A 57155-nucleotide genomic window follows, 5' to 3' on the forward strand; every position below is an offset into this window, starting at 1 on the left:
AGAAGAGTCTAGGCAAAAAAAAGCCCGTCTGAGACGGGCTTTGTGTTTAAGAGCTTGGCGATGACCTACTTTCACATGGCAACCTGCCACACTATCATCGGCGCTAAGCGGTTTCACTTCCGAGTTCGGGATGGGATCGGGTGGTTCACGCTTGCTATGTTCACCAAGCAAACTGGTTAGGCTGTTGTTGCAGCCGTCATGCACAGGTTCGAAGCGTATGGCTTCGCGGGCTTTGCCGCTTGACCTGTTTTCATGGAAATCTGTAGCGAGTTTGTCGTTCTCAGTTTGTTATCAGCAGTCAACTGCTACCCAAACGCATTGGGTGTTATATGGTCAAGCCTCACGGGCAATTAGTACACGTTAGCTACGCCCATTACTGGACTTCCACACCGTGCCTATCAACGTCGTCGTCTCCAACGGCCCTTCAGGGGACTTAAAGTCCCAGTGAGATCTCATCTTGGGAGGGGCTTCCCGCTTAGATGCTTTCAGCGGTTATCCTGTCCGAACGTGGCTACCCGGCAATGCCATTGGCATGACAACCGGAACACCAGAGGTTCGTCCACTTCGGTCCTCTCGTACTAGAAGCAGCTTCCCTCAAATCTCAAACGCCCACGGCAGATAGGGACCGAACTGTCTCACGACGTTCTGAACCCAGCTCGCGTACCACTTTAAATGGCGAACAGCCATACCCTTGGGACCTGCTTCAGCCCCAGGATGTGATGAGCCGACATCGAGGTGCCAAACACCGCCGTCGATATGAACTCTTGGGCGGTATCAGCCTGTTATCCCCGGCGTACCTTTTATCCGTTGAGCGATGGCCCTTCCATACAGAACCACCGGATCACTAAGACCTACTTTCGTACCTGCTCGACTTGTCCGTCTCGCAGTCAAGCACCCTTATGCCTTTGCACTCATTGCCTGATTTCCGACCAGGCTGAGGGTACCTTCGTGCTCCTCCGTTACTCTTTGGGAGGAGACCGCCCCAGTCAAACTACCCACCAGACACTGTCCCTAATCCAGATAATGGATCGAGGTTAGAACTCCAAACATACCAGGGTGGTATTTCAAGGATGGCTCCACAAGAACTGGCGTTCCTGCTTCACAGCCTCCCACCTATCCTACACAAGTAGGTTCAAAGTCCAGTGTCAAGCTATAGTAAAGGTGCACGGGGTCTTTCCGTCTAGCCGCGGGTACACTGCATCTTCACAGCGATTTCAATTTCACTGAGTCCCAGGTGGAGACAGTGTGGCCATCGTTACGCCATTCGTGCAGGTCGGAACTTACCCGACAAGGAATTTCGCTACCTTAGGACCGTTATAGTTACGGCCGCCGTTTACTGGGGCTTCGATCAAGAGCTTCTCCGAAGATAACCCCATCAATTAACCTTCCAGCACCGGGCAGGCGTCACACCCTATACGTCCACTTTCGTGTTTGCAGAGTGCTATGTTTTTGCTAAACAGTCGCAGCCACCGATTTTTTGCAACCCCCTTCCGCTCCAGTCGCGAGGACCTTCACGTAATGAGGGCATACCTTCTCCCGAAGTTACGGTATCATTTTGCCTAGTTCCTTCACCTGGGTTCTCTCAAGCGCCTTAGAATTTTCATCCCACCCACCTGTGTCGGTTTAGGGTACGGCCACTAGTAACCTGAAGCTTAGAGGTTTTTCCTGGAAGCAGGGCATCTATCACTTCGCGTTTCTTTCGAGACACTCGTCATCACATCTCAGCATAAAGTACCCCGGATTTGCCTAAGGTACATGCCTACTTGCTTAAACGGCCACTTCCAACCGACCGCTGATATAGCCTTCTCCGTCACCCCATCGCAGTTACTACTGGTACAGGAATATTAACCTGTTTTCCATCGACTACGCATTTCTGCCTCGCCTTAGGTGCCGACTAACCCTGCGTCGATTAACGTTGCGCAGGAAACCTTGGGTTTACGGCGAGGGGGTTTTTCACCCCCTTTATCGTTACTTATGTCAGCATTCGCACTTCCGATACCTCCAGCCGACTTCTCAATCGACCTTCGCAGGCGTACGGAACGCTCCTCTACCACTCACGCAAAGCGTGAATCCGTAGCTTCGGTACTATGCTTAGCCCCGGTGAATCTTCCGCGCAGACCGACTCGACCAGTGAGCTATTACGCTTTCTTTAAAGGGTGGCTGCTTCTAAGCCAACCTCCTGGCTGTCTGTGCCTTTCCACATCGTTTCCCACTGAGCATAGATTTGGGGACCTTAGCTGACGGTCTGGGCTGTTTCCCTTTTCACGACGGACCTTATCACCCGCCGTGTGTCTCCCGTGCTGAAACTTGCTGGTATTCGGAGTTTGCATCGGGTTGGTAAGTCGGGATGACCCCCTAGCCGAAACAGTGCTCTACCCCCAGCAGTTATACACGAGGCGCTACCTAAATAGCTTTCGAGGAGAACCAGCTATCTCCGAGCTTGATTAGCCTTTCACTCCGATCCACAACTCATCCCCTACCTTTTCAACGGGAGTGGGTTCGGTCCTCCAGTGTGTGTTACCACACCTTCAACCTGGTCATGGATAGATCGCCCGGTTTCGGGTCTACACCTTGCGACTAAACGCCCTATTAAGACTCGGTTTCCCTACGCCTCCCCTATTCGGTTAAGCTTGCCACAAAATGTAAGTCGCTGACCCATTATACAAAAGGTACGCAGTCACCCCACGAAGGGGCTCCCACTGCTTGTACGCATACGGTTTCAGGTTCTATTTCACTCCGCTCTCCGCGGTTCTTTTCGCCTTTCCCTCACGGTACTGGTTCACTATCGGTCAGTAAGGAGTATTTAGCCTTGGAGGATGGTCCCCCCATATTCAGTCAACGTTTCACGTGCGCCGACCTACTCGATTTCATGCTGAAGACGTTTTCGTGTACGGGGCTATCACCCTGTATCGCCGGACTTTCCAGACCGTTCCACTAACGTCATCAACACTTAAGGGCTGGTCCCCGTTCGCTCGCCACTACTAAGGGAATCTCGGTTGATTTCTTTTCCTCCGGGTACTTAGATGTTTCAGTTCTCCGGGTTCGCTTCAGTGAGCTATGTATTCACTCAAAGATGACGAGGTTATCCTCGCCGGGTTTCCCCATTCAGACATCTCCGGATCACAGGCTGTTTGCCGCCTCCCCGAAGCTTTTCGCAGGCTACCACGTCTTTCATCGCCTCTTACTGCCTAGGCATCCACCGTATGCGCTTATTCACTTGACCATATAACCCGAATACGTCTGCTTTTACTTCGCTTCCGATTTTCATCTTCGGCTTTGTTAGGCTTACGATTTAAGTTATTTGTCAGCTGACATGTTCGCTGATGTTGCTTGAGAACGACTTGCTATTTACTTTCGGCGCTTATCTTTCGATAATCACTTCCGATAAACCGCAACTCGTTTCAGTTTTGATCGTTTCCGATCAAGACTTGGTTACAGATTTCCATATTGTTAAAGAGCGTATTGATCTAAGGATCAATTCTATAAAGCCTGTATTCAAGCATTATAGAGCTGATCGCCTTCACGGATACGTTGGACCCGGGCACTTGGCTTGCCTCTGGCGAGTGGTGGAGCCAGGGAGGATCGAACTCCCGACCTCCTGCGTGCAAGGCAGGCGCTCTCCCAGCTGAGCTATGGCCCCGAAAACAGTCAAAAGACTAAAGCCGAAATCGTCAAGATCAAAACAGCAATCCGACGAATGTCTTTTGCGTGTTCAGTTGCCTTGTTGCTTTCGTCTTGCTTTTCGCGTTGGTGGGTCTGGGAGGATTTGAACCTCCGACCTCACCCTTATCAGGGGTGCGCTCTAACCAACTGAGCTACAGACCCAGGTGCGTCTTTCAATCGAAATAATTTGTTGTGGATACGTGTAACGGGATTCTGTCTTTGTAAGGAGGTGATCCAGCCCCAGGTTCCCCTAGGGCTACCTTGTTACGACTTCACCCCAGTCATGAATCACAAAGTGGTAAGCGCCCTCCCGAAGGTTAAACTACCTACTTCTTTTGCAACCCACTCCCATGGTGTGACGGGCGGTGTGTACAAGGCCCGGGAACGTATTCACCGCGGCATTCTGATCCGCGATTACTAGCGATTCCGACTTCACGCAGTCGAGTTGCAGACTGCGATCCGGACTGGGACCGGCTTTGTGGGATTTGCTTGACCTCACGGTTTCGCTGCCCTCTGTACCGGCCATTGTAGCACGTGTGTAGCCCTACCCATAAGGGCCATGATGACTTGACGTCGTCCCCACCTTCCTCCGGTTTATCACCGGCAGTCTCCCTAGAGTTCCCGACATTACTCGCTGGCAACTAAGGATAAGGGTTGCGCTCGTTACGGGACTTAACCCAACATTTCACAACACGAGCTGACGACAGCCATGCAGCACCTGTCTCTCGGTTCCCGAAGGCACCAAGTCATCTCTGACAAGTTCCGAGGATGTCAAGGGTAGGTAAGGTTCTTCGCGTTGCATCGAATTAAACCACATGCTCCACCGCTTGTGCGGGCCCCCGTCAATTCATTTGAGTTTTAGCCTTGCGGCCGTACTCCCCAGGCGGTCAACTTAATACGTTAGCTCCACTACTAAGTTCTTTAAGAACCCAACAGTTAGTTGACATCGTTTACGGCGTGGACTACCAGGGTATCTAATCCTGTTTGCTACCCACGCTTTCGTACCTCAGCGTCAGTTTGAGTCCAGAGAGCCGCCTTCGCCACTGGTGTTCCTTCAGATCTCTACGCATTTCACCGCTACACCTGAAATTCCACTCTCCTCTACTCAACTCTAGTTATCCAGTATCAAATGCAGTTCCCAGGTTAAGCCCGGGGCTTTCACATCTGACTTAAACAACCGCCTACGCACGCTTTACGCCCAGTAATTCCGATTAACGCTTGCACCCTCCGTATTACCGCGGCTGCTGGCACGGAGTTAGCCGGTGCTTCTTGTATGGGTAATGTCAGTCTACCGGGTATTAACCGATAGGTATTCCTTCCCATTGAAAGTGCTTTACAACCCTCAGGCCTTCTTCACACACGCGGTATTGCTGGATCAGGCTTTCGCCCATTGTCCAATATTCCCCACTGCTGCCTCCCGTAGGAGTCTGGGCCGTGTCTCAGTCCCAGTGTGGCTGATCATCCTCTCAGACCAGCTACGGATCGTCGCCTTGGTAGGCCTTTACCCCACCAACTAGCTAATCCGACATAGGCTCATCTATTAGCGCAAGGCCCGAAGGTCCCCTGCTTTCATCCGTAGATCGTATGCGGTATTAGCGTGAGTTTCCCCACGTTGTCCCCCACTAATAGGCAGATTCCTATGCATTACTCACCCGTCCGCCACTCATCAAAGGTGCAAGCACCTTATCAGCGTTCGACTTGCATGTGTTAAGCATACCGCCAGCGTTCAATCTGAGCCATGATCAAACTCTTCAGTTTAATTTTGGTTTGTCGCTAAGAAAGATTAGCGACCAATCTTGACTCGATTACAGAACGTAATTTATAAGCTTAAATTGACGTGGTCTGTACCGATAATTTCTAACAGAAATCGATCGCTACACATACCCACACAAATTATTTCGATTCAGTTTGTTAAAGAGCCAGAGCATTTCGCCCTGTTGAGCCGACATATTCTACAGCAATCAGAAATCATGTCAACCACTTTTTCAGCGGCTTTCGATTCAAACTCCCCAAATCGAAATCGCCAACTTACCGACCCCAAAACAACAGAGCCAGCAAAGCCACCACCAAACCAGGATTCAACCTTCAAATCCCAAAACCGTCAGCAGTGAAGAGCCGCTCATTCTAACCACACCTCTCCACCCTGTCAACATTTTAATTTCACTTTGGCGAATTTTCTTTTGCCAACCTGGTAAACATGCGAACCAGCACCGATCACTTTTTTCGCATCCTCAACCTTTTCGCCATCGATTTTCACAGCGCCTTGCTTGATTAAACGCAACGCCTCCGAAGTACTCTCAACCAGTCCGGCATTTTTCAATAGATTAGCAATTGGCAAACCTTCGCTCCCTGCATCCATCTCTATTTCAGCCAGATCTTCTGGCATAGCCCCTCTCTGAAACCGCGCTTCGAAATTTTCCAGCGCCGATTTGGCGGCAGCGAAACCATGAAACCGCTCGACGATTTCCTGCGCCAACGCGACTTTGTAATTCCGCGGATTGTCTCCATTCTCGCACGCTTGCCGCCAACCCTCGATCTCGAGCATCGGCCGAAAACTCAATAGCTTGAAATAACGCCACATCAACTCGTCGGATATCGACATGATCTTGCCGAACATATCATCTGCCGCATCAGCAATACCTATATAGTTGTTCAGAGATTTCGACATCTTCTGCACCCCATCCAAGCCTTCCAGGATCGGCATGGTCAGGACTATCTGCGGCTTCTGACCATAAATCTCCTGCAACTGGCGCCCGACCAGCAAATTAAACTTTTGATCGGTTCCACCCAGCTCCACATCCGCCTTCATGACTACAGAATCGTAACCCTGAATCAGCGGATATAAAAATTCATGAATCGCAATCGGCTGACCACCTTTATAACGCTTGCTGAAATCGTCCCGCTCCAGCATCCTGGCCACCGTGTGTTTTGCAGCCAACTGAATCAATTCCGCACTGGTCATTGCCCCCATCCACGCCGAATTAAATTTCACCTCGGTTTTTTCCGGATCCAATATTTTAAAAACCTGAGCTTGATAAGTCTTGGCATTCTCCAGCACCTCTTCCCTGCTCAACGGCTTCCGCGTGACATTTTTACCAGTCGGATCGCCTATCATCGCAGTGAAATCGCCGATCAAAAATTGAACGTTGTGGCCGGCATCTTGAAACTGCTTCAGCTTGTTGATCAGTACGGTATGCCCCAAATGTAAATCCGGAGCGGTCGGATCGAATCCGGCCTTGATCGTCAACGGTCGACTCTCTTCCAACTTCTTAACGAACTCGGATTCCAACAAGATTTCTTCAGCACCGTAACGCAGCTGAGCCAAGGTTTCTTGCAACAAAACACTCTCCTAATAGCCTTCAGTTTTAGGGCGCGCATTATAAGTGATGCAACTGTGTCAACGGATAAAAAATCCCCATTTGTTAGCCATGAACCATAAAATTGCCTACAATTGGGCATTCGACAAACAATGAAAAGTGATTGCTGTGAAGAACAGAATACTCAAGTCGGCGCTGTTAGGCGCTTGTACCGTTGTTGCCGCAAGTGCAAGTTACGGATTGATCCCGCACAAAGGCTTGGAAGACGCCAAAAGTCTGGAGCAAGACAAACTGATCTCTTCCAGGCTCGATCGATACACCAATTACAATCAAGCCAAACCCAAAATCGAACACCTCGACGTAACCGAGGAACTGGAACACACCGTCAAAACCGGCGAAAACCTTTCCAGCATTTTTTCGGACTTAAACCTGAACCGCGAGGATCTGCATAAAATCATCCACGCCAACCCAACCGGCAAGCAATTCGCAGCGGTCGAGCCCGGTCAAGACGTGGTTGCCACGCTGAACGCCTCGGGAGAACTTGAACGCCTAACCTACGCCAAAAACCCGTTCGAAACCCTGATTGCAACCCGTCACGACGATGGCTTCGATGTCGAATTGCTCAGCAAAAAAGTCGATTATCAAGTCGCCAGCGCCAAGGCTACGATCCATTCCTCGCTGTTCGAAGACGGCACACAAGCAGGATTGCCGGAAAAGATCATTCTAAAACTGGCCGACATCTTTGCCTGGGACATCGATTTTGCGTTGAATTTGCGCGACGGCGACGAGTTCACCGTGGTCTATGAAAAGCTGTTCGTAGAAGGCCGCGAATTCGACACCGGCGACATCTTATCGGTGGAATTCGTCAACCAAGGCAAGACTTACACCGCAGTACGCTTCGAAGACAATCAGGGCAATACCGGTTATTACACGCCGGACGGCAATGGATTACGCAAAGCCTTCCTGCAAACGCCGATGGACTTCGCCAAAATCAGTTCGCATTTCAATCTGCACCGCAAGCATCCGGTATTGAACACCATTCGCGCCCACAAAGGTGTGGATTATTCCGCCGCCATCGGCACGCCTGTCAAAACCACCGGCGACGGCAAAATCGTGTTCCGCGGCGTCAGAAACGGTTACGGCAATGTGGTCGAAATCGAGCACGGTCAAAAATACTCCACACTTTACGCCCATCTGTCGGGCTTCAAAACCGGCCAAAAAGTGGGCGCCAGCATCAAACAAGGCGACGTGATCGGTTACGTCGGCAAAACCGGCTTGGCCACCGGTCCGCATTTGCATTACGAATTCCGCATCGGCGGCCAACACGTCAATCCAGTCACGGTAAAGTTGCCTCATTCCATGCCGATGGACAAAGCCCTGCTGGCCAAATTCAAGGCCCAAACCCAACCGCTGGTCGCGCAACTCAAACAAGCCAAAGGCGACGCCCAGGTCGCGCAGAATTAAACCGATGGCCGAACTTTATATCGGCTTGATGTCCGGGACCAGCATCGATGGCATCGATGCCGGCCTGGTCGACTTCGCTGGTAACAAGATTACGCTTGTCGAGTTCCATTACCAACCCTTCCCGCCGGCACTGAGACAATCCATTCAGGCAATCAGCCAAGCCAATCAGGCAGTGCGATTGCTAGATTATGGACACCTGGACAGCCAAATCGGCCGTTTATTCGGCGAAGCCGCCAATGCATTACTAAAAAAAACAGGAATACCAGCGAACGCGATCAAAGCCATCGGCAGCCACGGCCAAACCGTTTGCCATGCTCCGGACGGCAGCGACGGTTTCACCCTGCAAATTGGCGATCCAAACCGGATTGCGGAAATCACCGGCATCACCACGGTCGCCGATTTTCGCCGCCGCGACATCGCCGCCGGCGGCCAGGGCGCGCCACTGGTACCGGCGTTTCACCAGGCGGTATTTGCCGATCCGAGCCAAACCAGAACCGTGGTCAACATCGGCGGCATCGCCAATATCACGATACTCGACGATAAACCGGCCATCGGTTTCGATACCGGCCCCGGCAATGGCCTGATCGACTATTGGTATCAGCAACACCATTCAGGTATGTTCGACCCTTCCGGCGAGTGGGCGGCCAGCGGCCGGATCGATCAAGAGCTGTTAGCCGCATTGAAAGACGACCCTTATTTCCGGCTAGCACCACCGAAAAGTACCGGCAAAGAGTACTTTTCCGCAGCTTGGCTGGCCCGCAAAATCGAAACATTCGAGAACTTGCCGGCACAAGACATCCAAGCAACGCTGTGCCAATTCAGCGCGGATACGATCTCAGACGCCATTCGCCAACACGCCCCCGGAGCCACACAAACGTTCATTTGCGGCGGCGGCGCACATAACCGGCATTTATTGAGATTGTTGGCGGGAAACTTGCGGATTCCAGTCGCATCGACGGCCGAGATCGGCGTCGACCCAGATCACGTCGAAGCGATTGCGTTTGCGTGGCTGGCCCGGCAAACTCTGAACGGCTTGCCGGGTAACCTTTGCAACGTCACCGGGGCCAGGGCACCCGTGATTTTAGGAGGAATTTATCCTGGCCGTAACGGCTTAAGCTGAGAAAGACGAGCCGCAGCCGCAAGTGGTCGTGGCGTTGGGATTGCGGATCACGAATTGCGCACCGGACAAATCTTCCTTGTAGTCGATTTCGGCGCCATTCAAATATTGAATGCTCATCGAATCAATCAATACGGTAACCCCGCCGTTTACGATCTGCGTATCGTCCTCGTTCACTTCTTCGTCGAAGGTAAAGCCGTACTGGAAGCCGGAGCAGCCGCCACCACTTATATAAACCCGCAGTTTAAGATTGTCGTTACCTTCTTCTTGAATCAAACCCGCGACTTTTTGCGCAGCGCTATCGGTAAATACAATTGGATCGGCCATATAAAACTCTTAAGCAATTGAATGGGTAGGGAATTATGACTATCCCCAGTATTTTGGTCAACAATTATTGTGATACGGTGGCTTGGCTCGCGTTTTAATCCAACGACAACCCAAATCGCAGTAAAATCAGGTCCCGTTTCCGCTGCAATCGAGGAGATACCGATGCTAATCACGTTTCTGAGACATGCTACGGCGGAGGATAGCGCCTTATCAAAAGCCGATAGCGATCGAGCGCTCACCGAAAAAGGCGCAAAACAGGTCAAACGGCTGGCGATCTTCTGTGAAAGAAATCGACTCTTGCCAAGCAAGCTATATTGCAGTCCGGTGTTGCGTGCGCAACAGACCGCAACTTTACTGCATGCCCACTTGCCCAACTGCCCCGCTGCGCTTAGCGCCGATTGGCTGAACATAGGCACCGAACCGCAACCACTGCTGGCACAACTTAAACAACTGGCCGACCTCGGCGAAGACGATGTCTGGTTAGTGGGTCATGAGCCCGGTCTTTCCGAGGCTATCGCGGCACTCTTAAACATGTCGGCCACTGCATTGTGCATCAAGAAAGCGTCATTAACCCGCCTCAATGCCGACTTCAGTAATCCGCAATCGATCACGCTGCTGTGGAGTCTGCCGTGCGGCTTGATGCGTTGATCTGTTTCGACGGGGCTTGATTCGGTAACAAACGACCGGCAATTTCGTCGTCGTCCAGGTAGCACCCTGGATCTTCCGCCCAAAAATCGCCGGTCAGTTGCTGCGCCCGAACCCGGGTATTGCCATTGCATATAGACTGGTAGCCGCAACTGCCGCACCGCCCCTGCAAAGGCCGCGGGGAAGCTTTCAGGCCGGCCATCAACGGGTCCGAGGTATCCTGCCAGATTTCGGAAAATGGCCGCTGACGAACATTGCCCAAGCCGTAATGCCACCAGAACGTGTCGGGATGCACATTACCCAGGTTATCGATATTGGCGACATTGACACCGGAAGCGTTGCCGCCCCATTGCCGCAGTTTGGCCTGGATGTGCTCGGCCCGCTCCGGGAAGCGGCGTTTGACCCAGTGCAGGAAATAAACGGCGTCGGCGTCGTTGTTGCCGGTCACCACTTCCCGGTGCAGGCCTTGTTTTTCCCAGCTCAACGACTTTTCAAACAGGCTATCCATTACTTTGCGGGTCAACTGAAACTCGGCATCGTCCTTGCGGTTTTTGTTGCCTCGTCCGCCGTAATTCAAGTGCGACAGATAAAATTTGTCGATGTCCTCGTCGTCCATCAATTGCAATAAGTTATCGAAATCATGGGCGTTGTCTTGGGTCAGCGTGAAGCGCACGCCAGCCTTGATACCGTGGTCGCGACATAAACGGATGCCAGCCAGCGAGGCATCGAACGAGCCCTGTTTCTGGCGAAATTTGTCGTGTGCCTCGCGCATGCCGTCGAGACTGACACCGATGTACTGGTAATCGATCGCGGCAATTTGCGCGATGTTGGCTTCGTTAATCAACGTGCCGTTGCTGGATAAGGCCACGTAAAAACCCATGTCCCGCGCGCGTTGCGAAATCGGAAAAATATCGGGATGCAACAGCGGTTCGCCGCCCGACAAAATCAGCACCGGCACCTTAAAGGCCTTTAAATCGTCCATCACCGTGTAGATTTCCGGCGTGGTCAGTTCGCCGGGGAAATTGATATCGGCGGAGGTGGTATAACAATGCTTGCAGGTGAGATTGCAACGCCGGATCAGATTCCAGATCACGACCGGACCGGACGATTTGCGCGCCGGCTGCAACGGTGTCGGCGCCAGCACTTCGCGCATGTATTGACTGAGACGAAACATGCCTATCCTCCGATACGCAGACCGGTTTTTTTCAAAATTTTGCTGCTGTACAGTACCTCGTGCCCGCGCGCGTGATCGCCCAACAGCTCGGCAATGATGGCGACCTGGCGTTCGGCATCCTGCTCGGTCTTACCGTGTACCATCGCAAATAAGTTATACGGCCAGTCCGGTAAGTGGCGCGGGCGCTGGTAACAATGACTGACGAATGGCAACGCGGCAATCTGCCGGCCCAAGCGGTCGACATCATCATCGCCCACATCCCAAACGGTCATGCCGTTGTGGCGATAGCCCAGTTTGTAGTGGTTGGGCACCGCGGCGATCCGGCGGATGACGCCGGTCTGTTGCATTTCGGCCATGTGCAACATCACAACCTGGACAGACAAACCCAATTGCTCGGCGACGGCTTGATAGGGCTCGGCAACCAACGGTAAGCCGGCTTGGGTAGCCTGGATAATTTGGCGGTCTATCTCATCGATACTCATCAAGCTTCCAATTGCAAACCGACGTAATATTCATTGATTTTCGGCATTTTATAGACGGTCAGACCGGTCAGCCGTTCGATCTCGGCAATCACGCTCGCCACCTGTTGCGGCTGTTCGGTGGCCAAGACAAACCACATGTTCAAGGCATGGTTGCGAGCGTAGTTGTGGGCGACCTCGGGAAAGGCGTTGACGATTTCGGTGACTTCGTCAAAGCGTTCCTCAGGTACCTTGATGGCGGCTAGGGTCAACGCGCCGCCCATTTGCTCGGCGTGGTACATCGGCCCGAACCGCGACAACACGCCATCGGCCAGCAAGGCCCGCAGGCGCGCCAACAAGCACTCTTCGGTCAAACCCAGTTCTTCGGCGACCCGTCGATAGGGCGATTCGCAGATCGGAAAACCTTGCTGCAGGCGATTGACGATGCGTTTATCGATGGTATCCATGGCGTCACACACTTTGCCATTCGCATGCAGCGGGAACGACCGCATCCCGTTCGACACGGTTTTGTGGGTCCTTGGCGGCCTCCGCCGGCGCCGAATAGCGCGCACCGCGTTGTTTAAAGCAGCGCCGGCTAAACAATACTTCGTAGGGATAAGCCGCCAGCGCGCAATCATGTCTTAACACCGCCCATTGCTCCAACACCACTTCCCGGCTTTTGCCATGGATCATGCAATACAGGTTGTAAGGCCAAACCTCGCCCTGGCGCGGCCGCTGATAGCAGAGATTGACGCAAGCTTGTTGACTGATCAGCGCGCCGACGTCGGCGACACGCTCGTCCGGGACATTCATGACGATCATCGCATTGGCGCGGTAGCCGAGTTGGCGATGCTTGACGACCACCCCCCAGCGCTTGATCAAACCTTGCGCACGCAAGCGCGATAGACGCTGGATCACGTCCTGTTCGGTCAAACCCAAATCCTCCGCAATTGCCGCATAAGGCCGTGCCGTGATCGGCAGACCGGCCTGGACGGCGGCAATCAAACGATGATCAACGGCATCAATCATGCAAATTCAATTCAAAACCGAGATTGATGAAATAGTCGGCCAACATCGGCAATAACATCGCCGGATAACCGCTGCGGTTCTCGATATCCGCAATCACGGCGCGCAAATGCGCCTCGTCGTCGGCCACCGCTACAAACCACAAGTTAAAACGATTTTCCCGTTCGTAGTTATGATTGACTTCCGGACAAGCGCTGACCAAGTCGGCAACCCGCGCCAGATCGTGATCCGGCACCGCCATCGCCACCAGCGCGCTGCTGCCGATGCTGTTCGGCGCAATGACCGGACCGATGCGGCTGATCATCCGTTGCGCCGACAATTCTTCAAAAGCGTGCAGTACAACCTCTTCGCTGACGCCGAGTTGATCGGCAATATCGCGATATGGTGTGGGGCTGAGCGGAAAATCCTGCTGGTAATCGTTGAGCAGGCGTTTGTGCAAGGGTGCCAGCATCGTCACCAACCTATGCGATTGGCGCGGTCGGTGAAAAAAATGCCGCTGGGTTTTTGGGCGGGCAGACGGGCTATTTCGGCCAGGGTTTCCGTATCGTAAACCATCAGCCGATCGTCGTCGCGCACCGCCAGCCAGACTGTTTCGCCGCGCGGACTGAATTCCATGTGCAACACCGCCTTGCCGGGCTGCAAGGTTTTGACGATGTTGAAATTCTTGACGTCGATGACCTGCACGGTCTGGTTATCGGGGAACGCGAAATTCACCCAGATTTGGCGGCCGTCGGGCCGGGCACTGACGAAAACCGGCTGGCCGGCCAGCGGAATGCGCTTGACCAGTTCCCAATCGGTTTTGTCGATGACCAGTACCTCATGCTGCCCGATGGCCGGCACGAACAGCCAGTCGCCGGCCATCGTCCAGCCCTCCAGATGCGGCATTTTGTAGACTGGTAGTTGCTCGTCGTCCTTGCCGTAGTCTTCGAGGATATGCTCGACGCCTTTTTCCGGCTGCCATAAATCCAGCAGTGCCAAACCTTTTTCGCCGAACAGGCCGGCCGCATAGAAATGACCGTCCGGGCTCAACAACGCATCGTAGGGCTGCTTACCGATGTCCTGGTATTTTTTGACGACTGGTTGACGCGGATTTTTGGCGTCGATCAGCCAGATTTCGTTGGCTTCGAACAAACTGCAAACAAAGCGCTGGCCCGGCGCATCGACCAGACCGACCACTTTGGACAACTTGCTACCGTCGCCGTAGACCGCCGGAATCTCGGCCAATTGTTCCAGAGTTTCGGCGTCGAACAGCTTCACCCCGCCCGGCGTGTAATTGGAGACGGCAATCACTTTACCGTCCTGAGATATGGCGCCGCCGATACTGTTGCCGGCCTGCACGATCCGTTTGTCGATTTTGTCCTGCAGCAGATCGAGTTTGCTCAATCCGCCGTCACGGCCGAATACATAGGCGTAACGCTGATCGCGGGAAAATACCACCGAGGCATGCGACAAATCGCCCAGACCTTCGATTCGGCTCAGCATAGCTGGTTTGGTAGTATTGACGATTTGAATAGTGCCGGCTTCGCGCTCGATCACGACGCCCAAATCGCCGGTCGCCCGCAAATCGGCGCAAGCCGAGCCGGCAACGGCCAGAGCAGACAACAACACGGAAGCCAAAAGTTTCATGAAAACCCTGTTCTGAAAATTATTCCGTTCCAACAAATCCGCAGCCGTCCGCCGCCCTTTAGCTAAGCCGGCTTCAGCGTTGGCGCAGACGCGCAACCATCCAGCTGATCTCGGCATCGTTCAAAAACGGTTGCCACGCCGGCATAGCCGTGCCGGCCCGGCCGTTACGAATCACGTCGAACAATAACGCATCGCTTTTGTCGGCCAAGGCGTCCGGCATCAACGAAGGCCCCAATCCACCCTTGGGCGGCAGGCCATGGCAGGAACCGCAATCGTGCTTCAGCATATTGGTCAATTCCTGCTGGCGCCCAGCGCCCGGCTCTTCGGCGTACACGCCGAAACAAAACGCGCCGAGCAGCCAGGCAATCCGCATCGCTTAAGGCTTGACGCTGCCGTAATAGGCGGCGATATCCGCAATCTCGCTATCGGTCAGCGAACCGGCTATCGCGTTCATGATGTCCGACTTGCGGGTCTTATCGCGGTATTGCTTGATCGCGGTTTTCAAATATTCCGGATCGCGCCCACCCAGCGGCGGAAACGGCGCATCGGCGCTGGGCATACGAATGCCGTGGCATTGTGCGCAAACCATTCCGGCTTTGTATTGACCGACGTATAAACTAACCGCCTGGGCATTGCCGGCGACCAACATCGTCGCCAGCATTGCAGCACTGTAACGGGCTATTTTCATTTGTGTTGCTCCATTTCGTCAGGCGACAAACCGCGGGTCATGTATTTGACCCGGCCTCTGGAGAAAATCCCGGCCGGGCTTTCCATCGGAATGCTGGCGACTTTTTGCAGACTGTGGGAATCGTAAACCACGACTTCGTCACCGTTATAGCCAGCCGAAATGTAAAGGAATTTACCGTCGGCGCTGTATTCCGGGAAGTAGGCGTGGCCGCCGACATCCAGGGTTTTGGCGACTTCCAGGGTTTTCTTGTCGATCAACTGCACGGTGCGGGCGCGCCGGTCTTTACTGATGATATCTACCGCGACATAAGGTGCGTTGGCATGAGCGGCCGGCGATTCGGTACCGCCGGAGACCGGCACTTGCTTGACGACTTCCATTTTGTCCAAGTCCCAGACGCTGACCACGGTTTTGTCGCAGTCGCCGAAATTGGTACCAAAACCCAAGGTACGGCCGTCGACCACCACCGCCGAGCCGCCGCCGACGTGAGGCACGCAACCGGCCGGCAGTTGTTTGATCAATTCGCGTTTTTCCAGATCGATCGCGGCGACGATGCTGTCGTCATAGGACGCGATCATCAATTTTTTGCCGCCGTGGGTCAGAAAGGCATCGTGCAAGTGGCGACCGACTTTCTCGATCTTGGTCACTGGAAAGCCTTCTTTTTTGTAATCGACCACCCAGACTTGGCCGGCGTTTTCCAAGGCAATCGCGAAAATATCGGCGTACGGCGTACCGATGATCATGCCGGAATCCGAGGACACGTGTTTGCCGTCCGGATCGATACCTTCCAATTCGAAGGTTTTCAACGGTTCCAGCGTATCGGCATCCAGGATCACGGCGTTATGCGGCACGAACGAGCCGGCCATGATGTATTTGCCGTCGCGCGACACGCCCATGCCGGGACCGTTCCAGCCGGTTTTGATGCTGCGCACCGCTTTCATTGAGTACAAATCGACTTTAAAAATCTCGGCGGTGTCGGTTTTGACATAAGCCCAGCGCGGATTGGCCGGATTGAAATCGATAATGTGTGCTGCGGTGCCGGTCGCAACCTCACCAACTTTCTGGTGAGTCGCACTATTGATGAAGATGGCTTTAGAGCCTTCGCCACGGCCGTATTTGCCGCGGGCAGCGACGCCGATCAGGTTTTCGAATTTATCGTCGATCTGGAACGTCGGCTTGGCTGGCAACGTGCTTTCGTCTTTGACATAGACTTTCAACGATTTTTTCATGTCGTCTATGGTCCAGGCCGGATTCGGTTGTTTCGGCGTTTCCTGCAAGTGCTTGATCACGCCGCGGATCTCGTCGTCGCTCAATCGGCCGTAGAACGGCGGCATCAAAGTGTCGAAGCTGCCGGCCATGACGATGGTGCGCAACGCGGTCGGACTGCGGCCTTTCAACGTGGCAGAGTTCAACGCCGGCGCCAAATAGCCGCCGTGGTCGGAGCCGTGGCAGCTCGCGCAATTGTCCTGATACAACTGATGCATGTCTTCGGTCTTGGCTAACGCCACTCCGGACGACAAGAGCATGATGATGGAACTCGCCAGTAATTTTTTACCCATTATTGTTGTTTTTTTCATCTAAATTTCCTGCCATCCGCAAGTTAAAAAAAGAGCCAACTTGGTGCATTAAACCATAAAAGACCGTAACGGGCAGCGCTGCGGATTCCCATGATAAAATGACAACTTGTTGACTCCAGGCCGAATGTTATAAGCTAAAGTTTCGATTCGCTATCAATTTACCGCTTGATAGGCGCCCTTGTCAACCCGACGCGGCTCAAACAGAATGCAATTTATGCAAAAGACTGATATCTATGAACTTATCGAGTGCATGACCACGTTAATCCGCTCGGAAGAGCGGAAAAAGTGCACCGAATTAGGCCTGCAACCGGTCCACTTCCAAGTGTTGAACTACTTATCGCGCTGCAACAAGTACAGCAACACGCCGGCCGCTGTCGCCAATTATCTGGGCATGACCCGCGGCACGGTGTCGCAATCGCTGATCATTTTGGAAAAAAAGGGCTACATCGGCAAAACGCCCGACACTAACGACAAACGCGTCGTGCACTTGCACCTGCTGCCCGACGGCGCCGAAATCCTGAAGCAAGCCCGGCCCTCCGACCTGTTCACCAGCGCCACGGCGATTTTACAGCAAAGCGAGTCACCACCATCCGACGCCAACGTATTCCAACAAGCCCTGACCGCGCTGCAAAAAGCCAACCAGTCGCAATCCTTTGGCGTGTGTAAAACCTGCCGCAATTTCAGCGAGAAAGACGGCGGCTTTTTCTGCCTGCTGACCCAGGAAAAACTCAGCGTCGAAGACAGCCAACAAATCTGCCAGGAACACAACCCGGTCTAAGACCGCGGAGCACGGCATCGCGGCTAGCGTCCGCACGGCACACCCGTTTCGGGGGAACAATTATGACGATAGCCAGAATAGCGATAACGCCGGGCGAACCGGCCGGCATCGGCCCGGATTTAACCGTACAACTCGTGCAACGAGCGCTGCAATGCCAACCGGTAGCCGTCGCCGACCCGGAACTATTGGCGCAGCGGGCCGAAAAATTGGGACTGCCGCTAACCATCGAACCGTTCGAGCCGGACCGGCCGGCCCTGCCGCATCGCTCCGGCACACTGTCGGTGTTACCGCTAAAGCTCAGCGCAGCGGCGGTCTGCGGCCGGCTGAATCCGGACAACAGCCACTACGTGCTGGAAACCATCCGCCAGGCCACATTAGGCTGCCTGAGCGGCACGTTCTCGGCCATGATCACCGGCCCAGTGCATAAAGCCGCGATCAACGATGCCGGCTTCCGCTTCAGCGGCCATACCGAATTCATCGCCGAACTGTGCGCCGCCGATCCGGTGATGATGCTGGCGACGCCGGGGCTGCGGGTCGCGCTGGCCACCACCCATCTGCCTTTGGCCCAGGTCAGCGCCGCGATCACGGCCGAGTCTTTGCGCCGAGTCATCAGAGTACTGGACCACGATTTGCGCCGGCGCTTCCGCATCGCGGAGCCGCGGATTCTGGTGTGCGGCCTGAACCCGCACGCCGGTGAAAACGGCCACCTCGGCCACGAAGAAACCAAAATCATCGAACCGACGCTGGAACACCTGCGCAGCGAGGGCATCCATCTTTACGGCCCATTGCCCGCCGACACCCTGTTCACCCCCAAATACCTGGACCATGCCGACGCCGTACTGGCGATGTACCACGACCAAGGCCTGCCGGTTTTGAAATTCAAAGGCTTCGGCCAAGCCGTCAATGTCACCCTCGGCCTGCCCATCGTCCGCACCTCGGTCGACCACGGCACCGCACTGGAACTGGCCGGCACCGGCAAAGCCGAACTCGGCAGCTTGCAATTTGCATTGCAGACGGCGTTGGATATGAGCATAGGAACAAAATAAAGGAAGCGGCGATGACTGAATCGATACCGGAACCCGAGCACTGGAGCACCCAAAGTTTTCTGGCGCATTTCATGCGAGTTCACGATCAAATGCCCGATCGCTCGTTTGCCTTTATCCTCGGTGCCGGGGCATCGCGGGCTTCCGGGATTCCGACCGGCGGCGAGCTGGTGCAAAAATGGCTGGCAGAATTGCATCAACGCGCCGAGACGCAAGACGCGCTAACGGACTGGGCCAAGTCCGACAATCTGCAAATCCCAGGCTTCGATTACACCCGGAAAGCCGAGTTTTACCCGCAAATTTACGAACGCCGCTTTCGCCGCGATCCGGAAGAAGGCTATGCCGATTTGGAAGCGGTAATGGCGGACAGGGAACCCAGCTTCGGATACTCGGTACTCTCCAACATCCTCCACCAAACCCGGCATAAAGTGGTGGTTACCACCAACTTCGACAATCTGGTCGCCGAGGCCTTGTCGATTTATACCCGCTCTTATCCTTTGGTATGCGGCCACGAATCGCTGGCCGGCTTTGTTCGCACCCGTTTGCGTCGACCGTTAATCGCTAAAATCCATCGCGATCTGTTGTTCGCGCCGATCAACGACGGCGATGGCGTCAACCACTTGGCGGATGGTTGGGAACAGGCCTTAACCCGGCTGTTTTCCCACCACACCCCCATCGTGCTGGGCTACGGCGGCAACGACGGCAGCCTGATGGATTTTTTGCGCGCCATGCCGAGCGGAAGCATTCCCGGCGGCATTTTTTGGTGTTACCGCAAAAACGACGGCCTACCCAGTGATCGAATCCGGCTGTTAGTCGCCCAGCACAACGGCGCACTGGTGCCTGTGGTGGGTTTCGACGAATTCATGCTGCAATTACACAACCAATTTGAATATCAATTTTTGGCGGATGCGGTCAGACAACGCGCAGAGGATCGCGCCAAACACTATCAAACCCAAGTGGACGAGATTCAAAAACGACTGGATAGCGCCACCGGCGATCAATCGCCAGAAACCCAGGCCGTCAAACAAGCCTTGCACGACAGCGTTGCCCGGCAAAAACTCAACAACTGGTGGGATTGGGAACTGAAAGCCCGTCAGGAAATAGATCCAATAGAACGCGAACGGATTTATCGTGAGGGATTGGCCCAATTCCCAAACAGCGCGGAATTGACCGGCAATTTCGCTATCTTCATGAAAAAAAAATGCCGGGATTATGACGAAGCGGAACGCCTCTACCGTAAAGCCATAGAACTCGATCCGAATGACGCAGATTACGCCGGCAATTTCGCTAGTTTCATGGCGTATAGCCGCCAAGACTACGACGAGGCAGAGCGCTTGTACCGTAAGGCTTTGGAACTCTATCCGAATGGTCACGACCATACCGGCAATTTCGCTTTCTTCATGGCGAATATCCGCAAGGATTACGACGAAGCCGAACGCCTGTACCGCAAAGCCTTGCAACTCGATCCTAGTAATGCCGACCGCAACGGCAATTTCGCCTGTTTGAAGCTGATACAAAACCAATTGACTGAAGCGGAAACCTTGGCAAGGCAGGCCTGGCAACTCAACGCCGGCCAAAGCGAACAAATCGGCGCCGAAGCGGCGTTTTATCTGGGTTTGATTGCACGATTGCGACAAGGCGATGACAGCGCCGCCTTGGGCCGAGCGAAAACCTTGTTAAGCAATGGCTTTACCCGCAGCGATTGGTGTTTCGACGCACTCTTGGCGAGCGTGCAAGGCCGGTTGGCTAAAGGAGATTATTTACTATATACCGCGCTGAGCGCCGCGATTCTCAATGCCGACGAAGTTGCCGAACTGGAGCAAATTCCGCGTTGGCAAGCAATCGAGCCTATCGCACTCGACACGCCTTGGATCGATTAACGCGTTCCGTAGATTTCGAATTACCTAAACGGCAACATCATGACCCACACCGCCCGCAAACGCTTCGGCCAAAACTTTCTGCAAGATTACCGCATCATCCAAGACATTTTGGATTATGCCCACCCGCAAGCGGGCGAACACTGGGTCGAAATCGGCCCCGGCCTGGGCGCGCTGACCAAACCGCTGCTGGACAGCGGCGTGAAATTGGACGTGGTCGAGCTGGACCGGGACTTGGTGACGCGCTTGCAAAAGCAGTTTGCCGGCAACGCCAACATCAACATCCACAGCGCCGACGCGCTGAAGTTCGACTTCAGCGGCTTGGCCGGGGCCGGCGAAAAATTGCGGGTGATCGGCAACCTGCCCTACAACATCTCCACACCGCTGATGTTTCATTTGCTGGAAACCACGAGCTGCATCGAAGACATGCATTTCATGCTGCAAAAAGAAGTGGTGGACCGGATTTGCGCGGAACCGGGCAGTAAAAAATACGGCCGGCTCAGCGTGATGATGCAGTACTACTGCGAGGCGGAGTGGCTGTTCGACGTGCCGCCGGAAAGCTTCGATCCGGTACCGGCGGTGATGTCGGCCATCGTCCGACTGGCGCCGCATGCCGCGCCGCCGGCCGCCGTCGGCAACCTGGACGACTTCAACAGCTTGGTCAGCCAAGCGTTCTCGCAGCGGCGCAAGACCATTCGCAATTCCTTGAAAAACCTGGTCGAAGCGGAGCTCCTGGACGAGCTCGGCATCGACAGCAACTTGCGCGCCGAAGCCGTGACGCTGGAGCAATTTGCCGCGCTAAGCCGGCGCATTGCCACTCCCCGCTAAGCAAAACAGCTGCAATGTTTAGGTCTGCCCGGCTATGCAGCGGCGGATCAGGCCGATCAACTCTGCGATATTGAACGGTTTGGTGACGTAGTCCTGGAATCCGGCCGCCATGTAGCGGGCCACATCCTCGCTCATGGCATCCGCACTGATCGCAATCACCGGAACGGCGGCGGTCGCCGGATCGCGGCGCAAATCGCGCAAGGCAACCTCGCCGCTCATACCCGGCAAATTGATGTCCATCAACACCAAATCCGGTTGCAAGGCCCGGATCATCGGCAAGGCTTGCTCGGCGCTGGCGGCGACGTCAAGCTGCAACTCCGGCAGCCGCCGGAATACTTGGCGCATCACGTCGACGTTCACCGAGTTGTCCTCGACATACACCACCTTGCCGCAGACACCCGCGCCGACAACACCATTCACGCCGGCTTCTTCGGCGTCCACCGCCTCGGAAATGTACTCTGGCTCGGGCTCGGCCACGGCCAACTCCACCCAGAAATGGCTGCCGACGCCCTCCCGGCTTTCGCAGCCGATCCGCCCGCCCATGACCTCGGCCAATTGTTTGCAAATTACCAAACCGATACCGGTACCTTCGATGGAGCTGCGCTCCGCACCCAGGCGCTGAAACGGCTTGAACAATTCGGATTGGTAGCGCTCCGGGATGCCTATTCCGGTGTCTGTCACATCGATTGTTACGGTCTTCCCTTGAATCCGATAATCCAAATCGACCGTGCCGCCGTCCCGGTTGTATTTGACGGCATTGGAGACCAGATTCAGCAACAACTGCCTGAGCTTGTCGAGATCGGCCTTGACCGCTAACGCCGGGCTCTGTGCCGCCGGCTGGCTTTCAGCGGCGGTATCGTCGCGACGGCACAGACGCAATTCAATGCCGCGGGCCGAAGCCATGGTCGACAACAACAGGATGACTTCCTTGAACACCGGCAGCAATGCCACCGGCACCAATTTGAGTTCGGTTTTACCGGACTCGATACGAACCAGATCCAGAATTTCGTTGACCAGTTTCAGCAAGTGCCGGCCGCTGCCGAGTATCATCCGCACCGAACCGAGCTGCCCTTCGGTCAAAGGTTCGTCTGTATCGGACTCCAGCAGCTGGCTGAATCCGATGACGGAATTCAAAGGCGTACGCAGCTCGTGGCTCATACTGGATAAAAACACCGACTTGGCGCGATTGGCCGACTCTGCGACCTCCTTGGCCTGTGCCAATTTTTCCTCAGCCTGCTTCCGCTCGGTGACATCCAGCATGATGCCGGTCCACACCACCGATTCGCCGTTGGCCGCCGGATTGGGCTGGGCGGTCAATTGCAGCCATTTCAAGCGGCCGGACAGCGCGATGATGCGAAACTCGACATTGAAATAACGCCCTTCCCGGCTGGCGTTTTGCTCTTCGACGGCCAGCCGCGGCAGATCGTCGGGGTGAATCAAGCGCGTGAAAGCCCTTGCGTCGCCGAGCACAGCCTCCGGCTCCAGCTCCAAAATGTCGCGACAGCGCGGACCGACATAGAGAAAACCGGCATCGGGCCGAGGCGGTAACACGTAATCGCAGAGCATGCCCGGCACCGTGGCGGCAATGTTGCGAAATCGCGCTTCGCTCTTACGCAAGGCTTGCTCCATTGCTTTGCGCTCGCTGATGTCGGTGATAAAACCGTGCCACAGAACATCACCGTTTTCCAACCGGGTCGGCGTAGCATGGCCTTCCAGCCAAATCTCGCCATGCTCGGGATGGATCACGCGGTACTCGTCGCGCCAGACATTCAGGCTCTCGGCAGAAAGCGCGATACTCCGCCGCACTCTTTCCAAATCGTCCGGATGCAATACCTCGAACATCGGCGCCGCGTCGACGCGCACGGCAGCGGGATCGACGCCGTAAACACCGTAAATGCCGGCACTGGCGTAGGGAAAGCAGGAACGGCCATCGGCCCGTAGCAGGAACTGGTAGATCATGCCCGGCAAGTTGGCGGTCATCTTCTCTTGGCGACTCAGCACGCGGAATATTGCGCGACGGCTCCGCATTTGCAGATAGGCAAATCCGCCTAACAGTATCAGTATGGTCAGCGTACCGGCCAACCAGGGATACAGCCAGGACAGGTCCTGGCCGTCGGGATGGTAGATCATGCCGCTAAAATCGAATCTTTCCGGCAGCATACCCAGGCGGGTGTAAATATCGGCGATGTGCTGCCAGCGCGACTCGCTGTTGTGGCCGAGTTCAATCAGGTCGGCCATGATGAAGCGGCGGTATTGCCTGGCCTCCCACTTCAGATGTTCCAACGGCCTTTCGGGGATGTATTCGCGCTGAATCAACTCGGCGATTTCGTCAGGATGCTGCAACGCATAGGCCCACCCCTTCAAGCTTGCCGCCCGAAAGGCCCTGACTCGCTGGGGGTGCCGTTTGACTTGTGCCTCGCTGGTAAACAGGGTATCGCCGTAGAAATCGATACCGGCGTCGATAGCCCGCAACTCGGTGTAACCGATGCCGGCCTGATGCAGCGTGTAAGGCTGATCGGGAGAGTAGGCGGAAATCGCGTCGGTACGGCCTTCGATCAGATCGTCGATGTTTTGGCTATGGGTTTGGCGCTGGTAATCGGCAGGGTGCAGACCGGATTGAATGAAATACGCCAGCAATTCGGCGTCGTTCGGCCCGTACATTACCCGCTTGCCGGCCAAATCGGCAACGTCGCGGATGCCGCTGTCGTGGCGTACCACCAAGCTCAGCGGCGAATGTTGGATGATGGGAGCCAATACCACTACCGGCAATCCGCTGGCTCTATCCAAAATCAACTGGGAATTGCCGACCCCAAACTCGGCCTGTCCCGATGCCACCGTTTCCGAAACCGAACGCTCCTGCCCGCCTTCGACGATGCTGACCCGCAGCCCGGCGTCCTGGTAAAACCCCTTGTGTAGCGCCGCGTAGTAGCCGGCGAACTGGAATTGGTGTTTCCACTTCAGTTGCAGCGTTACCGTGTCCGGGGCTTGCACGGCGCCGGCAATCCGGACGACCGCGAACAGCAACACTATCAAACCGATTCTCGATACAGCCATGCCGACTGGCCTCCTATATTCCAAGACCGATATCCGGCATAGGCAGCGAATCGCTCGCGGGATTAGCGGTTTGGCATAAGCATAACCCGTTTTCCGGAAAGCGCACCTCCGCCAGCCGCCGGCTTGAGCGATCGACACCCGAAACTTGCGACGCCGGACAAATCAGCAAGCCTTCGATAAATGCGTTAAAATGCGGCATTTTTCTTAAACGTTAACCAAGCCGGATTTCCCGTATACGGCGGTATTTTCTAACCACACAATATCTTCCGGAGATGTTGCAATGCGTATTATTTTGTTAGGCAGCCCTGGGTCGGGCAAGGGCACCCAGGCCCAGTTCATCACCGAGAAATTCGGCATCCCCCAAATTTCGACCGGCGACATGCTGCGCGCCGCGGTCCGTGAAGGCACACCGCTGGGTATCGAAGCCAAAAAGGTCATGGATAGCGGCGGCCTGGTTTCCGACGAAATTATTTTAGGCCTGATCAAGGAACGCATTGCCCAGGACGACTGCAAAAACGGCTTTCTGCTGGACGGCTTCCCGCGCACCATCGCCCAGGCTGAAGGCTTGGCCAAAATGGGAGTCGAGCTGGACTATGTCGTGGAAATTGCCGTCGACGACGAGGAAATCATCAAGCGCATGAGTGGCCGCAGAGTGCATCCGGCTTCCGGCCGCAGCTACCATGTCGTATTCAACCCGCCGAAACAGGAAGGTGTCGACGACGTTACCGGCGAGCCGCTGCTCCAACGCGACGACGACAAGGAAGAAACCGTGCGCAAGCGCCTGAGCGTCTATCACGAGCAAACCAAACCGCTGGTGGGTTTTTATTCCGCAGCCGACCAAACCGCCAAATTCGCCTCGATCGCCGGCGTCGGCTCGGTGCAGGACATCACCGACAAGCTGTTCGCAGCATTGGCATAACAAAAGTTCAGGGTACGCATTTATGCCCTTTCGGGTATCGCGTACCTTTTAGTTAGAGACGGTACGCCGCGCGTACCCTACCAGAGAGAAACCAAGATGGCAGGTAAAACCTTATACGACAAATTGTGGGACGACCACGTCGTTCACACCGAAGACGACGGCTCGTGCTTAATCTATATCGACCGCCAGTTGCTGCATGAAGTGACTTCACCGCAAGCCTTCGACGGCATGCGGATCTCGGGCCGCAAACCCTGGCGCGTGGCGCGCAATCTGGCGGTGGCCGACCATAACGTGCCGACATCGGGCCGCGCCCAAGGCATTGCCGATCCGGTTTCGAGATTGCAGGTGCAAACCCTGGAAAACAACTGCGCCGAGTTCGGTATTACCGAATTCGACATGGCCGACATCCGCCAAGGCATCGTGCATGTGGTCGGCCCGGAACAAGGCGCCACCCTGCCCGGCATGACCGTGGTCTGCGGCGACTCGCATACCTCGACTCACGGCGCATCGGCCGCGCTGGCCTTCGGTATCGGCACCTCTGAAGTCGAACACGCCCTGGCGACGCAGACGCTGGTACAAAAGAAAGCCAAAAACATGTTGATCAAGGTCAACGGCAAAACCGGTCCCGGCGTCACCGCCAAAGACATCGTGTTGGCGATCATCGGCCAAATCGGCACTGCCGGCGGCACCGGCTACACCATCGAATTCGGCGGCGACGCCATCCGTGAGCTGAGCATGGAAGGCCGCATGACCGTCTGCAACATGGCCATCGAAGCCGGCGCCCGCGCCGGTTTGATCGCCTGCGACGAAAAAACCATCGAGTTCTACCGCGACCGCCCCTATTCGCCGAAAGGCGAAGACTGGAACATGGCGGTGCGTTACTGGGAAAAACTGCATTCCGACGCCGACGCCAAATTCGACAAAGTGATCGAATTCGACGCCGCCGCGATCAAACCGCAAGTGAGCTGGGGCACCTCGCCGGAAATGGTATTGCCGGTCGACGCCAGCATTCCCGACCCGACTCAAGAAGCCGATCCGGTCAAAAAGCAAAGCATCGAACGCGCGTTGCAATACATGGGCTTGCAGGCCGGCCAGAAGATCACCGACATCAAATTGGACAAAGTCTTCATCGGTTCCTGCACCAACTCGCGCATCGAAGACCTGCGCGCGGCGGCAGCGGCAATCAAAGGCCGCAAGAAAGCCGCTTCGGTCAAGCAAGTACTGGTCGTGCCCGGTTCCGGCCTGATCAAGCAGCAAGCCGAAGCCGAAGGTCTGGACAAAATCTTCATCGCGGCCGATTTCGAATGGCGCGAACCCGGCTGCTCGATGTGTCTGGCAATGAATGCCGACCGGCTGGACGCCGGCGAACATTGCGCCTCGACCTCCAACCGCAACTTCGAAGGCCGCCAGGGTTACGGCGGCCGCACCCACTTGGTCAGCCCCGCGATGGCTGCCGCGGCAGCGATTGCCGGCCACTTTGTCAACGTCGCCGAGGAGGCTTAAACCATGCAGGCTTTTACCACTTTGACCGCTTTGGTTGCACCGCTGGATCGAGCCAACGTCGACACCGATGCGATTATTCCGAAACAGTTTTTGAAGTCGATCCGCCGCGCCGGTTTCGGTCCGTATTTGTTCGACGAATGGCGTTATCTGGACCGCGGCGAGCCGGAAATGGATTGCAGCAACCGGCCGCTGAATAAAGACTTCGTGTTGAACCAACCGCAGTACCAAGGCGCGCAAATCCTGTTGACCCGGGAAAACTTCGGTTGCGGCTCGTCGCGCGAACACGCGCCGTGGGCGCTGGAAGATTTCGGTTTCCGCGCCATTATTGCGCCGAGCTTCGCCGATATCTTCTTTAACAACTGCTTCAAGAACGGCATCCTGCCGATCGTGCTGCCCGCTGAAACAGTGGACCGCTTGTTCAAGGAACTGGCTGACGGTTACCAATTGACCATCGACCTTGAAACCCAAACCATCACCACGCCCGGCGGCGAGGCGATTGCCTTTAGCGTCGACGAAAACCGCCGCTACCGTTTGCTGAACGGCTTGGACGACATCGCACTGACCTTGCAACACGCGGACAAGATCAAGGCTTACGAAACGGAACGCGCCAAACGCGCGCCCTGGTTGTTCAGAGAAGCTTAAACCGCAAGCATAAGGTCGATTGATGCCCAAAAAAATCGCCGTGTTACCGGGTGACGGCATAGGCCCGGAAATCGTCGCCGAAGCCCTGAAGGTGTTGAGTTTTGTCAACACCGACATGGGCCTCGGCCTCAGTTTCGAGACTGCGCTGGTTGGCGGCGCCGCTTACGACGCCTTCGGCACGCCGCTGCCGCAACAAACCTTGAACCTGTGCAAGAACGCCGACGCAGTGCTGCTGGGAGCAGTGGGTGGCCCGAAATGGGAACCGTTGGCGCACGCGATCCGGCCGGAACGCGGCTTGTTGGGCATCCGCTCGGAGCTGAACCTGTTTTCCAACTTGCGGCCGGCGATTTTGTACCCGCAACTGGTGCACGCCTCGACGCTGAAACCGGAAGTGGTTTCCGGCCTGGATCTGATGATTGTCCGCGAGTTGACCGGAGGCATCTACTTCGGCCAACCGCGCGGCATCCATATTGCCGAATCCGGGGAAAAGGTCGGCGCCAATACCGAAATTTACAGCGAATCCGAAATTCGCCGTATTGCCCATTCCGCATTCCGTATCGCTCAAAAACGCCATAAAAGGCTGTGCTCGGTCGACAAAGCCAACGTGCTGGAAGTCACCGAATTATGGCGCAACGTGATGACCGAAGTCGGCAAGGACTATCCCGACATCGAGCTGAGCCACATGTACGTCGACAATGCGGCAATGCAGTTGGTGCGGGCACCGAAACAGTTCGATGTCATCGTTACGACCAATATGTTCGGCGATATCTTATCCGACGTTGCGGCGATGCTGACCGGTTCGATCGGCATGCTGCCGTCGGCTTCGCTGGACGCCAATGCCAAGGGCATGTACGAACCGATCCACGGTTCGGCGCCGGACATCGCCGGCCAAGGCATCGCCAATCCGCTGGCGACGATTTTGTCGGTGGCGATGATGCTCAGATACACCTTCAACCAACCCGAAGCGGCCGAACGCATCGAAGCGGCGGTCAATGCGGCGCTGGATTCCAACGTGCGCACCGCCGATATTTACTCGGACGGCATGACCCAAGTCACTACGTCCGGCATGGGCGACGCCGTTCTCAAAGCTTTACAAGGATAATCCACGATGTCTAAAACCTACGATGTAGCGGTCGTCGGCGCCACCGGCGCGGTCGGCGAAACCATGATTTCCATTCTGGAAGAGCGCAATTTCCCGGTCGGCAAAGTGTATGCGCTGGCCAGCGAACGTTCGGCGGGCAAACGCATTCCATTTAAAGACGGCTCGCTGGTCGTTGAAGATTTAGCTACATTCGATTTTTCCAAAGTCCAGATCGGCCTGTTCTCGCCCGGTGCCTCGGTATCGGCCGAATACGCACCGAAAGCCGCGGCGGCCGGCTGCGTCGTGATCGACAACACCTCGCAATTTCGCTACGACGACGACATCCCGCTGGTGGTGCCGGAAGTCAATCCGGACAAAGTCGCCGACTACAAGAACCGCGGCATCATCGCCAACCCGAATTGCTCCACCATTCAGATGCTGGTGGCCTTGAAACCGATTTACGATGCAGTCGGCATCAGCCGCATCAACGTCGCCACTTATCAGGCCGTATCCGGCACCGGCAAGGAAGCGATCGAAGAACTGGCGACGCAAACCGCCAATTTGTTAAATGCGAAACCGGTTTCGCCCAGCGTTTATCCGAAACAGATCGCCTTCAACGTATTGCCGCAAATCGACGTGTTCATGGACAACGGCTACACCAAGGAAGAAATGAAAATGGTCTGGGAAACTCGAAAAATCCTGGGCGATGCCGATATCCTGGTTAATCCCACCGCGGTGCGGGTGCCGGTATTTTTCGGTCACTCCGAAGCGGTACATATCGAGACCAAACAGAAAATATCCGCGGCACGCGTGCGCGAATTGCTGAGCCATGCGCCGGGCGTCACCTTGCTGGACGAACGAGAAAACGGCGGCTATCCGACTGCAGTAACGGAGTCCTCCGGCCACGACGACGTCTTCGTCGGCAGGATCCGCGAAGATATCTCGCATCCAAGCGGAATCGATCTGTGGGTAGTCAGCGATAACGTCAGAAAGGGTGCCGCGCTTAACAGTGTGCAGATTGCCGAACTGCTGGTAAAAAGCCACATCTAGTCTAAGCTTAGCTCTGTTTTTTGTGAGGTCGTCGCACCGAGGTGTCACCAGTGAAGGAAAGCAATGTGAGCAATTTAACTAAAGCTTTAGCGGTTGTCTCGCTACTGGCGCCGGTTAACGCCCTGCCGCTCGGCATCGGCGAAATACAATTGCATTCCGCGCTGAATCAACACCTCAATGCCGAAATTAAACTGACCGTCGACCCGAGCGAAAATCCGTCCGACGTGTCGGTTCGCTTGGCGCCGCCGGAGAAGTTCGACCAAGCAGGCGTAGTCTGGAATTATTTTCTGTCGAAAATCAGGTTCGAGCCTGTCGTACAGGCCAACGGCTCCATCCTTGTCAAAATCACTTCGCGGGAAGTGTTGACCGAGCCGTTTCTGGACTTCCTGTTGGAAGTCACCTGGCCGCAAGGCAGCATGACCCGCGAATTCACGCTGCTGATAGACCCGCCCACCGCCTACAACAAAGCCACGATCCCGGTCGTCCAAAGTCCGAGTTATTCCGAGGAACCGCTTGAAGTGCCCCCCCGCCCTGCCCGGAAAACCCGCACCGCACCGCGGCGAGCGGTCGCAGCGGAGCCGGGCGATAGCGCCAATCAGCAAATTGCTACCGACGGCGAATACGGTCCCATACAAAAAACCGACACGTTATGGAGTGTCGCCGCTCGACTAGGCCAAGAACGCAATGTGCCGACGTATCAAATGCTGAATGCATTGCATAGAGCCAATCCCGAGGCATTCAATAACGGCAACATCAACTCGCTGAAAGAAGGCGCCCTGTTAAAAATCCCGAACCTGGAGCCGGGCCAACAACCGCTACGGGCAGAGTCCAAACCAGCGGCCAAACAGGCAAAGACCGAACCGGCAGCGACAGAAAAAGTCGCCAAACCGTTGGAGCTGATCGCCCCGTCGGAAGCTAAACTTGGCACCAATACCGCTATTGGCGAGAAAGCCAAATCCGGCTCGCATTCGACGGCCCCGCATGCCGGCGCCGAAAGCGCGGCGGAAGCCTCCGGCGACGGCAAAGATCTCGAACTGCAAGCCCGCATCGAAAAGCTGGAACAACAGCTGAACATGATGCAGCAGTTGCTGGCATTAAAAGACCAGCAACTCGCGTCGCTACAAAACAATAAACAAACACCAGCGCAAGCCGAAACTGTGCCGTCGCCAGCTCCGGCTCCGGCTCCGGCTCAGACAGCGCCTGCGGTAACGCCACAAGCAAAAGCGGAACCCAGCCAGACGCAAGCGCCAACCCCAGCTCCAGCACCAACAGCGGAACAACCTGCGCCACAGCCGGCTCCGCCACCAGCGCCGAAGCCGGTAATAAAAGTAGCGCCGCCGGCTCCGGCTCCGGCTCCCGAAGAGGAAGGGCTATTTTCGTCCGATGCTTACTATTGGGTCATCGGCGGCCTGGGCAGCGGCGTGCTCGGGTTACTGGGCTGGTTACTCTGGCGCAAGCGGAACATAGACGAACGCATCAACACCGAAAGCATGTTTGCTTCGGCCAGCCAAATCCAAATGCCGGATTCTGAAAGCAGTCTCTCGGTGCCGATCATGGACATCAGCAACACGTCCGAATACGACGTCGGCACTGTCGGGGAAAGTTCGTTTATCAGCGATTTCACGCCGAGCGATTTCGACGCGTTCGACACCGACCAAAACGAAGTCGACCCAATCTCGGAAGCCGACGTTTATCTGGCATACGGCCGCTACCAACAAGCTGAAGAATTGATCCGGCATGCGATTCAGGAACAGCCGAACCGCGACGAATGCAAACTGAAACTACTGGAAATCTTTTACGCCAGCGAAAATAAAGACGCTTTCTGCGCTTACGCCAGAGAGCTGGCCGACGCCGGCAAAAAAGCCGACAAGCCGTTCTGGAAAAAAATTGCGGACATGGCCAAAGAAATTGCGGCGGACTCTCCCCTATTCGCTGCCGAAGCCGACCATTCCAGCGCAGCTGTTGCGGCAGTTGCGGTTAACGAATCATTCGAGCCCACCTTCGTTACAGCCCCGTCGACCGAAGCCGAAACGGCCACTCTGGAAGATGACTCGGTGTTCGCGCTACTGGATAACGAATTGGCGGATCTGGACCTGGATCTCGATAAAAACCTGGAACTGGACGATAACGGCCTGGATTTCGATTTAGGCGAATTCGACGGCGGCGCGAAATCCAAAACGCCGGACCTGAAAAGCGTATCCCTTGACCACGCCGCCCCTGCGGATCGGGACGAACCGACTGTCGACGATAAACATATCGAATCCTTTGATTTCAATTTAGATTTCACCGCGCCGGGAGTGGACGAGAAACCCCAATCCGCCGCCGTCAGCGACGACCTTGCGTTGGAGACCATAGAATTCTCCAGCATTGCCGACGACGAGCCGCAAACCGCAGACAGCGCGTCCGCAGCAAACGCCAGCATCGATAGCTTCGATTTTAATTTCGAGCTGGAAGCGCCAAAAACAGCTAAGTCCGAGCAGGTTGCCTACAATGGACTGGCATCTGCTGAGGAATCGACGCTGGAGATTGAAGGTTTCGATTTCAGCGACGTGGTCACGGAAGTGACGCAAGCTGAACCAGCAGCAGCGGAGCCGGTTGTAGCCGATATCGAAAGCTTCGATTTTAATTTCGATGCAGACCTAGCGGCTCCCGAGTTGGCAAGCACTGCCCACAAAGCCGATTCGCCGCTGAATCTGGAATCCGAATTAAAACTGGAAACATTCGACTTCTCCGACTTCGACAGTCTGAGTCCGAAACCGGCCGAAACCGGGGACACGGCTAAATCCGACGCAATAGACGATTTCAATTTCGAATTCGATTTCGACGCGCCGATTATCAGCTCCGGCAGCGACGACAAGTTCGAAGTTGGCGTATCCGATCTGACCGACATGGACGAGTACGAAACCAAAATCGACTTGGCAAAGGCCTATATCGACATGGGCGATTTGGACGCGGCAAAAACGATTGCCGAAGACGTGCTAGCCAAAGGTTCCAAACAACAACAGCAGGTGGCGCAGGCCTTGTTGGACGAATTGAAATAACCCGGAACTGTTTCGCCCGTTTATTCCGCCGCCAGAGCTGTAGCAGCCGCCGTTTAACCGGCGGCCAACGATTTCAATACCGCAGCCTGATTGTTCAACAACCACACCGACTTTTGCTTCAACGCCTCGAAATGCTGGTCGGCCTGTGCCAATTGGTTGGACAGCAAGGCCTGCTCCAGACTTTCGGTCACGGTCCGACAATCGGCAAAATCGAAAAAACAAAAGGTACCGTGCAATTTATGCACAATTTCCCACGCTTGCTGATTAGCCGATTCACCTAAAAGGCGTTCGATATCGGCCAATTGGACCGGCAATTCGGCAAATAACTTGCCGATCAACATTTGGCTGAGCGGCTTGTTATCACGGGTTTTGCCCAACAATTGCCGGGCGTAATAGTCCACACCAACGTCTTCCGCTTGCCACCGTTCTAAGATTTCCTGCAGCCGCGCCAAACGGATCGGCTTGACCAGATAATCGTCGAATCCGACCGCCAATGCCTGTATACGCTGACTTTCCTGCGCATGGGCAGTGACGGCAACGGCCGGCGTCTGGCAGTTCGGACCTGACTGGGAGCGCAACCGGCTGATTAAATCGAAGCCGCTCAGAAACGGCATATTCAAATCCAGAAATAGCAGGCTAAATCGGTGCTGCTCCAATAAACTCCAAGCCTGGCGGCCGTCGCCGGCCAACATCACATCCTGAGTCCATTGCGACAATTGCTCGCAAAGCAGCCAAAGATTGGTTTCGTTGTCGTCGGCTATCAATATTTTACAGTCAGCAGCCATGGTTAAATCCGCTATTGCGCCGTCCGGCTCAAGTCGATTGGAAAGCTCAGTTTAATTTCGGCCGATCTGGAATTCAATTCGCCCGCAGACTGCAAGCATAAAAAAACCCCGGTTCCTTACGGAGACCGGGGTTTCTGGCCAAAGCCGGGATGAATTACATCATGCCGCCCATGCCGCCCATGCCGCCCATATCAGGCATTGCCGGGCCTTTGTTGTCGCTTGGCGCGTCAGCGATCATCACTTCGGTGGTGATCATCAGACCGGCAACGGAAGCGGCGTTTTGCAGCGCTGAACGAGTCACTTTCGCCGGATCCAGAATACCCATCGCGATCATGTCGCCGTATTCGCCGGTTGCAGCGTTGTAACCAAAGTTGCCACTGCCTTTTTTGACTTCGTTCAGAACGACCGAGGCTTCATCGCCGGCATTGCTGACGATTTGACGCAAAGGCTCTTCCATCGCGCGGCGCAGGATGCTGATACCGACGTCTTGGTCGTGGTTGATGCCTTTCAGGCCTTCCAGAGCAGACAGGGCACGGATCAGCGCAGTACCGCCGCCGGCCACCACACCTTCTTCAACCGCAGCGCGAGTTGAATGCAGGGCGTCTTCGACGCGGGCTTTTTTCTCTTTCATTTCCACTTCGGTTGCGGCGCCGACTTTGATGACCGCAACACCGCCAGCCAGTTTGGCCAGACGTTCTTGCAGTTTTTCACGGTCGTAATCGGAAGTCGCTTCGTCGGCTTGAGCGCGGATTTGCGCAACACGGCCTTTGATTTGGTCTTCGTTACCAGCGCCATCGATGATGGTGGTGTTTTCTTTGTTGATTTGGACGCGTTTTGCAGTACCCAATTGGCTGATGTCGGCTTTTTCCAGAGACAGACCGACTTCTTCAGAAATCACCACACCGCCGGTCAGTACAGCAATGTCTTCCAGCATGGCTTTACGACGATCGCCGAAGCCTGGGGCTTTAACCGCAGCCACTTTAACGATACCGCGCATGTTGTTGACCACCAGAGTAGCCAAAGCTTCGCCTTCGACGTCTTCAGCGATGATCAACAAAGAGCGACCGGATTTGGCCACGCCTTCCAGAATCGGCAACATTTCGCGGATGTTGGAGATTTTTTTGTCGTACAGCAACACGAAAGGATCGTCCAATTCGACGCTCATGCTTTCTTGTTTGTTGATGAAGTATGGTGACAAATAGCCGCGGTCGAATTGCATACCTTCGACGACGTCCAAATCATTATCCAGACCGGTGCCTTCTTCAACGGTGATGACGCCTTCTTTACCGACTTTTTCCATCGCTTCGGCGATGATGTCGCCGACAGATGCATCGGAGTTAGCTGAAATAGTACCAACTTGAGCGATGGCTTTGCTGTCGCTGCACGGAATAGAGGCCTCTTCGATGGCTGCAACCGCTTTAGTTACCGCCAGATCGATACCGCGTTTCAGGTCCATCGGGTTCATGCCCGCTGCGACTGATTTCAGGCCTTCGTTGACGATGGCTTGCGCCAGCACGGTTGCAGTGGTGGTACCGTCACCGGCCACGTCTGAAGTTTTGGACGCCACTTCTTTAACCATTTGCGCGCCCATGTTTTCGAATTTGTCTTTCAATTCGATTTCTTTCGCAACAGACACACCGTCTTTGGTGATGGTCGGTGCGCCGAAACTTTTGTCCAGCACGGCGTTACGGCCTTTAGGGCCCAGAGTTACCTTAACCGCGTTCGCCAGAATGTTGACACCGGCTACCATCAAAGCACGGGCGTCGCCACCGAATTTCACGTCTTTTGCTGCCATTTTTTAATTCCTAAATATTTAAAGAGATTGAAAAAGATAAATGAGGTGAATAGGGCTTAGCCCAAGATGCCCATGATGTCTTCTTCGCGCATGACGATATATTGCTCGCCATCGACTTTAACTTCGGTGCCGGAATATTTACCGAACAATACTTTGTCACCGACTTTGACTGCCATAGGACGTACTTGGCCGTTGTCTAACGGTTTACCTGAGCCAACAGCCAGCACTTCACCTTCGCTCGGTTTTTCGGCGGCAGAACCCGGCAGCACGATACCGCCAGCGGTTTTGGTCTCTTCCTCAACACGTTTTACGACTACACGGTCATGTAACGGACGAATTTTCATCAATGTCTCCTCGATTAATAAAGTTAAAGGTTAAAACTGATAAGCTTTTTAAAAAGCCGACCGCTCCAGAGCGGACTACGCGTTTTTTAAACAACTTGCAATTTATTAGCACTCTCCAATAACGAGTGCTAATAATATCCGGGTTTTGCACTCTGTCAAGCTCTTTGGCATCATCTGCGGCCCAGCCACCACTATCCGCGTTATGAACGACGAACAACTGCTCCGCTACAGCCGGCAGATCATGCTGCCGCAAATCGACATCACCGGTCAGCAAAAACTGCTGGACGCCAAAATCCTGATCGTCGGTGCCGGCGGCTTGGGTTCGCCGGCCTCGATGTATCTCGCCGCTGCCGGTGTCGGCAGCATTACCTTGTACGACGACGATCAAGTGGACCTGAGTAATTTGCAGCGGCAAATAGCCCACGACACAGCCGATATAGGGTTGGATAAAGTAATTTCAACCCGGCAGACGCTGGAAAAAATTAATCCGGAGGTGGCTGTGGTGGCGCGCAAGCAAAGGCTAGCCGGCGCCGAATTGCGGCACGAAGTCGAATTAGCCGACGTGGTGCTGGATTGCAGCGACAATTTCGCCACCCGTTTCGCCATCAACCAAGCCTGCGTAGAACAAAGGACCCCGTTGGTATCCGGCGCCGCGATCCGTTTCGAGGGCCAAATCAGCGTGTTCACGCCCGGCCGCAACCAAAGCCCGTGCTACAACTGCCTGTACCAAAGCGACGGCGAAGAGTTGCAAAATTGCGCCAGGAACGGCGTGGTCGCCCCGATCACCGGCATCGTCGGCAGCATGCAGGCGCTAGAGACGATAAAATTGCTGACCGGAATCGGCAATCCGTTGATCGGACGCTTATTGATGCTGGACGGCCTGAGTATGGAATGGCGCACGATGCGGTTAAAGAAAAACCCGAGTTGCCCAACCTGCGGCGATACGGCCGGCGGACACGCATAAAAAAGCCGGGATAAGCCCGGCTTTTACCGATCACGTTGGCGACTCAGCTTTTGCCAAGTTTGCCTTTGACCGCGTCAATCGCTTTGGCCACCGCGTTCAACACCGGCGATTCGCTGTCGCCGTGCGGCTCAATGTCGCCGAACGGCTCGCCGTTTTTCATTGTGTACATATAAATGAAATACCCTAACGGTGCGAACGCGAAGATGGCAATAATCAGCATCAAAACCACCAGTTCGATAACTCCGCCCATAACTACCTCCAACTATTTGTTTTTATTTTAATTTAGAATAAGGCCACAGGCCTCGGTTACGGACTATAACCCCATAACCAACAAGGAACAAGCAGAAGATGACGATTGTCAATCCGAAGCGCATGCCGGCCCGAATCGGCGCCGAAAAACCGCGCACAGCCCCTCTGCCACAACCGTTTTTCTGAGACCATGAAGCAAAATCCGCAAACCCTTTGGCACAACCTGGCGCCGGAGCAGTTACTGTCGCAATTGGACGTGCAACTCGGCGCCGGCCTGTCCAGCCAAACCGCCCAGTCCAGACTGGAACAAGCCGGCCCCAACCGCCTGACGCCGCCGCGCGGCAAGGGTCCGTTGCGCTTACTGCTCAGCCAATTCCACCAACCGCTGATCTACATTCTGCTGTTTTCAGCCGCCACCACCGCCTTCCTGGAAGAATGGGCCGACAGCAGCGTCATATTCGGCGTAGTGCTGGTCAACGCCATCATCGGCTTCATCCAGGAAGCCAACGCGCTGAAAGCGATCAATGCCCTCGCCCAAACCCTGAACGTCAGCGCCAATGTACTGCGCGACGGCCAACGTCGGACAATAGCGGCCGCCGACTTGGTGCCCGGCGATTTGGTCTATCTGCAATCCGGTGATAAGGTGCCGGCCGATTTGCGACTGCTGCAAACCCGTGAACTGAAAATAGACGAAGCGGCTTTGACCGGCGAGTCCGTGCCCGCCCAAAAACAGGCCCAGACCTTACCCGCCGCGACCTTATTGGCCGACCGCACCAATATGGCTTATTCGTCGACGCTGGTCAGTTACGGCAGCGCCTTGGCAGTAGTAGTCGGCACCGGCGACGACACCGAAATCGGCCGCATCAACCGTTTGATCGCGGCGGCCGAACCGCTGGAAACGCCGTTGACCCGGAAAATGAGCCAATTCAGCCAATTGCTGCTGTGGGCCATCGTCGCCTGCGCGGCGCTGACATTTGCCGTCGGCGTCTGGCGCGGCGAAAGCGCGCTGGATATGTTCATGGCCGCCGTGGCATTGGCGGTCGGCGCGATTCCGGAAGGCTTGCCGGCGGCGCTGACCATCACGCTGGCGATCGGCGTCTCGCGCATGGCCAAGCGCAATGCGATCATCCGCAAACTGCCTGCCGTGGAAACCTTGGGCAGCACCACGGTGATCTGTTCCGACAAAACCGGCACGCTGACCCAAAACCAAATGACGGTGCAATTCGTTTATGCCGGCGGCGAGCAGTTCGCCGTCAGCGGCAGCGGCTACACGCCGGACGGCGAATTTCAAGCGGCCGGCCAACCGGTCGATCCGCAACAAAAACCGGCTCTGCTCGAATGCCTGAAAGCCGGCCTGCTGTGCAACGATGCCCGCTTGATCGCCGATGTCGACAGTTGGCGGATCGAAGGTGATCCGACCGAGGCGGCGTTGTTGGTTTCCGCCCACAAAGCCGGTTTGCACCACGCCAGCGTCAGCAAGGGCCATCCGCGGCTGGACACCATTCCGTTCGAATCGCAATACCAGTTCATGGCCACGCTGCACCGTAATCTGGCGCTGGACGAACGCCACGTTTACTTGAAAGGCTCGCTGGAAAGCTTGCTCGACCGCTGCGACCGCGCGTTTTCCGCCGATTTGCAACAGGTTCCGCTCGACAAAGCCCAACTGCAACGCCAAGTCGAAATCCTGGCCGCGCAAGGGCTGCGCGTGCTGGCCTTCGCCCGTACCGACCACGGCGACGATGCCGTCGACCAGAGCGAAGTCCGCAGCGGCCTGACATTTCTCGGCCTGCAAGCGATGATAGACCCGCCGCGGCCGGAAGCGGCCCGGGCGATAGCCGCCTGCTACCGGGCCGGCATCGCCGTAAAAATGATCACTGGCGACCACCCGGTCACGGCTTTGGCAATCGCCAAGCAACTCGGCATGCGCCACAGCGAAAAAGCCATCACCGGCAGCGAACTGGAAAATTACGCCGAAGCCGACTATCTACAGCAGGTCGAACATTGCAGCGTTTACGCCCGCATCGCCCCGGAGCAAAAACTGCTTCTGGTCCGCGCCCTACAAGCCAAAGGCCACGTCGTGGCGATGACCGGCGACGGCGTCAACGACGCGCCGGCCTTGCGTCAGGCCAACATCGGCGTAGCGATGGGGCTGGGCGGCACCGAAGTCGCCAAGGAAGCGGCAGCCATGGTGCTGACCGACGACCATTTCGCGACGATAGAAGCCGCCGTCGAAGAAGGCCGCGGCGTGTTCGACAATCTGGTGAAGTTCATCGCTTGGACCCTGCCCACCAATCTCGGCGAGGGCCTGGTCATCACCGCAGCGGTATTCGCCAACGTGGCATTGCCGATCACACCGCTGCAGATTTTGTGGATCAATATGACCACGGCCGTGCTATTGGGATTGATGCTGGCCTTCGAACCCAAGGAACCGGGCTTGATGCAGCGTCAGCCGCGCAATCCGGAGCAGCCGATCCTGACCCGACACTTGCTGTTTCGGATCTGTCTGGTCGGCGTGCTATTGCTGGCCGGCGCGTTCGGCTTGTTCGAATGGGAATTGACGCAGCAAGCAACCCTGGCCAAAGCCCGTACGGTCTCGGTAAACGTGTTCGTATTCGGCGAATTGTTTTATTTGTTCAATTGCCGTTCTTTACGTTATTCGATGTTTAAAGTCGGCGTATTTTCCAATCCCTGGGTCTTGGTCGGCGTCAGCGCCATGATTGCCCTGCAGTTATTGTTCACTTACTGGCCGGTCATGCAGCAATTGTTCGGCAGCGCGGCGATCGGCCAGGACGAATGGCTATTGATTTTGGCGGTCAGCCTGGCGATTTACGCCATCGTCGGCCTGGAAAAGTTACTGCTGCGCCGCTTCGGCCGCCGCCGTTGACGCTGTCTGCAATGCCGACAACAGCAAGGCCAAACTATCCAACGACTGTTTGGCATCCGCGTCCCGGGCTTCGGTCTGGGCGCGGACGATAGCGCCGTCTATCGCGACCGCCGCCGCTTGCGCCAGCGCATCGCGCTGAGGCGTATCAACCAGCAATTCCCGAATCGCCATCGCCATGTCCTGCTTATGGCTCTGGCAAATCTCGACGACATCCGGCAACGCGCCGCCCAGTTCGGCAACGCTATTGATAAATGCGCAGCCGCGGTAAATCGGCTTGCGGAACCATTCCGCCATCACCTCGACCAGCGGCAATAGCCCGCTTCCCGCATAGCCGCCATGGCGCCGGATCGCGTCGGCAAACCATTCCATCCAGATCCGGTGCCGGTAATCCAGAAACGCCCGAATCAAAGCGTTCTTGCTCGGAAAGTGGCGGTAGAACGTGACTTTGGTAACGCCCGACTCGGCGATCACTTTATCGACGCCGGTGGCGCGAATACCTTCGCGGTAAAACAAGTCGTGCGCCGCCAACAAAATTCGCTCGCGCGCGGGTAATTCGGAAGCGGTTTTCGAGGGATCCATGGCCATGGCCCGATTGTAGACAACTCTGTCTACTATTGCTACCATGACCATGTAGACAAATCTGTCTACATAATCCTCATTTTTCGGGAGCGCACTATGGAAACCAAACCACCCCTTCCCCCGTTCACCGCCGAAACCGCCGCGCAAAAAGTGCGGATGGCCGAAGACGCCTGGAACAGCCGCGATCCGGATCGGGTCGTGCAGGTCTATACCGAACACAGCCGCTGGCGCAACCGGGCAGAATTTCCGGTGGGCCGGCAACAGATCAAAGAATTTTTGCAACGCAAATGGGCCAGGGAACTAGACTACCGGTTAATCAAGGAATTATGGGCATTTACCGATAACCGCATCGCGGTTCGGTTTGCGTACGAATGGCACGACGACGCCGGCAACTGGTTCCGCAGTTACGGCAACGAAAATTGGGAATTTAACGAATTTGGCCTGATGCAGCGCCGCTTTGCCAGCATCAACGATTTGCCGATCACAGACAACGGGCGCCTGTTTCACTGGCCGCTGGGCCGCCGTCCCGACGATCACGCCGGGTTGACCGATTTGGGTTTGTGAGCGTAGAGAAATTTCACCGAAATTAAACAGGGGCGAATAAATTCGCCTTTCCCCAAACAAAAAGGGGCGGTTAAACCGCCCCTGCCGTTCTTCTAAGTCGAAAACGACTTAGTGGCTAACGTCGACCTTGCCGCCTTTGGGCTGGCCGATCTCGCCCAGCATTTTGTTGAACCAGTCGGCATCGATATTGAACGGCTTGCCACCTTTGATGCGCGGGAATTCGATCGCACGCAACACGTTGCCGTTGTCTTCGTCGTGGCCGATCACGCCGGATTCGCGGCGGAAGGCGCATTCGACCGCCAAGTCGGCGCAGGATTTGATCAAGCGCATGTCGTCGACGTTGGATGCCGCGGCGCGGGCGAAGTAACCGGATTTTTGCACCAGGGTTTTTTCGGCGCCGACCATTTGCGAGAATTGCTCGCCGAACCACTTGCCGGGATTGACCGCATCCAGTTTGATGTGGCCGAAGGCGTCGCGCGGCACTTCCTGGCCCTTGGCCTGCATTTCGGCGACGATGGACTCGACGCCGGCACCTTCGGAAACGAAGATGTTGACGCAGTCTACTTTGTCCATCACCTCGCGCAGACGCTTGGCTTCGGCTTCCAGATCGATCGCCATTTCCGGGACGAAAACGGCATGGACTTCGTAAGACTCGCGGCTCAAGCCCAATTCCGGCAGCCACTCGGCTTTATCCAGCAGTTTGCGGTATTCCTGGGCGGTAGCAGCGGTCAACCAGCCGCAGTTGCGGCCCATGACTTCGTGGACGATCAGCATGCGCGGGTTGGCGTTGTTCTCGGCCACCACGTTCATGAAGTAGCGCGCGCCTTGCTCGGCGGCAGTCCAGGCACCCAGCGATTGCTTGATCGGGAACACGTCGTTGTCGACGGTTTTCGGCAAACCGATCACGGTCAGACCATAGTTGTTCTTCGCCAAAAATGCCGCCAGATCGGCCGCGGCGGTATTGGTGTCGTCGCCGCCGATGGTGTGCAGAATATCGACGCCGTCCTTGATCAACTGGTCGGCCGCGACTTTTTGCGGATCTTCGCCTTCTTTAACCAATCCGCGTTTGACGCAGTCTTTGACATTCGTCAGTTTGACCCGGCTATTGCCGATCACGGAACCCCCGAAACGTTGCAGTAAACCGGCTTTTTGACGCACTTCCGCGGTGACAGGGTATGAATCTCCCAGCAACAGGCCTTTGTAGCCGCCGCGGTAGCAGATGATTTCGATACTCGGATCAATTTCCGTGTAACGTTCAATCAAGCTGCCGATAGCAGAGTTCAGACATGGCGCCAAACCGCCAGCGGTAAGAATTGCGACTTTTTTTGGTTTACTCATGAGCGTTTCGAATAAATAGTTATGAAAAGGGATGGCTAGAGTTATGCGCCATCGGCATTGGAGCCGCCTCTGCGCCGGCGTTGCCCGCCTTTGGTGCGCAGTGTCAGCCGAATCGGCGCAAGCCGCGCGATTCTAACACAAGCTTTTCGTTTCTCGGCCACCGAACTGAAATCGCTTAACTCGCCCAATTTAAACGGTTGCGCCACAAACACCAGGGTCTGCCAATCCGGGGTCATGGCGACCGGCACCAGCGCGGAATAGGTAACCGGTTCCGGACCGACGGTAGTTATGCTGATTTTGGTGAAGTCGCCTTCGCTGCTAAACGACAGCGACAGATAATCGCTGAGCGCCGCTTCCGTTTGCGACGCGATAAAATCGTCCAGTGAAAGCGCCAGCCGGTGGTGTTTTCGGATTGGCGACTGCTGACAGGAATGGTTGGACATGTAGGTACTCCGCAATGCTCTCGCTTCAAGGCTGAGCGGATGATAGCCGCTATCCGGGGAACGGCTAGTGTACCAAGGTTCTAAACCCTAAAAAATCAATCTGTTAGCGCTTCCCAGACAGCCAATCCTCCACCATCCGGCAGAATGTTTCGGGCGCTTCGACATACAGCCAGTGCCCAGTATCCGGGATTGTGCTGATCCTGGCAGCGGGAAATGCCTGGTACACGGCCTGCTCGTCGATGTATTTCGAGTGCTCGCCGCCGATAAACAAGGCCGGGCCGGCAAACCTTGCGGTATCGGCGTCAGGAAAACCGACGATATGGTGGGCGTTGCGCCGCATGATATCCAGGTCGATCCGCCAGTAGTACTGGCCGTCCTTCAGCAACAGGTTTTGCAGCAAAAACTGGCGGTAGGCTAAATCCGGAATCGCCTCGGCCAGAGCTTCCTCCGCTTGTTTGCGGTTGCCGATACTCTCTACCGGCAAGCTGCCCAACGCATCGATCAACGCATCGAAGCTGTGCTGGTAACTGACCGGAGCAATATCGGCAACGATCAGATTGGCAACACGCTGGGGATGCTGTAAAGCCAACCACATCACCGCCTTGCCGCCCATGCTGTGACCGAGCAAATCAGCGGCGGCGATGCCGTGCCGATCCAGAAACGCAATCAAATCGCCGGCCATGCTCGGGTAGTCCAGATGCTCGGCCTGGGGCGAGCCGCCATGGTTGCGCATATCCAGCACATAAACATGGCGCTTGACGGCCAGACGCTTGGCGACGGTGCGCCAATTACGCGCCGCCGCCAAGAAGCCGTGGACGATGATCAGCGGAGTCCCGGCCGGTTCGCCGTGGCTTTCGTAAACCAATTCGACGCTGGTCATGCTCAGGCAAACCCGAACAACGCGCCCAGCAGGCCGCCGAATACTCCGCCCCAAACCACCAGCCAGCCCAGGTGCTTTTTGATGATGGATTGCACCATTTCTTTCACTAGCTGCGGTGTCAACTCGGCCAGACGTTTGTCGATCACCGCTTCGATTTTGCCGGTCAGGTCTTCGCCGATTTTGTGGGCGTTGAGGCCGTTTTGCAGAGCTGCCTTGAAAGTATCCGAATCGACCATCTCCCGAAGCGTGTGCTGCATTTTTTCGCAAAACGGTTCCTTCAGCGGCAGTAGGGCCTGCTCGCCGCCCATCATCAGCAACATCCCGCCGAACGATGAAGCCATGATCGAGCTGACCAGGCCTTCGTAAACCTTGTCGTAGTCGACCGCCCCCAGCAGCGGTTCCACATTCAGAATGCTGCCACCCTGCCGTTCTTCGGTTTCGATGAATTGCTCGATATTTTCCACGGTGAAAAATTGCTCCATCATCAAGGCCTTGATCGAAGCTTTAAACTCCTCGAACCGGGCCGGAATGATGCCGGAACCGTACAAAAACGGCACTTTCTCGAACAGCATGTGGATTGCCAGCCAATTGGTAATCGCGCCGGAAAACGCAAAGAAGCCGATGGCCTTCAAGGTCTCCGCGTAATAAGGGCTGAGGTAGCCGGCAGCGATAATCAACAATGAGATGAAATTGGTTAAGAAACTTTGATTCAGTAATTTTTTCATGACGATACAAACTGGGTTCGAATTGGGGACAAGTCCCGCTGGCATTTTATCAGGCCGGCATAGGCTCCGGCCCCCACTTAATGGCAGTCGATGCGGAATATTTCAAGCGGCAACCGCACCCGGTTACGGTTTATCGTGCCCGACAATCGATGTTATGCTCGCAGCCCGCCCAGCTACAGACCAGTAAACCCGACCGAACATGCCCGATATCGTCATCACCACTCTGAACGCCCGTTACATCCACAGCGCGTTCGGCTTGCGCTACCTTTACGCCAATATGGGCGAATTGCAGGTACGCACGGCGCTACTCGAATTCGGCATTCAGCAACGCCCGCTGGAAATCGTCGAAAAATTGCTGGCGCAGCAGCCGCGAATTATCGGGTTTGGCGTCTATATCTGGAATGTGGCGGAAGTCGGCGCGATTGCGGCGATTTTGAAGCAGGTCGCACCGCAGATCGTTTTGGTAGTGGGCGGTCCGGAAGTCAGCCATCCGCCCGACTTACCGGCCTGGGCGGAGTTGGCGGATTACATCGTCACCGGCTACGGCGAAGTCAGTTTCCCGGACTTATGCCGCCAACTGCTGACCGGCAAAGAGCCGCCGGCCAAAATCATCGCCGGCCAAACCGTGGCCTTGCAAAACCTGGCATCGCCCTACCCTTATTACAGCGATACCGATATCCGCCAGCGCATCATTTACGTCGAGGCCTCGCGCGGTTGCCCGTTCAAATGCGAGTTCTGCCTGTCCTCGCTCGACCTGACCGCGAAGCCGTTTGCGCTGGAAGCTTTTTTAACCAGCATGTCTGAATTGCATCGCCGCGGCGCCCGCAATTTTAAATTCATCGACCGCACTTTCAATTTGAAGACCGATACCAGCGTGGCGATTCTGGAGTTTTTTCTGGAACGGCTGAACAGCGACCTTTATTTGCATTTCGAAGTAATCCCGGACAATCTACCGGAGCGCTTGCAGGCCGCCATTGCCCGCTTTCCGCCAGGGGTGTTGCAATTCGAAATCGGCGTACAAAGTTTCGATCCGGCCGTGCAACAGTTAATCAGCCGCAGGCAGGATAACGAGAAAACCAAAGCCAATCTGGCTTGGCTCCGGCAGCATTCACACGCCCACATTCACGCCGATCTGATCGCCGGCCTGCCCGGCGACACGCTGGCAAATTTCGGTAACAGCTTCGATGCGTTGGTGGCCTTGCAGCCGCAAGAAATCCAGGTCGGCATCCTGAAACGGCTGCGCGGCGCGCCGATCAACCGCCACACCCAAGCGTTCGATTTACGCTACGATCCGAATCCGCCTTACGCCTTGCTCAGCAGTAGCACATTCAGTTTCGCCGAGATGCAAGGTATCGGCCGCTTTGCCCGCTTCTGGGATTTGATCGGCAACTCCGGCCGCTTCGCCCACAGCTTGCCGCTAATTTTAGGCGACCGCCCGTTTGCCCGGTTTATGCAATTCAGCGAACACCTTTATGCGCTGAGCGGCAGCACCTGGCAAATAGCGTTGAAGCGTTTGTTCGAATTGACCTACCAGGTGATGATTGACCCTATGCAGCTAGATCGAACTAGCGCGCTGGCTTGCCTGCGCGAAGACTTCAGGCTCAGTGGCGAGAAGGGTGTACCCAACTTTCTCGCCACCGCAACAGTATCGCCGACGGCGAAAACCGTCACTGCCAACAAGCGACAAAGGCAATCGATTCAAGCGGAATACGGCGGTAAATAACCGTCCTTGTAACTCGGATAGAGCCAGCGATAGCCCAAGGCATTGAGCCGGGCACTATTGCAGCGCTTGTTTTGCGGCGCGCCTGTCGCCGGTGGCAAAGCCTGCGGCGGCGGATAGCCGAATTGCGCCGCGATCCAGGTCATGACGTCCCACAACGGCGCCGGATCGTTGTCGCTGGCCACATAACACGGGTCGAGCTTGGTTCCATCCAGCATTTTGCCAATCAGAAACAACAGCACCGCGACGCAATCGTCCTGATGGATGCGATTGGTGTAGCTGGGCGGATCGCGCTGGATCGCCTCTCCGGCGGCCGCCCGCCTCAACAGCCAGTCGCGACCGGGGCCATATATGCCGGAAAATCTGACCACACAGTTACGCTCTCCGGCCTGCCACAAGCGCTGCTCGGCTTTTACCAACCACTCAGCAGTTGCGCTGGCCGGTTGCGTCGGACTGGCTTCGTCGACCCATTCCCCGCCGTTTTGGCCGTAAACGCTGGTGGAAGAAACCATAAGAAAGGGGGGCGTCGCTCCGGCATCGGCAAAATGATGCAAGACGTTGTTCAAGCCGGTTTGGTAGAGCACTTGATATTGCTCATGCTGCCGACTGTCCGCGGATACGACAAACACGACCAAGTCATAGTCGGTAGGAATTGAGGCTGACGATAACGGCCGCGTAATATCGCTTAACCGTAGCGGAAATGGTGGCGGAACCGCCAAGGGCGTGCGTTTTAACCCAGTCACGGAATGACCGCTACAGCTCAATGCGGTAGCCAAACCAAAACCAATCTTACCGCATCCAACAATCAGAACCCTTGCCACCGACTCACCTACAGGAGAATAAAGCTCGGATTATCGCTGATATTGCGCGGTATAAATAAACACCGGGTTAATTAGATAAAAATGCCGGATCAAACAAGACTGTTTGATCCGGAGAAAAATCAAGCGACCAGATTAGATTTATTGCGTCCCACATACAGGAAACCCAGCAACGCACTGGTCATAAACCAGATTGAAGCAGGTAGAGGCACACCAGACACCGGATCTTGGTCAGCGGCCGGTTTGATATCGAAGCCATACAGCAGGCTTAGCGTATTGCTGATACCCGGTTTAGCAAAACTCAGCAAATAAGTGTTACCAGCTAGATTGGAATTAGCACTCTCGCTGACCCAGCCACTGACAGTCAGCAAACCCAATTTGAACGGGCTTGATGTGGCAAAGTTACCGACGCCCGAAAAAGTGTATAACGGTGCCGCACTCGACAAATCGGCAGTAGCCGAGAAGATGCCAAAAGTATCGCCAGTCGGAAACGGTGACGAAAATCCGACGGACAAGAAATTGATATCTCCATCCGTCGATTCCCAGATAATGCCGGCCGAGCTTGCAGTCGACACTGCAAACAGGCAAACGGCAAGCCAAAGCCTAAAATATGAAATCATTTTCATTGATTTTCTCCGTACATTTACGTTAACAAACGGCCGTCCTCGGCCAACTTACTCTAGCCCGCCTGTCTACAACATTGCCGAAGACAGGTGTTCAAAGAGTTCTTGCGCGGAGACCGATCGGAATTTGGACACTTCCAAATTGTTGAACCGCCTCGCCAAACCTTTGCAGAGCCTAACGCTCAAATTAATCCGACAGGAAATGGTCATACGCCCGTTAGCACCCTTCGTTCTTCAACGTCAAGTACAACCAGGCTGCAACGCATACATTGCCGCGAAGCCAACGCATGACTGCTGATCCGCTGAGCGGAGGCCACGACATTCACCCCACAAAAACCATGTAAAAGATTCTATCCCTTATTTCCGGACCATTGATTAGTAACAAATTAAGATTCGATTAAAGTTCATCAACTTACGAATTTCCCCACTCTTGCTGTCTATAATTCTGTCCAGACAAAAAGGCCGACAAACGGGTAAAAACACCTGCGAACAACCGCACCAGGAAATGACATTTACCCTTCGGAGCATGGGGGACAGGAAAGGGACGGCGCCTGTATGGGAGCGACTCGCCCGCCTCCTAACTTATCGATGTGGCAGATCGCACTTTGATGATTGAACCAGACCCGCTGTTATGAGCGTCTGCACTTTTGTCTGATGCCGGCTAAAGAATGGTTCAGAGGCCTTGGCACAAATTTACTCTCGCGAGAATCGACTATGAAACAAAACAAAATAAGTTATCTTTTGACGGGCTGTCTGGCACTGACCGGCGCGGGCTATTTGCCTGAGGCGGCAGCGTCTACCCTACTTACACCGGCCGCTGCGACGGTGATCGACAATACCGTAGGTGTAGGTCCGTTCAGTAAAATCTACGACTTTGTGATTGACGATGTTTACGATGCCTACAATTTATCAGGGGCAGTAAGTTTTCAAAACGTCCAAACATTGGTTAGTCTGACGACCGATTTCAGCAACGCTACTGTAACCAGCACTAACGGTATCTCTAGCGCCAGCGTGGAATTGCTCGACGCCACATCGGCAGTTATAGCCACTGGTTCGTTGACGTCGTTTTCGGTTGCATCGACTCCGACCTTGGTTAATTTGCCTTTCCCAAATGTTCCGCCGTTTTACCAGGAACTATTGACCACGTTTAACTTGATTTCGTTGAACAACATACCCGTTTTAGGGGCCGGCAATTACCAGCTTGCGATCAAAGGCTTGTCGAAGGAGGGCACCTATACCGGCAGCTTAAGCGTATCGCCAATTATTCCGACCGTGGTGCCGTTGCCAACAGCGACATGGCTGTTTCTCAGCGGCGTAGTAGGCGTCCTGGGTTGGAAGCGCAAAAACAGCCCATCCGCCTAACCAAACCTACCGCAAGAAACAAAAAAGCCGGCTGCGTGCCGGCTTTTTTATGTGTAGTCAAACCTGCGACTGACGTCGGGATTCAATAAAATCAGGATCAGATTCATGGCGTCCCGGATACGATTCGAACGTACGACCTGTCCCTTAGGAGGGGACCGCTCTATCCTACTGAGCTACCGGGACTAAGTGATTAATCAGGCGAATTTTACCATAGCAAGCGGCTCAGGCTTTCTGTTTTCGAATCTCGACCCGTTCGAGCGATGTGATGAAATAGGATAGTTTCGATTGGCTTCTCGCGGAAAGCCCTTCGAAAATTCCGCCGATTTGCACTTTGGGAGACGTCGCGGAAACCGGCTTTACAAAGCGGACGGCAAATTCGAAATCCATCACGTAATCGTCGAAAGTAAGCTGGCAATTTTTGATCACATCGCCGCGCTGCACCCGCGCTCTGTTGATGGGTACGCTGACACCGGCCCCACCTCTCGAAAGATCGAACAGGTAACCGCCGATCGATATCCCGGTACGCTGAACCACACCGCTAAAAGGGATATCTATGGCGCTGATTTCCAGCCGCGGCGAACGTCGGCGTTGCGGATAAAACACTCGATCCGGCAGGGGTGCCTTGTAGTAGTTGATGCCTTTGGAGTGGCCGACCTCGATATTGGCCAAATGGAAGGACAAATGTATCCCTTTATGAAAGGTCGATAACTTCAGCGCCCGGGAACGCAGCAACAAATCGTTGCCGTGCTGGGGCATCAATTCGTCCAAAATGATGGCGTTTTTGTCCAACTTGATGCTCAAGACCGACGAGCTGAAATCTTCTGCAAAACCTTCTATTTGAATGGTGCACAACGGCGAACTGCTTTCGATTTCTCCGAGCAGGCGGGCGATTTTATCGGGATCGGTAATGAAATTGGGATTTTCAAAAGCCAATAAATCGTCATCGACTTCAGGCGTGGATGCGCTGGCTTTGGAAAAAAGATGCTTCAACTTACTCAGCATGGCGAGCGGCCCGTAAAGTAATTCGGCGCTCAGTCTACACTGAAATTAAAGTATGCGAAAACAGCTCGTTACGGGTTACGCCATCCGGTCCGTAAGTGGCCGCAAGCGGCGATTTGCCGCGCAGTATTTGCAAAGAACGCTGGGTATGCCGGCTTAGCAACGCGATACTTGCACCGTTTTGCTCGTTCAGCGCTCGGCAATTTTCACATAACTTGGCGAGATCGGCCCAACTGGTCCAAGTGCCATCGACATGGATACCGGCAGCGCCGGCTTTGGCCAGATATTTTTTGATGCCGTCACTACCGACGGTCAACTGCTCGGTTGCTAAAACTTGGCCCAACTGTTTGATGAATTGCTCCAACTGCGCCACCAAGTCTCTTTTACCGGCCGCGATGGAGGCTATCGCTTCCGGATCGATTTTCTGCTTGAGTTTATCGGACTCGACGGTTAACAACTCAAACAAATTTTGGGCCGTTCTTAATCCGTTGGCGAGCAGTTTTTCAGTGATCGGGTATGTTTTCTCTATCATAAAGTCATGTACTGTCGGGTAACTGTTGATCGAACTGCAGCATCTTTTCCGCCACGCGCTCTGCGTTGACTTGGTAGCTGCCAGCCTGAATAGCCGCTTTAATCGCCGCTACGCGGTCTTCATTGACCAGTGGCGCCGAAACGCCGGCAGCAGCCGTTTTGATATCTTGGGCGGTGGCGGTGATCTCGACAGTGTCGGTAACGGCGCTGGTCTCGGTCCGTTGTTTAGGCTCGGCCGCATCTTTAACCCCGGCTTTTGCGGGTATTGAAGTGGTGACAGGCTTGCCGCTGATTGATTCGATAGCCATGGCGAAATTCCCAGGTGAGTTTTATCTAAAGCAGTTAGCGGCATCATAGTAAATTCCTTTAGCAACATTTTAAAAATTAACCGAAACCTGGCCGGCATTCACCACGACGGCTTGAATCACGCGATTGGAGGACAGGTTCCGTACGCTAATTTTCTGCCCTTTCGCGCCGTCGCCCATCGCAGCTCCCATCGCACTGATCACGACGCCCGCCTTACTGGACTCGATATTGACCCGTTCGCCGCGGCGAACCACTGTAGGGTCCGCTACGTGCTGCCGATTCAAAACGCTACCGGCGGGGATGTTGCGGGCTGCCTGCTTATCCAATACATCGCTCATGTCGGCGAGGTATCCCTGCGGCAACATGCCGGCATCGCGGGTCTCCACAGCCAAATGTTCCGCCCGAATAATGTCGTTTCGCTGCATAGACTTATTCAACACCAGCACGTCTTTAAATGACTTCAACAACACGGTGCTGTATATCGTCCAGCCCTTGTCGCCGTAGCAACGGACGCCGACGGTGTTACGCCCGGGTTTGATTTCGCCGGTTTGAGCAAACACTTGCAATGCTTGTTCGCAGACGGGCAATTGCAGACGCGGATCGAGTGGCGTCAGATTAATCTCGTATTTCCCCCCAGATTCCAATGTCGACCTGACAAATTGGTTAATTGCATCCTGAATCTGTTGCCCGGACTGGGTCGAGCCTCCCCACGCAGTTGCGCACACCAACATCAAAACCAGGGCTAGCTTTAGCTTGTTCATATTAATCGCCATTTTTTTGACTTACCCGAAGCTTTCTGCATAAAACGTACCAGCAAATTTCAAGTAAACCGTAACAATGCCGCTATACTTAGGCGAACGTTATTCAGGGGGACATATGGCCGGAATCTTAGACGGAGTCGATCAACGAACCAAACTGGCTGGGCATAACCGATTCGAACTGCTTTTATTCAAACTGGTCAGCCGCCAGCGTTTTGGGATAAACGTGTTCAAAGTCCAGGAAGTCATTCAATGCCCCCCTTTGACCCAAATCCCAAACTCGCATTCGGTGATATGCGGCGTAGCCCATTTGCGCGGTAAAACCATACCGGTCTTGGATTTATCCATGGCCATCGGCATGCGCCCACTGCAGCGTGACGCGGGTTGCTACGTGATCGTTACTGAATACAACCGCTCCATCCAAGGCTTCTTGGTCGGGTCGGTAGACCGGATCATCAATATCGGCTGGGAACAAGTCAAAGCCCCACCCACCGGTACCGGCAAAGAAAGCTATCTGACGGCGGTCACCGAAGTCGAAGGCGAGCTGATCGAAGTCATCGACGTGGAAAAAGTCATGAAGGAAGTGATCGGCGGCCGGGAAGAAGCGTCGGCGGAGTCTATAGACCAGAACGTGATGAGCCAAAACGACCACATTCTGGTCGTCGACGATTCCTCGGTAGCCAGAAACCAGGTCAAACGGGTTTGCGAACAGATCGGCGTCGAGTGCACCACACTCAAAGACGGGCAGGAAGCCTGGGAACACTTGTGCGCTCTGATTGCGGAAGGCACTAAAATCGAAGACCGATACTCCCTGATTATTTCCGACGTGGAAATGCCGCGAATGGATGGCTACACACTGGCAACCAAAATCAAAGCCGACCCGAATATGAAGCACATCTACGTAATCCTGCACACGTCGTTAAGCGGTGTATTCAATACCGCGATGGTCCAAAAAGTTGGAGCCAACGAGTTTCTAGCCAAGTTCGAGCCGGACTCGCTGATGCAAGCTATTCAAGCCCAGCTAAGAGTCAGCCACGCCGAGCATTCCTGAGCAGGACAGCTCGGATTTTCACCCCACATGTTGACCTCGGCGGGCACCGAAAACTCATTGGACTTCGCCGGCAGTATATCGCCGGCCGACTACCAAACCATTCAACAGTTTCTCAGCCAAAACTGCGGTATCGAACTCGGCGACAACAAACAGTATCTGGTCAAAAGCCGGTTGCAACCCTTGTTGGCCAAGTTCGAACTGTCCGGCTTCCCCGGCCTGGCGACGGCCCTGCAATCCAACGCATTCTCCGCCCAAAAACTGAGAAGCGCCGTAATCGATGCGATGACCACCAACGAAACCTTCTGGTTTCGCGACGAACGCCAATTCGCCGAATTGCGCGACACCGTACTGCCTCAACTCCTGGCACAAAAAAACGGCAGTATCCGCATCTGGTCGGCAGCCTGTTCGTCCGGCCAGGAACCCTATTCCATCAGCATCTGCGGCTTGGACGCATTGCGCGCAAGCGGCAAAAACCGGACGCTGCAAATTATCGGCACCGACATTTCCGAAGCGATTCTCGAAGACGCCAAGCGCGCCTGTTATTCCGACGCCGCACTGTCCCGGGGCATAGACGAAGCGGCTAAAGCCAGATATTTCCAGAAAAGTTACGACGGTTATCTGTTAAACGACGATGTAACCCGCCAAGTTCGGTTTCAACAGTTCAATCTCTTGAAATCCTTCACCGCTCTAGGCCGGTTCGACATCATTTTTTGCCGCAACGTACTGATTTATTTTTCCGACGCCATCAAGCGCGACATTTTGACGCGAATGGCCGACAGCCTGGAGCCGGGCGGCTACTTGTTTCTGAGCAGCACCGAAGCCATGCCGACCGGGATCGGCACATACGAATTGGTCCGTTCCGGACTTGCCACTTATTTCCGAAAACCGGACTGACACGGCGCCGACTTCTTGACGGCTCCGGCAACCGGCAAGTTTTTGCCGCCCGCAGCCCAACACTGGATTTTGACGCCAAAATAGCCCCTCATCGCCGCCACACAACTGAAAATTAAATAATTTTTTTTTCAGGCACGCTTACTGCTTTTTTATTAAAAAAACCAGCAAGGTGGCAATCATGGCAATCAACTTCAACAACGCTTTGGGTATACACCCGCAAGCCCTGATGCTTCGCGAGAAACGCGGAGAAATACTGGCGTCCAACCTGGCCAATGCCGATACGCCGGACTACAAGGCCCGCGACCTCGATTTCAAAGCCGTATTCCAACAAACGCTTAGCGACGGCGGTGGCGAGCTGAAGCGCAGCCACAGCGGCCATCTGGCCGGACAGCACAACGTCCTCGGCGCCGACCTGCTGTACCGCAACCCGCAGCATGCCTCGCTCGACGGCAATACCGTCGAAACCCATATCGAACAAGCCAAATATGCCGAAAACGCCGTGCAATACGAAGCCAGCCTGCGCTTCATCAACGACGATTTCCTGGGTTTGATGACCGCCATCAAAGGAGAATAGTCATGACTTCGCTAAGAATCTTCGACGTCGCCGGCAGCGGCATGAATGCCGAGAACTTGCGCCTGAATCTGGTTGCCAGCAACATGTCCAATGCCAACAGCGTCAGCAGCAGCATCGATCAGGTCTACAAATCGCGGCAGCCGGTGTTTGCCGCCGAATTAAAGAACATCATGGATAAAAACAACACCGCCAGCGGCGTCAACGTGTTGGGCGTCGTCGAAAACCAGGCCCCGCCGATCATGGAATACAACCCCAACCACCCCATGGCCGACGCCACCGGCTACATCTACAAACCCAACGTCAACACCGTCGAGGAAATGGCCAACATGATGTCCGCATCGCGCTCGTACCAAAACAACGTCGAGGTATTGAACACCGCGAAAAATCTGATTTTACAAACCCTGAAAATGGGCCGCTGAGGTGAACCATGAGCACAAGCGCTATCGACACATTTAACAACCTCGGCCTGGCCACGACCAACTCGTCCTCGTCGGCCAACAGCCAAAAACAAACCCTGGGCCAAGACCAGTTTCTGAAATTGCTGACCACACAGATGACGCACCAGGATCCGTTGAAACCGATGGACAATGGCGAATTCCTGGGTCAGATGGCCCAGTTCAGCACCGTCTCCGGCATCCAGGACCTGCAGGCCTCTTTCAAGGAATTCGCCGGCTCGATCAGTTCCAATCAGGCCTTGCAAGCATCCGGACTGGTCGGCCGTTACGTGTCGGCACCAAGCGAAAGAGCCTTACTCGGCGCCGGCGGCAGCGTCTCCGGCGATTTCGAAGTGCCGGCCAGTTCGCCGAATGTCGGCGTCAAAATCATCGACCCGGAAACCGGAGCAACCATCCGCGAAATCGATCTCGGCGCCGAATCCGCCGGCACAACCCGTTTCGAATGGGACGGGAAGGACAAGGCCGGAAATCTGGCCGACCCCGGCGTTTACAAGATTCAGGCATATGCCTACTTGGAGGGCAAAAACACCGTATTGCCAACCAACATCAAGTCCCTGGTTAAGAGCGTAACCATGGCCAACGGCAACACGGCCATGCAAGTCAACCTGGACGGCCTGGGCCCAGTTAAATTCAGCCAAATCAAACAGATACTGTAGGAGAAACGACATGCCATTTACCACAGCCCTCAGCGGCTTGAACGCCGCATCCAACAATCTGGCGGTGACCGGCAACAACATTGCCAACTCCAATACCGTCGGCTTCAAAAAGTCGCGTTCCGAATTCGCCGACGTCTACGCCGCCAGCTTGGGCGGCGTCAGCAGCATTACCCCCGGTGCCGGCGTCAAAGTCGCCAACGTCGCCCAGCAGTTCAATCAGGGCAATTTGCAGTTCACGGACAACAACCTGGATTTGGCGATCAGCGGCGAAGGTTTCTTCACATTGGCGAAGAGCCCGACCGAAACCAACGACCTGTCGTATACCCGCGCCGGCGAATTCAAACTGAACAAGGAAGGCTATCTGGTCAACAACCAAGGCAAGGCATTACTGGTTTATCGCCCCAATACCACTAAAGTCGAAGACGGTTTTAGTACCGGGGTCACCACGCCGGTACAAATCAATACTCTAACCGGCTTACCGTCAGCGACCGATAAGGTAGCCATCCAGTTAAATTTGGATGCGCAAGACGACTTCACGCCCAGCACACTGCCCTTCGACCCGGACGACAGCAACACCTATAACTCGCAAACCTCGACCACGGTCTACGACACGCTGGGCTCCCCGCATATCTTGACCACCTACTTCGTCAAACTCGACCCGTCCACGGCGCCGACCACCGGTACTTCGGAATGGCTGGTCTACCACTACATGAGCGAACCCGCCACCCCAAATACCAAAACCGCGGTACCGGTAACATCTGGCCCGTTAGGCGGCACCACCCCGGAATCGGCTAAATTGACATTCGATTCCGGCGGCAAACTGATCACCCCGTTGGACGGCAAATTCGGCTTGTCCAGCTACGTGATCAATCCGCCGACCGGAGCCGCCGACATAAAAATCGACACTATGAACTTCTTCGGCACCACCCAGGTTCAGCAAAAGTTCAGCGTCAACGGCATGACGCAGAATGGTTTACCGGCGGGGCGCCTGACCGGTATCGACATCGACGACGAAGGGGTGATATTTGCCCGCTTCAGCAATGGCGGTTCGCAAACCATGGGTAAAGTCGCGTTGACGCGTTTTGCCAACAACAACGGGTTGGCGAAACTGGGCGACACCTCCTGGGGCCAAAGCGCCAATTCCGGCGAGCCGATTCCGGGCCAGGCCGGCGCCAACAACTTCGGATCGATTCAAGCCGGCGCCTTGGAAAGCTCCAACGTCGATTTGTCGGCGCAGCTGGTGAACCTGATCGTCGCGCAACAGGCCTACCAAGCCAACGCCCAGACCATCACCACCGAAAACAGCATCATGCAGACCATCTTGCAGATTCGATAATTAAAGGAGGCCGCTCATGGACCGTAGCCTTTACATTGCGATGAACGGCGCCAAGCAAACCCTGATGGCGCAATCGGCCAACGCCAATAATCTGGCGAACGCACAAACCACCGGCTTCAAGTCGGATTTCGAGCAATTTCGGGCCATGCCCAGCTTCGGCCCGGGCTATCCGGCGCGGGTGTACTCGATGGCCGAGCGCCCGGGCACGGATTTGTCGAACGGTTCGATCTACCATACCGGCCGCGAACTCGATGTCGCAGTGGAAGGCCAGGGCTGGATCGCCGTCACCGGCAAGGACGGCAAAGAAGCCTACACCCGGGCCGGCGACTTGCGGTTGACGCCGGAAGGCCTGCTGCAAACCGGCGCCGGCCTGTCGGTGCTCGGCGAAGCCGGGCAACCGATCGCGGTACCGCCGGCACAGAAGGTCGAGATCGGCAAGGACGGCACCATCAGCATCGTGCCGCAAGGGGTCAATGCCACCAATACCGTGCTGGTAGACCGGATCAAGCTGGTCAATACCGACCTGGCCAACCTGGAAAAACTGGAAGACGGCCTGATGCACCCTAAGCAAGGCGGCGTGTTGCCGGCCGACGCCAACGTCACCCTGGTCCAAGGCGCGCTGGAATC

At 55.2% G+C, this 57155-nt stretch carries 52 protein-coding genes, 3 tRNA genes and 3 rRNA genes (1 of these 58 running past the window's edge); 25 read left to right on the forward strand and 33 right to left on the reverse strand.

The annotated features are described in order from the left end of the window. Positions 1–52: 52 nt before the first annotated feature. The 6 genes from rrf to tyrS all read right to left on the reverse strand — a co-directional run bounded on the left by rrf (position 53) and on the right by tyrS (position 7000). Positions 53–168, reverse strand: a 5S ribosomal RNA gene (rrf, locus tag ACH518_RS00955). Between the two features lie 161 nt (positions 169–329). Next, positions 330–3223, reverse strand: a 23S ribosomal RNA gene (locus tag ACH518_RS00960). Between the two features lie 341 nt (positions 3224–3564). Beyond that, positions 3565–3640 (reverse strand) — tRNA-Ala (locus tag ACH518_RS00965). Between the two features lie 108 nt (positions 3641–3748). Beyond that, a tRNA-Ile gene (locus tag ACH518_RS00970) sits at positions 3749–3825 on the reverse strand. Between the two features lie 60 nt (positions 3826–3885). Continuing rightward, a 16S ribosomal RNA gene (locus ACH518_RS00975) occupies positions 3886–5421 on the reverse strand. The 16S, 23S and 5S rRNA genes sit together here with 2 tRNA genes alongside, the layout of an rRNA operon. A 388-nt stretch (positions 5422–5809) precedes the next feature. Beyond that, the gene (gene tyrS, locus ACH518_RS00980; protein ID WP_445372954.1) at positions 5810–7000 is read right to left on the reverse strand and encodes a tyrosine--tRNA ligase; all 1191 of its coding nucleotides are present in this window, start codon (positions 6998–7000) and stop codon (positions 5810–5812) included. Between the two features lie 148 nt (positions 7001–7148). On the opposite strand from tyrS, the gene ACH518_RS00985 reads away from it, so the two are divergent. Both ACH518_RS00985 and ACH518_RS00990 read left to right on the forward strand, forming a co-directional pair. Beyond that, positions 7149–8444, forward strand: a complete 1296-nt coding sequence (locus ACH518_RS00985; RefSeq protein ID WP_445371538.1) for a peptidoglycan DD-metalloendopeptidase family protein — start codon at positions 7149–7151, stop codon at positions 8442–8444. 4 nt (positions 8445–8448) lie between these two features. Then, positions 8449–9564 (forward strand): anhydro-N-acetylmuramic acid kinase, encoded by a 1116-nt coding sequence (locus tag ACH518_RS00990; RefSeq protein ID WP_445371539.1) that lies wholly within the window; start codon positions 8449–8451, stop codon positions 9562–9564. Here the strand turns inward: ACH518_RS00990 and erpA are convergent. Beyond that, positions 9556–9888 carry an iron-sulfur cluster insertion protein ErpA gene (gene erpA, locus ACH518_RS00995; RefSeq protein WP_064020540.1) on the reverse strand — a complete coding sequence of 111 codons (333 nt, stop codon included), beginning with the start codon at positions 9886–9888 and terminating at the stop codon, positions 9556–9558. The two genes, ACH518_RS00990 and erpA, sit on opposite strands and share 9 nt — an antisense overlap. 162 nt (positions 9889–10050) lie before the next feature. On the opposite strand from erpA, the gene ACH518_RS01000 reads away from it, so the two are divergent. Then, entirely contained in the window at positions 10051–10536 is a 486-nt protein-coding gene (locus ACH518_RS01000) for a SixA phosphatase family protein (protein WP_445371540.1), read from the forward strand. On the opposite strand, the gene nirJ is transcribed toward ACH518_RS01000, so the two are convergent. The 9 genes from nirJ to ACH518_RS01045 all read right to left on the reverse strand — a co-directional run bounded on the left by nirJ (position 10496) and on the right by ACH518_RS01045 (position 17028). Beyond that, positions 10496–11707 carry a heme d1 biosynthesis radical SAM protein NirJ gene (gene nirJ / locus ACH518_RS01005; protein WP_445371541.1) on the reverse strand — a complete coding sequence of 404 codons (1212 nt, stop codon included), beginning with the start codon at positions 11705–11707 and terminating at the stop codon, positions 10496–10498. The genes ACH518_RS01000 and nirJ overlap by 41 nt on opposite strands. Before the next feature lie 2 nt (positions 11708–11709). Beyond that, on the reverse strand, positions 11710–12189 hold the full coding sequence (gene ahbB, locus ACH518_RS01010; RefSeq protein ID WP_278210677.1) for a siroheme decarboxylase subunit beta: 480 nt from the start codon (positions 12187–12189) through the stop codon (positions 11710–11712). After that, positions 12189–12632 (reverse strand): Lrp/AsnC family transcriptional regulator, encoded by a 444-nt coding sequence (locus tag ACH518_RS01015; protein ID WP_445371542.1) that lies wholly within the window; start codon positions 12630–12632, stop codon positions 12189–12191. The genes ahbB (ACH518_RS01010) and ACH518_RS01015 overlap by 1 nt, the downstream gene beginning before the upstream one ends. A gap of 4 nt (positions 12633–12636) precedes the next feature. Continuing rightward, positions 12637–13194 carry a siroheme decarboxylase subunit beta gene (gene ahbB, locus ACH518_RS01020; RefSeq protein ID WP_445371543.1) on the reverse strand — a complete coding sequence of 186 codons (558 nt, stop codon included), beginning with the start codon at positions 13192–13194 and terminating at the stop codon, positions 12637–12639. Then, positions 13187–13642, reverse strand: coding sequence for an Lrp/AsnC family transcriptional regulator (locus tag ACH518_RS01025; RefSeq protein WP_186289578.1), 456 nt, complete (start codon positions 13640–13642; stop codon positions 13187–13189). The genes ahbB (ACH518_RS01020) and ACH518_RS01025 overlap by 8 nt, the downstream gene beginning before the upstream one ends. Before the next feature lie 2 nt (positions 13643–13644). Next, on the reverse strand, positions 13645–14817 hold the full coding sequence (locus ACH518_RS01030) for a cytochrome D1 domain-containing protein (protein WP_445371544.1): 1173 nt from the start codon (positions 14815–14817) through the stop codon (positions 13645–13647). Positions 14818–14890: 73 nt separating this feature from the next. Next, entirely contained in the window at positions 14891–15190 is a 300-nt protein-coding gene (locus ACH518_RS01035; RefSeq protein WP_445371545.1) for a c-type cytochrome, read from the reverse strand. Between the two features lie 3 nt (positions 15191–15193). Beyond that, entirely contained in the window at positions 15194–15505 is a 312-nt protein-coding gene (locus ACH518_RS01040) for a c-type cytochrome (RefSeq protein WP_140912432.1), read from the reverse strand. Next, positions 15502–17028 carry a cytochrome D1 domain-containing protein gene (locus ACH518_RS01045; RefSeq protein WP_445372955.1) on the reverse strand — a complete coding sequence of 509 codons (1527 nt, stop codon included), beginning with the start codon at positions 17026–17028 and terminating at the stop codon, positions 15502–15504. Before ACH518_RS01045 ends, ACH518_RS01040 begins: the two co-directional genes overlap by 4 nt. 265 nt (positions 17029–17293) lie before the next feature. Here ACH518_RS01045 and ACH518_RS01050 point away from each other — a divergent pair, with 265 nt between their 5' ends. The 4 genes from ACH518_RS01050 (at position 17294) to rsmA (ending at position 21605) form a co-directional block, all read left to right on the forward strand. Then, positions 17294–17857 (forward strand): MarR family winged helix-turn-helix transcriptional regulator, encoded by a 564-nt coding sequence (locus tag ACH518_RS01050; protein ID WP_445371546.1) that lies wholly within the window; start codon positions 17294–17296, stop codon positions 17855–17857. A 62-nt stretch (positions 17858–17919) separates the two neighbouring features. Next, complete coding sequence (gene pdxA, locus ACH518_RS01055; RefSeq protein ID WP_445371547.1) at positions 17920–18903, forward strand: 4-hydroxythreonine-4-phosphate dehydrogenase PdxA; 984 nt, start codon at positions 17920–17922, stop codon at positions 18901–18903. An 11-nt stretch (positions 18904–18914) separates the two neighbouring features. Then, positions 18915–20780, forward strand: coding sequence for a tetratricopeptide repeat protein (locus ACH518_RS01060; protein WP_140912436.1), 1866 nt, complete (start codon positions 18915–18917; stop codon positions 20778–20780). Between the two features lie 39 nt (positions 20781–20819). Then, positions 20820–21605 (forward strand): 16S rRNA (adenine(1518)-N(6)/adenine(1519)-N(6))-dimethyltransferase RsmA, encoded by a 786-nt coding sequence (gene rsmA, locus ACH518_RS01065; protein ID WP_445371548.1) that lies wholly within the window; start codon positions 20820–20822, stop codon positions 21603–21605. Positions 21606–21623: 18 nt separating this feature from the next. On the opposite strand, the gene ACH518_RS01070 is transcribed toward rsmA, so the two are convergent. Further along, entirely contained in the window at positions 21624–24659 is a 3036-nt protein-coding gene (locus ACH518_RS01070) for an ABC transporter substrate-binding protein (protein ID WP_445371549.1), read from the reverse strand. 280 nt (positions 24660–24939) lie between these two features. Here ACH518_RS01070 and adk point away from each other — a divergent pair, with 280 nt between their 5' ends. The 6 genes from adk to ACH518_RS01100 all read left to right on the forward strand — a co-directional run bounded on the left by adk (position 24940) and on the right by ACH518_RS01100 (position 32895). Beyond that, positions 24940–25578, forward strand: a complete 639-nt coding sequence (gene adk, locus ACH518_RS01075; RefSeq protein ID WP_445371550.1) for an adenylate kinase — start codon at positions 24940–24942, stop codon at positions 25576–25578. Between the two features lie 96 nt (positions 25579–25674). Further along, positions 25675–27081, forward strand: coding sequence for a 3-isopropylmalate dehydratase large subunit (leuC, locus tag ACH518_RS01080; RefSeq protein ID WP_140912440.1), 1407 nt, complete (start codon positions 25675–25677; stop codon positions 27079–27081). A 3-nt stretch (positions 27082–27084) separates the two neighbouring features. Further along, a complete protein-coding gene (gene leuD / locus ACH518_RS01085; RefSeq protein ID WP_140912441.1) occupies positions 27085–27723 on the forward strand; it encodes a 3-isopropylmalate dehydratase small subunit in 639 nt (212 codons plus the stop codon). Positions 27724–27745: 22 nt separating this feature from the next. Beyond that, on the forward strand, positions 27746–28825 hold the full coding sequence (gene leuB, locus ACH518_RS01090; protein WP_140912442.1) for a 3-isopropylmalate dehydrogenase: 1080 nt from the start codon (positions 27746–27748) through the stop codon (positions 28823–28825). A 6-nt stretch (positions 28826–28831) separates the two neighbouring features. Continuing rightward, positions 28832–29854, forward strand: coding sequence for an aspartate-semialdehyde dehydrogenase (locus ACH518_RS01095; protein ID WP_445371551.1), 1023 nt, complete (start codon positions 28832–28834; stop codon positions 29852–29854). A 65-nt stretch (positions 29855–29919) separates the two neighbouring features. Further along, the gene (locus ACH518_RS01100; RefSeq protein ID WP_445371552.1) at positions 29920–32895 is read left to right on the forward strand and encodes a FimV/HubP family polar landmark protein; all 2976 of its coding nucleotides are present in this window, start codon (positions 29920–29922) and stop codon (positions 32893–32895) included. Positions 32896–32948: 53 nt separating this feature from the next. Here ACH518_RS01100 and ACH518_RS01105 read toward each other — a convergent pair whose 3' ends face one another. From ACH518_RS01105 to groES, 3 genes are all read right to left on the reverse strand, one after another. Beyond that, a complete protein-coding gene (locus ACH518_RS01105; RefSeq protein WP_445371553.1) occupies positions 32949–33680 on the reverse strand; it encodes an Hpt domain-containing response regulator in 732 nt (243 codons plus the stop codon). 154 nt (positions 33681–33834) lie between these two features. Beyond that, positions 33835–35475, reverse strand: a complete 1641-nt coding sequence (gene groL / locus ACH518_RS01110; RefSeq protein ID WP_140912446.1) for a chaperonin GroEL — start codon at positions 35473–35475, stop codon at positions 33835–33837. A gap of 56 nt (positions 35476–35531) precedes the next feature. Further along, entirely contained in the window at positions 35532–35819 is a 288-nt protein-coding gene (gene groES, locus ACH518_RS01115; RefSeq protein WP_054760220.1) for a co-chaperone GroES, read from the reverse strand. Between the two features lie 202 nt (positions 35820–36021). On the opposite strand from groES, the gene ACH518_RS01120 reads away from it, so the two are divergent. After that, positions 36022–36783, forward strand: a complete 762-nt coding sequence (locus tag ACH518_RS01120) for a HesA/MoeB/ThiF family protein (RefSeq protein ID WP_445371554.1) — start codon at positions 36022–36024, stop codon at positions 36781–36783. 43 nt (positions 36784–36826) lie between these two features. Here ACH518_RS01120 and ACH518_RS01125 read toward each other — a convergent pair whose 3' ends face one another. Continuing rightward, positions 36827–37033, reverse strand: coding sequence for a hypothetical protein (locus ACH518_RS01125; protein ID WP_278210659.1), 207 nt, complete (start codon positions 37031–37033; stop codon positions 36827–36829). Positions 37034–37222: 189 nt separating this feature from the next. Here ACH518_RS01125 and ACH518_RS01130 point away from each other — a divergent pair, with 189 nt between their 5' ends. After that, positions 37223–39916, forward strand: coding sequence for a cation-transporting P-type ATPase (locus ACH518_RS01130; RefSeq protein WP_445371555.1), 2694 nt, complete (start codon positions 37223–37225; stop codon positions 39914–39916). On the opposite strand, the gene ACH518_RS01135 is transcribed toward ACH518_RS01130, so the two are convergent. Then, on the reverse strand, positions 39884–40495 hold the full coding sequence (locus ACH518_RS01135) for a TetR/AcrR family transcriptional regulator (RefSeq protein ID WP_445371556.1): 612 nt from the start codon (positions 40493–40495) through the stop codon (positions 39884–39886). The genes ACH518_RS01130 and ACH518_RS01135 overlap by 33 nt on opposite strands. Before the next feature lie 96 nt (positions 40496–40591). Here ACH518_RS01135 and ACH518_RS01140 point away from each other — a divergent pair, with 96 nt between their 5' ends. Further along, positions 40592–41059, forward strand: a complete 468-nt coding sequence (locus tag ACH518_RS01140) for a nuclear transport factor 2 family protein (RefSeq protein ID WP_445371557.1) — start codon at positions 40592–40594, stop codon at positions 41057–41059. Between the two features lie 108 nt (positions 41060–41167). On the opposite strand, the gene ACH518_RS01145 is transcribed toward ACH518_RS01140, so the two are convergent. The 4 genes from ACH518_RS01145 to ACH518_RS01160 form a co-directional block, all read right to left on the reverse strand. Beyond that, the gene (locus tag ACH518_RS01145) at positions 41168–42397 is read right to left on the reverse strand and encodes a pyrophosphate--fructose-6-phosphate 1-phosphotransferase (protein ID WP_445371558.1); all 1230 of its coding nucleotides are present in this window, start codon (positions 42395–42397) and stop codon (positions 41168–41170) included. 41 nt (positions 42398–42438) lie between these two features. After that, a complete protein-coding gene (locus ACH518_RS01150) occupies positions 42439–42840 on the reverse strand; it encodes a hypothetical protein (protein WP_445371559.1) in 402 nt (133 codons plus the stop codon). A 103-nt stretch (positions 42841–42943) separates the two neighbouring features. Continuing rightward, on the reverse strand, positions 42944–43720 hold the full coding sequence (locus ACH518_RS01155; protein ID WP_445371560.1) for an alpha/beta fold hydrolase: 777 nt from the start codon (positions 43718–43720) through the stop codon (positions 42944–42946). 2 nt (positions 43721–43722) lie between these two features. After that, positions 43723–44445 carry a DUF445 domain-containing protein gene (locus tag ACH518_RS01160; RefSeq protein WP_445371561.1) on the reverse strand — a complete coding sequence of 241 codons (723 nt, stop codon included), beginning with the start codon at positions 44443–44445 and terminating at the stop codon, positions 43723–43725. Between the two features lie 199 nt (positions 44446–44644). On the opposite strand from ACH518_RS01160, the gene ACH518_RS01165 reads away from it, so the two are divergent. Further along, positions 44645–46168 carry a DUF4080 domain-containing protein gene (locus tag ACH518_RS01165; protein ID WP_445371562.1) on the forward strand — a complete coding sequence of 508 codons (1524 nt, stop codon included), beginning with the start codon at positions 44645–44647 and terminating at the stop codon, positions 46166–46168. On the opposite strand, the gene ACH518_RS01170 is transcribed toward ACH518_RS01165, so the two are convergent. Then, complete coding sequence (locus ACH518_RS01170; protein ID WP_445371563.1) at positions 46144–46986, reverse strand: NAD-dependent epimerase/dehydratase family protein; 843 nt, start codon at positions 46984–46986, stop codon at positions 46144–46146. The two genes, ACH518_RS01165 and ACH518_RS01170, sit on opposite strands and share 25 nt — an antisense overlap. Before the next feature lie 119 nt (positions 46987–47105). Next, positions 47106–47609, reverse strand: a complete 504-nt coding sequence (locus tag ACH518_RS01175; RefSeq protein ID WP_140912458.1) for a hypothetical protein — start codon at positions 47607–47609, stop codon at positions 47106–47108. Positions 47610–48320: 711 nt separating this feature from the next. On the opposite strand from ACH518_RS01175, the gene ACH518_RS01180 reads away from it, so the two are divergent. After that, entirely contained in the window at positions 48321–48968 is a 648-nt protein-coding gene (locus ACH518_RS01180; RefSeq protein ID WP_140912459.1) for a hypothetical protein, read from the forward strand. 106 nt (positions 48969–49074) lie between these two features. On the opposite strand, the gene ACH518_RS01185 is transcribed toward ACH518_RS01180, so the two are convergent. The 5 genes from ACH518_RS01185 to flgA form a co-directional block, all read right to left on the reverse strand. After that, a tRNA-Arg gene (locus tag ACH518_RS01185) sits at positions 49075–49151 on the reverse strand. Positions 49152–49190: 39 nt separating this feature from the next. Then, the gene (locus ACH518_RS01190) at positions 49191–49970 is read right to left on the reverse strand and encodes a flagellar brake protein (RefSeq protein ID WP_140912460.1); all 780 of its coding nucleotides are present in this window, start codon (positions 49968–49970) and stop codon (positions 49191–49193) included. A gap of 34 nt (positions 49971–50004) precedes the next feature. Further along, the gene (locus ACH518_RS01195; protein WP_445371564.1) at positions 50005–50499 is read right to left on the reverse strand and encodes a flagella synthesis protein FlgN; all 495 of its coding nucleotides are present in this window, start codon (positions 50497–50499) and stop codon (positions 50005–50007) included. 4 nt (positions 50500–50503) lie between these two features. Beyond that, positions 50504–50806 carry a flagellar biosynthesis anti-sigma factor FlgM gene (flgM, locus tag ACH518_RS01200; protein WP_278210638.1) on the reverse strand — a complete coding sequence of 101 codons (303 nt, stop codon included), beginning with the start codon at positions 50804–50806 and terminating at the stop codon, positions 50504–50506. Between the two features lie 69 nt (positions 50807–50875). Next, positions 50876–51565: a flagellar basal body P-ring formation chaperone FlgA gene (gene flgA / locus ACH518_RS01205; protein WP_445371565.1), complete on the reverse strand. Its 690-nt coding sequence runs from the start codon at positions 51563–51565 to the stop codon at positions 50876–50878. 115 nt (positions 51566–51680) lie between these two features. Between flgA and ACH518_RS01210 the strand changes: the two genes are divergently transcribed. The 7 genes from ACH518_RS01210 to flgF all read left to right on the forward strand — a co-directional run. Beyond that, a complete protein-coding gene (locus ACH518_RS01210; RefSeq protein ID WP_140912464.1) occupies positions 51681–52613 on the forward strand; it encodes a chemotaxis protein CheV in 933 nt (310 codons plus the stop codon). A 27-nt stretch (positions 52614–52640) separates the two neighbouring features. Then, on the forward strand, positions 52641–53507 hold the full coding sequence (locus tag ACH518_RS01215; protein WP_445371566.1) for a CheR family methyltransferase: 867 nt from the start codon (positions 52641–52643) through the stop codon (positions 53505–53507). Positions 53508–53685: 178 nt separating this feature from the next. Further along, a complete protein-coding gene (flgB, locus tag ACH518_RS01220) occupies positions 53686–54081 on the forward strand; it encodes a flagellar basal body rod protein FlgB (RefSeq protein ID WP_140912466.1) in 396 nt (131 codons plus the stop codon). Between the two features lie 2 nt (positions 54082–54083). Further along, entirely contained in the window at positions 54084–54500 is a 417-nt protein-coding gene (flgC, locus tag ACH518_RS01225; protein WP_140912467.1) for a flagellar basal body rod protein FlgC, read from the forward strand. Positions 54501–54508: 8 nt separating this feature from the next. Further along, on the forward strand, positions 54509–55192 hold the full coding sequence (locus ACH518_RS01230) for a flagellar hook assembly protein FlgD (RefSeq protein WP_445371567.1): 684 nt from the start codon (positions 54509–54511) through the stop codon (positions 55190–55192). Positions 55193–55202: 10 nt separating this feature from the next. Further along, positions 55203–56528 (forward strand): flagellar hook protein FlgE, encoded by a 1326-nt coding sequence (gene flgE, locus ACH518_RS01235; RefSeq protein ID WP_140912469.1) that lies wholly within the window; start codon positions 55203–55205, stop codon positions 56526–56528. Positions 56529–56544: 16 nt separating this feature from the next. Continuing rightward, a protein-coding gene (flgF, locus tag ACH518_RS01240; RefSeq protein ID WP_140912470.1) for a flagellar basal-body rod protein FlgF crosses the window boundary here: on the forward strand, positions 56545–57155 show its 5' portion. It continues 133 nt past the right edge of the window; 611 of the gene's 744 nt are visible here — the first part of the coding sequence; the start codon lies at positions 56545–56547; its stop codon lies off the right edge, out of view.

The organism is Methylomonas sp. HW2-6 (assembly GCF_052474525.1).

Coding starts and splice junctions, on each gene's coding strand:
- ACH518_RS01120 (WP_445371554.1), top strand. CDS start 36,022: ATGAACGACGAACAACTGCTCCGCTACAGCCGGCAGATCATGCTGCCG.
- ACH518_RS01035 (WP_445371545.1), bottom strand. CDS start 15,190: ATGCGGATTGCCTGGCTGCTCGGCGCGTTTTGTTTCGGCGTGTACGCC.
- nirJ (WP_445371541.1), bottom strand. CDS start 11,707: ATGTTTCGTCTCAGTCAATACATGCGCGAAGTGCTGGCGCCGACACCG.
- ACH518_RS01145 (WP_445371558.1), bottom strand. CDS start 42,397: ATGAGTAAACCAAAAAAAGTCGCAATTCTTACCGCTGGCGGTTTGGCG.
- groES (WP_054760220.1), bottom strand. CDS start 35,819: ATGAAAATTCGTCCGTTACATGACCGTGTAGTCGTAAAACGTGTTGAG.
- leuC (WP_140912440.1), top strand. CDS start 25,675: ATGGCAGGTAAAACCTTATACGACAAATTGTGGGACGACCACGTCGTT.
- groL (WP_140912446.1), bottom strand. CDS start 35,475: ATGGCAGCAAAAGACGTGAAATTCGGTGGCGACGCCCGTGCTTTGATG.
- ACH518_RS01000 (WP_445371540.1), top strand. CDS start 10,051: ATGCTAATCACGTTTCTGAGACATGCTACGGCGGAGGATAGCGCCTTA.
- rsmA (WP_445371548.1), top strand. CDS start 20,820: ATGACCCACACCGCCCGCAAACGCTTCGGCCAAAACTTTCTGCAAGAT.
- ACH518_RS01175 (WP_140912458.1), bottom strand. CDS start 47,609: ATGAAAATGATTTCATATTTTAGGCTTTGGCTTGCCGTTTGCCTGTTT.
- ACH518_RS01125 (WP_278210659.1), bottom strand. CDS start 37,033: ATGGGCGGAGTTATCGAACTGGTGGTTTTGATGCTGATTATTGCCATC.
- ACH518_RS01105 (WP_445371553.1), bottom strand. CDS start 33,680: ATGGCTGCTGACTGTAAAATATTGATAGCCGACGACAACGAAACCAAT.
- ACH518_RS01165 (WP_445371562.1), top strand. CDS start 44,645: ATGCCCGATATCGTCATCACCACTCTGAACGCCCGTTACATCCACAGC.
- ACH518_RS01230 (WP_445371567.1), top strand. CDS start 54,509: ATGAGCACAAGCGCTATCGACACATTTAACAACCTCGGCCTGGCCACG.
- ahbB (WP_278210677.1), bottom strand. CDS start 12,189: ATGAGTATCGATGAGATAGACCGCCAAATTATCCAGGCTACCCAAGCC.
- adk (WP_445371550.1), top strand. CDS start 24,940: ATGCGTATTATTTTGTTAGGCAGCCCTGGGTCGGGCAAGGGCACCCAG.
- ACH518_RS01135 (WP_445371556.1), bottom strand. CDS start 40,495: ATGGATCCCTCGAAAACCGCTTCCGAATTACCCGCGCGCGAGCGAATT.
- flgC (WP_140912467.1), top strand. CDS start 54,084: ATGACTTCGCTAAGAATCTTCGACGTCGCCGGCAGCGGCATGAATGCC.
- ACH518_RS01030 (WP_445371544.1), bottom strand. CDS start 14,817: ATGAAACTTTTGGCTTCCGTGTTGTTGTCTGCTCTGGCCGTTGCCGGC.
- ACH518_RS01015 (WP_445371542.1), bottom strand. CDS start 12,632: ATGGATACCATCGATAAACGCATCGTCAATCGCCTGCAGCAAGGTTTT.
- ACH518_RS01150 (WP_445371559.1), bottom strand. CDS start 42,840: ATGTCCAACCATTCCTGTCAGCAGTCGCCAATCCGAAAACACCACCGG.
- ACH518_RS01130 (WP_445371555.1), top strand. CDS start 37,223: ATGAAGCAAAATCCGCAAACCCTTTGGCACAACCTGGCGCCGGAGCAG.
- ACH518_RS01050 (WP_445371546.1), top strand. CDS start 17,294: ATGCAAAAGACTGATATCTATGAACTTATCGAGTGCATGACCACGTTA.
- ACH518_RS01045 (WP_445372955.1), bottom strand. CDS start 17,028: ATGCTCTTGTCGTCCGGAGTGGCGTTAGCCAAGACCGAAGACATGCAT.
- ACH518_RS01060 (WP_140912436.1), top strand. CDS start 18,915: ATGACTGAATCGATACCGGAACCCGAGCACTGGAGCACCCAAAGTTTT.
- erpA (WP_064020540.1), bottom strand. CDS start 9,888: ATGGCCGATCCAATTGTATTTACCGATAGCGCTGCGCAAAAAGTCGCG.
- ahbB (WP_445371543.1), bottom strand. CDS start 13,194: ATGATTGATGCCGTTGATCATCGTTTGATTGCCGCCGTCCAGGCCGGT.
- ACH518_RS01140 (WP_445371557.1), top strand. CDS start 40,592: ATGGAAACCAAACCACCCCTTCCCCCGTTCACCGCCGAAACCGCCGCG.
- ACH518_RS01195 (WP_445371564.1), bottom strand. CDS start 50,499: ATGATAGAGAAAACATACCCGATCACTGAAAAACTGCTCGCCAACGGA.
- ACH518_RS01095 (WP_445371551.1), top strand. CDS start 28,832: ATGTCTAAAACCTACGATGTAGCGGTCGTCGGCGCCACCGGCGCGGTC.
- leuD (WP_140912441.1), top strand. CDS start 27,085: ATGCAGGCTTTTACCACTTTGACCGCTTTGGTTGCACCGCTGGATCGA.
- ACH518_RS01210 (WP_140912464.1), top strand. CDS start 51,681: ATGGCCGGAATCTTAGACGGAGTCGATCAACGAACCAAACTGGCTGGG.
- flgE (WP_140912469.1), top strand. CDS start 55,203: ATGCCATTTACCACAGCCCTCAGCGGCTTGAACGCCGCATCCAACAAT.
- flgA (WP_445371565.1), bottom strand. CDS start 51,565: ATGAACAAGCTAAAGCTAGCCCTGGTTTTGATGTTGGTGTGCGCAACT.
- flgB (WP_140912466.1), top strand. CDS start 53,686: ATGGCAATCAACTTCAACAACGCTTTGGGTATACACCCGCAAGCCCTG.
- flgM (WP_278210638.1), bottom strand. CDS start 50,806: ATGGCTATCGAATCAATCAGCGGCAAGCCTGTCACCACTTCAATACCC.
- leuB (WP_140912442.1), top strand. CDS start 27,746: ATGCCCAAAAAAATCGCCGTGTTACCGGGTGACGGCATAGGCCCGGAA.
- ACH518_RS01040 (WP_140912432.1), bottom strand. CDS start 15,505: ATGAAAATAGCCCGTTACAGTGCTGCAATGCTGGCGACGATGTTGGTC.
- pdxA (WP_445371547.1), top strand. CDS start 17,920: ATGACGATAGCCAGAATAGCGATAACGCCGGGCGAACCGGCCGGCATC.
- ACH518_RS01025 (WP_186289578.1), bottom strand. CDS start 13,642: ATGCTGGCACCCTTGCACAAACGCCTGCTCAACGATTACCAGCAGGAT.
- ACH518_RS01215 (WP_445371566.1), top strand. CDS start 52,641: ATGTTGACCTCGGCGGGCACCGAAAACTCATTGGACTTCGCCGGCAGT.
- ACH518_RS01070 (WP_445371549.1), bottom strand. CDS start 24,659: ATGGCTGTATCGAGAATCGGTTTGATAGTGTTGCTGTTCGCGGTCGTC.
- ACH518_RS00990 (WP_445371539.1), top strand. CDS start 8,449: ATGGCCGAACTTTATATCGGCTTGATGTCCGGGACCAGCATCGATGGC.
- ACH518_RS01160 (WP_445371561.1), bottom strand. CDS start 44,445: ATGAAAAAATTACTGAATCAAAGTTTCTTAACCAATTTCATCTCATTG.
- ACH518_RS01190 (WP_140912460.1), bottom strand. CDS start 49,970: ATGCTGAGTAAGTTGAAGCATCTTTTTTCCAAAGCCAGCGCATCCACG.
- ACH518_RS01155 (WP_445371560.1), bottom strand. CDS start 43,720: ATGACCAGCGTCGAATTGGTTTACGAAAGCCACGGCGAACCGGCCGGG.
- ACH518_RS01180 (WP_140912459.1), top strand. CDS start 48,321: ATGAAACAAAACAAAATAAGTTATCTTTTGACGGGCTGTCTGGCACTG.